Raw genomic sequence first — 57,671 nt, forward strand, 5'->3', positions numbered from 1 at the left:
AAGGCTGGCTGCCGGAGTTGATACCGGCGTGGGGAACGCGCACGGTGGGGGCGCCCGATATCGTTCGCTATACCGGGGATTCGTGGTTCGGCAAGGGTCGTTTGGGTTGCCTGCTGCGCAGCAAGGAGAATATCGGGGCGCAAGTTTGGACCCGTTCGGGCGACGGGGTGCTGGTCAACAACAGCGCGGCGCTCGAAAGCGTCCTCGATCTCGAGCATGACAATCGAAGGGTGGATATCGAATCGATACCCTCGCCCGACGGGGATGAGCAGACCAATTTACGCATCCGATGCCTCGCCCCCGATGGGCAGCACTGCACGAATACGACGTTTGCCTGCTACGGCGATAACGGGATGCGGCACGAAGGGGTGCTAGGTCGCATCGACCGGCTGACGGTCAGGCATCTGCAAACGAGCGAGTTGGCATCGCTGATCGGGCACCGCTGGGAAGGAATGGGTCTGTCATGCGAGTTGCACTCGGATCGGCACTTCACGGTGCAGGTGATGACCCGCACCGGAGGCGGCGGAGCGCTGGTCAACAACAGCGCCACCGGCGTCTTGGATAACTAGCGCACGAGCAGAGGCGAGCGCCTAGGGCCTGACTCGCTTTTCCAAGTTCCAAGTCTCGTAAGTTTCGATCGAGGGCGGCTTGTTCCCGAAGGACAAGTCGCCCTTTTTATGGGAATCTTATACTTACGAATCCAATGTGAGATCGTTCAAAGCGGTCTCGGGATGCCGATTCGATCGGTCTTTCTAAGATGCCGACCGCCACCTTCAACTCGACGATATCGGATTGCATCGTCCCGATCTTCGGTTCCATATCACCGAACGCCGAGTTACGCGAGGATGGCGGAGACGATCGCCGACACCAACGTCAAGCCTGTCAGAATCGAGCGGATCCAATCAGAACCGGTCATCATTGATCGCTCTCCTCATTCCGCAAATTTGATCGGATCCAGCCGCCCCTTGATATAGCCGACCTCGGCTTTCAGTTCGGCAATATCATCCTTTATCCCCAACATGTGCGAAGTCAGGCGGCTATCGACATCGTGAATCGAAGAGGCGATCCACCATGCTCCGCCCGCCATCGATAAAGCCAACGTGAGCACCAAACCGCCGAGCGTTCCGATGATCTTCCAGTCCATTGCCCCGCCCCCTTATCCGATGCTCCCGCCCGATGCGGACAGGACAGCCTTCGATGATGATATCCTAGGATGGTATCCTAACCACCCCCACACTCGCAGACGCGTCTTCCGAATCCCGCTTGACTTACCGGATCGCATATTTATCTTATATCGCTTGGAACTCCCCCGACCGGCAAGGCATCCCGCCCAACCTCCTTCGATGAGCACGAGCGATGACCTTCTCGCACCTACACTATCTCACTCGATGCCGGCATCGTCGGGCTATCCGCAACGGGAGCGAAGATGTCCCCCGAGGAAGTCATCTCCGCCAAAGAAAAGGAATTACATACTATTGAATCCATTCTCGGAACGAGGGCATGATACCGAAGTTCTTTTTCGGTTTCCAAACGACGCTCAACGATCGGCGAGCGATCAAGCCTTGCGATTTTGCCGACCGACATCGGCCCCGACATCGGCAGCGGACGATGATTCCGGTGATGAACCCTTGGCATCCCAAACCCTGCGACCGGCGATATAGGTCGCTCGCACGGCGCGGTCATCACCGAGTATCGAAAGAGCGAAAAGCCGATCTTCGAGGCTGCGCGATAACGCATGACGCGCCTTTAGCACCGGGGTCGCGCATGGATCGAGCACCACCATATCCGCCCAATATCCGCTTTCGAGGGAGCCGATCTCATCGCCTAGCCCGAGGCTCTTCGCATTGCCTCGGGTGGCGAGATGGAACAGATCGAAAGCGCTCAGATTTCTTCCCCGAAGCATCGCCACCTTATAGGCCTCGCCCATGGTTTGGAGCATCGAGTAGCTCGTTCCGCCGCCGATATCGGTTGCGATCCCGAGCCGCACCGGCCTTTGGGGATGCGCGATATGGCCGATATCGAAAAGTCCCGAACCGAGAAAGGTATTGGAAGTGGGACAGTGCACGATCACCGCTTTTTTACGGGCCAACAGCCTGCATTCGGACTCGCCAAGATGGATCCCGTGCGCAAAAACGCTGCGAGGTCCGACCAAGCCGAAGCGATCGTAGACATCCGTATAGTGTTTCGCCCACGGGAATTGCCTTCGGATCCGATCGATCTCCTCGGCGCTCTCGGAGAGATGGCTGTGCACGAGGCAATCGGGATATCGAGCGGCCAACGCTCCGGCATTTTGCAGTTGGGCCTCGCTGGAGGTGATGGCAAAACGCACGGTGATGGCATAGCGCAGGCGATCTCGGCCATGCCAGCGCTCGATGAGCGCCTCGCTCTCTTTGCATGCGATCGAGGGATCGTCTCGCAGCGAAGCCGGGGCGTTTCGATCCATCATCGTCTTCCCGCTGATGATGGCTTGGCGGCGATGATGGGCCTCGGTAAAGAGCGCCTCGACCGCAACCCGATGGACCGAGGAGAAGACCAAGGCGGCGGTGGTGCCGTGCTGTATCAGGCGATCGAGAAATAAAGGGGCGGCCGCGCGGGCGTGGGATGCGGATGCGTAGCGCTTTTCCTCGGGGAATGTAAATCGCTCCAACCAATCGAGAAGATCGCGTCCGGGAGCGGCCATCATCCGGTGCTGGGGAAAATGAATATGGGCATCGATGAGGCCCGGCAGGATCAACGCCTCGCCGTAATCATCGATCGGGAAGTCTTTGAATACATCGGGAAGGCGAGCATGAGGTCCGCGCCAGACGATGCGCCCCTCTTCGCCCGCCACCACCGCGCCTTGTCGATAAAAGCGCAACGCCCGACGGGGACCGACCGCCGCCGGATCCGCTCGAAAGGTCAATACCGATCCGCGGACCACTCGCCCGCGGGCACCTGCCGTCACTGGACCACCCTATCCTCGATGCGAAACCTGAAAATGCGCTCGACTTGGGCCAAAGCCGTGGACCGCTCAGTCTCGATATCGTTGTCGATGCGACGCTCGAAGGCGGCGATCACCGCCTGCTTGGTGGCTCCTTTCACGGCAAAGATGAACGGGAAGCCGAAACGCCGACGATAACGATCGTTAAGCGCATGAAAACGATCGAACTCTTCACGAGAAAGCCGATCGAGCCCCGCTTGCGCCTGCTCCTCGGCGGAAGCTCGGGCGAGATCGCCGGCCAACGCGGCCCTTCCGGCGAGATCCGGATGGGCGCAAAGCAATTCCATCTGCAAAGCGGGAGCGGCATTGCGCAAAGCACCGGCGAAAGCCTCGATGACCGCCTCTCGATCCGCAAAGGGGCGAGCGGCAAAGGCCACCTCGGCCACCCAAGGCGAATCCTCCGCGATATCACCGAAGCGGGAAACGAAACCCGTCTCGTCCAAGGCATTGACGGCATCGACGGTCATCGATAGCGAGGCTTCCTCGGTCATTGCGCGGCGGGCTCGCCTTTCGCCGCCGGGGTACCGGCAGCGCCTTGCTGGGACAACCAAAGACCTAGCCGCTCTCGCTCTTGTTCGGTCATATCGGTCTTGTTCCCGAGCGGCATGATGTGGGTACGTACCGAAAAGGCCTCGATGGTGTCTTTGAAGCGAAGGATATCCGCGGTCGTTTCCAGCACCACATTATTCGGCGGGTTGGTGAACCCCGGATTCAGCGGCTTGTGGGCATGGCACGAAACGCAATGGACATAGGCGATTCGCAGCACTTCGAGATCGCTCACCCGCTCGGCGGATTGGCCATCGGCACCGGCGCCGCTTGCATCCGCTACCGGCTTGGGCGCGGTCATGCCCACCAAAATCGCCAATATCCCGGCCATGGCCACGAGCGGCAAAGCCACCTTGCCGATGCCGGCTCCGCTTTCGAAATGCACAAGAACATGCCGGGTGATGCCCCCGCCGACGAGAAAAAGGGCGACCAACAACCACGCCTGCGGATGACCGCCGATCATCGGGTAGTGGCCGCTTAGCATCAACAGGATCACCGGCAAGGTCAGGTAGGTGTTATGCACCGAACGCTGCTTGCCTATCAATCCCAGACTCGGATCCGGAGGCTCTTTGGCCAATAAAGAGGCGGTGATCTTCTTTTGGTTGGGGATGATCACGGCGAAGACATTGAATGCCATCAACGTTCCGATCAGCATCCCGGTGTGGAGCAATGCACTGCGGGCGGAAAACAGGTTGGTATAGCCCCAAGCGGCGAAAACCAGCAGAGCGAAGACGGTGATCGCCAGCGCGATCAGGTTATTGCCCAAAGGGGAACGACAAATAGCGTGGTAGACGAACCAGCCGATGAAAAGACTCGAAACCGAGATCGCGATCCCCTGCCAAGGCTCCAAAGGCATCACCTGGGGATCGATCAACCAGATCGAGGCGTTGAAATAGAACTGCACCACCAGCAAGGAAAAGCCGGTGACCCAAGTCAGGTAGGCCTCCCAGCGAAACCAAGTCAAACGCTCGGGGAGCGCCGCCGGTGCGACCATGTATTTTCGAACGTGATAGAAGCCACCGCCGTGAACCTCCCAAGCGGAGCCGAACACCCCTTCGGGGTCGTCGGCTTCTCGTCGCAACGAGCGATCGAGGGCGATGAAATAAAAAGAGGTGCCGATCCAGGCGATCCCTGCAATCAGGTGCGCCCAGCGAAGCAAAAGATTCAACCAATCAAGAATGAAGGGTTCGAGCGCTTCCATATAAAACGCCTCCATCAGCCCTCTCGTCGCTTGTCGTGATCTGCCGACCCGTCGAAGCCGAAAACAGGCCCGTTCATGGCCCGAAAACGATAGGGCAAGCCGATATTCAAGCCGATCGTCGATCCGGCATGGCCATTCTTCCCGCAGGTCGGGGCTTTTCGGGCTCGTTCCGAAAAGCCCCGACCGCGAAAATCGTTTGCGATTTCAATCCATCGAACATTGGGCCGATATACGAATCGCCGAAGCGACACGCCTAGCCGCATTGCAACGATACGGGCAACGATGCAGAATTATTGTCGCATCATTGCGGCAAAGTATCGTCGATACCCTCGACATACCAGTTCATGCCGAGCAGCGTCTGATCATCGAGATGCTCGCCCTCGCCGATCACCATCGTGCCGTCTTGCTTCTTGATCGGGCCGCTGAATACGTGCATCTCCCCCGAAGCGATTTTGGCTTGGGTTTGGCGAGCCATCTCCGCCACATCGTCGGGGATATTGGTATAGGGGGCCATCTCGACCATCCCTTCGGCCATCCCCCGCCAGACATCCTGCGAGGCCCAAGTGCCGTCCATCACCGCCCTGACTCGATCGACGTAATAAGGAGCCCAGTTATTGACGATGGCGGAAACCTGGGCCTTGGGCGCGAATTCGAACATATTCGAAGCCTGACCGAAAGCGAGCGCTCCCTTCTCCTGGGCGATTTGCAAAGGAGCGGGGGAATCGGTGTGCTGGGTGATGACATCCGCCCCTTGGTCGATCAGGACCTTGGCGGCATCCGCTTCCTTGCCGGGATCGAACCACGAGTTGACCCAAACCACCTTGACCTGAAAATCGGGATTGACGGACTGCGCTCCGAGCATGAAGGCATTGATACCGCGCACGACTTCGGGGATCGGGAAGGAGGCGATATAACCGACCACCCCGCTTTTCGACATTCTGGCGGCGATCTGCCCGTTCACATAGCGTCCCTCGTAGAAACGCGCGGAATAGGTGGCGACGTTATCGGAGCGCTTGTAGCCGGTGGCGTGCTCGAATTTGACATCGGGGAATCTCTTCGCCACTTTGATGGTCGGATCCATGAATCCGAAGGAAGTGGTGAATATCAGCCCCACGCCCTGACGGGCAAGCCGGGTGATCGCCCGCTCCGCATCCGCACCCTCGGGGATATTCTCGACGTAGATGGTCTCGATTCGATCGCCGAATTCCTTCTCGACCGCCAAACGTCCCTGATCGTGCTGATAGGTCCATCCGTGGTCGCCGATCGGCCCCACATAGATGAAGCCGACTTTGAGATCCGCCGCCGAGGCAACGAAGGAGACCGCGGCCAATACGATGCCGACGGCCATGGCCGTGTATTTCTTGTACATGATCTTTACTCCTTTTTGGTGATGAATCTCGGTGGTGCATCCAAAAAAAAGATTCGTGAAGCGTCCTATGCCGCTGCGCGGAAAACTCAACGATCCGGCACGAAAGCCTGCCCCAAACAGGCCGGGGTATTGGCCTTGGCCAAGATACGATCGCCGGAAATCAGAACCAAGGCGACGATGGTCGCCAAATAGGGCAGCGATGAAAGCAGCTGGGGAGGGATTCCCGCCCCCAATCCTTGCGCATAAAGCCCCATGATCCAAACCGCTCCGAAAAGATAGGCGCCGACGAGGACCCTTCCCGGCACCCATGTCGCAAAGACCACCAGCGCCAAAGCGATCCAGCCCCGGCCTGCGGTCATGCTCTCGATCCACTGCGTAGTGTAGGCGAGCGAGAGATGAGCCCCCGCCAGCCCCGCGCACGCCCCGCCGAATGCGATGCACGCGCAACGCACCGCGATCACTTTATAGCCCAAAGCGTGCGCCGAATGATGGTTGATCCCCACCGCGCGGATGACGAGCCCCGTTTTGGTGCGCGATAAAACGAAAGCGGTTGCAATGGTGAGGATGAACGAAGCGTAAACCAAAACATCCTGAGCGAAGAAGGCCGAGCCGACGATCGGCAAATCGCTCAACAGCGGAATCTCGATCCTCTCGAGTTTGACTCCGGGCAAGCCGGTGAAGGGCTCGCCCACGAGACCTGACAATCCCAATCCGAAGAGGGTCAGGGCAAGCCCGGTCGCCACTTGATTGGCCGCCAGTATCTGGGTGAGAAAGGCGAATAGCAGCGACATCGCGATACCGGTGACCACCGCGGCCACGATACCCAAGGTGGCGGAGCCGACGGTATAGGCCGCCGCGAAGCCGGCGACCGCCCCCATCACCATCATCCCCTCGACGCCGAGGTTGAGCACGCCGGAACGCTCGACCACCAACTCCCCGATCGCCGCCAGCAAAAGCGGGGTGGAGGCGGCGACGATGGTAACCAAAGCGGCTTCGACCAGGCTCATCGATCGCATCTTCCATCTTGTCGAGCACACCGCCCGGCCCGTTGCCCGGTGCGAAATCTTCCGATCATGCCTGACCTCTTTTCGGGGTGGTCGTTGCCAAGCCGGTACCGATCCAGCGCAAGCGATAGAGGATCAATGTATCGCAGGCGAGGATGAAGAACAGCAGCATGCCTTGGAAAACCCGCGCGGTTTTATCCGAAACCCCCGTCAGCTCGATTTGCGCGGCCTCGCCTCCGAGATAGCTGATCCCCAGCGCGATCCCCGCCAACAACACCCCCACCGGATTCAAACGACCGAGAAAGGCCACGATGATCGCGGTGAATCCGTAGCCCGGGGAGATCGAGGGCTGCAACTGGCCGATGGGTCCGGCGACTTCGCAGATCCCCGCCAGCCCCGCCAGCCCTCCGGCGAGGATGAAGCAGAACCATAAAGTGCGGGGACGAGAAAAGCCACCGAAGCCGCTGGCCTTGGGCGCCTCTCCGCTGATGCGAATCTCGAAACCCTTCAAAGTCTTGGACATCATAATGAACAGGGTAAATACCACCAACAGCGCTATCAACGCCCCTGCATGCACCCTTCCATCGCCCAGAGTCGGCAGCAGTTGCCAAGACTCGAAACTGACCGAATGGGGAAAGTTATAACCGTGGGGATCGCGCCACGGACCCCGCACTAGCCAATCGAGCAGATAAAGCGCGACATAGACCAGCATCAAGCTGGTCAGAATTTCGCTGGCCCCGAAGCGATGGCGAAAAAAGGCGGGGATCGCGGCCCAAGCGATGCCCCCGGCGATGCCGCAAAGGATCATCAGCGGCAAGACCATCGGCGATTCCCATCCGGGCAGGAGGATCGGGATCGCGGCCCCGGCGATCGCTCCTGCGGTCAGCTGGCCCTCGGCGCCGATATTCCAGATATTCGCCTTGAAGCAGATCGCAAGCCCGACACCGATCAGCACCAGCGGGGCGGTCTTGACGATCAACTCCTCGATCGACCACCACGTGGTCACCGGCTCGACGAAATAGACATAAAGGGCGTGCAAGGGATCCAACCCGCGGGCGGCGAAGAGGATGCCGCCGACGACGAGCGTCAGGCCGATCGCCAGCAACGGCGATAGGAAGGGCATCCAGCGGCTTCGCTCCGGGCGTTTTTCAAGGATGAGCCGCATCGCGCTCGCTGCCTTTTTTCATATCGTTCACATCGTTCGTCTTGTCGATGGTGCCCGGGGCATCGAAGGGGCGGGTTTCGTGCTCGCCGGCCATCAACAGCCCGATCCGCTCTCGGTCGACATCCCCGATCGGCAAAAGTGCGGAGAGTTCTCCGCGCGAGATCACCGCCACCTTGTCGGCGATGGCGAAGATCTCGTCCAGATCCTGGCTGATCGCCAAGACCGCGGCGCCGGCTCTGGCCATATCGATCAGGGCTTGGCGGATCAATGCCGCCGCCCCCGCATCCACACCCCATGTCGGCTGATTGATCACGATCGCCTTCGGCTGCCGATCGAGCTCGCGCCCGATCACGAACTTCTGCAAATTGCCGCCGGAGAGCGCCCCGGCCGGAGGGTTCAGGTGGCCGCCGCTTCGCACATCGAATCGCTGCATCACCCGCTCCGATATGCGCTGCGCGTATCGTTGATCGACGAAGCCTCCCCTTGCAACCATCTCGCTATCGCAGCCGTGGCGGGTCAACAGCATATTCTCGGCGAGAGTGAAGGTCGGGGCGGCGCTGTGGCCCAAACGCTCTTCGGGAACGAAGGCCGCCCCGAGGCGGCGGCGGGCGGAAATCCCGTCGATGCCGCAATCGGTACCGGCCAAGGCGATCGCTTCGTTATGCTTGACCAAGCGCTCCCCGGACAAGGCCTCGAAGAGTTCGGATTGGCCATTGCCCGCAACTCCGGCGATCGCCACCACCTCGCCCGCTCGCACCGCCAACGAAATCCGATGCAACGAGATCCCGAAGGGGCCGTTCGCCGGCAGATCGAGATCGCGAACGGCGATCATCGTTTCTTCGAGCGGCGAACCGGTGCCGCCGGTGATCCGATGCACATCGGAGCCCACCATCAACCTCGCCAAGGAAGCGGCGGTTTCGCGGCGGGCATCGACCTGCGCCACCACCTGCCCGTGGCGCAATACCGTCGCCCGATGGCACAGGGCCTTGACCTCCTCTAGCCGGTGGGAAATATAGAGCACCGCACAGCCGCCGGCGGCCAACTGACGCAAGGTAATGAAGAGTCTATCCGCCTCCTGCGGGGTCAATACCGAGGTGGGCTCGTCCATGATCAGCAGGCTCGGGGATTGCAGCAAACAGCGCACGATCTCGATCCGCTGCCGTTCGCCGACCGAGAGATCCGCCACCCGGGCGAAGGGATCCAAGGACAAGCCGTATTGCGCCGACACCTGCTCGATACGCCCCGACAAGGACTCGGGGTCGAAGCGCCCGGTCATGACCAAGGCGATGTTCTCGACCACCGTCAAGGCATCGAAAAGGGAAAAGTGCTGAAACACCATGCCAATGCCGAGGTCTCTGGCCACGGCCGGGCTCGGCACTCGAACCTGCTTACCTCGCCAATGCAAGGAACCGGCATCGGGTTGAAGCGATCCGTAGATGATCTTGACGAGGGTGGATTTGCCGGCGCCGTTCTCGCCGAGCAAGGCATGGATCTCGCCTTTGCGAAGACGCAACGACACATCGTCATTGGCCGTGAAGTCCCCGAAGGTCTTGGTGATTCCATTCGCCTCGAGCAAATAATCGGGCGGCGCCTCGCCATCCGCTGCGGGAGGCGCCGACTCCAATCCCGGCTCCGGGCTCGGCTTCGGAGTCGAGTTCGAAGCCTGCGAATCGGAATCGTCCGAGATCATGGACTTTCGCCTACGGCCAGTGCCGGATGAGAATTTCGATGCTTCGGCGGCACCGGATTCGAACGCATCTTTTGTGGGATCGGGACGATGGACTCGGCATATTCCAAGAGCTGGGCGGCGATACCGACCGCGATCGCCGCCGGGAGTTTCGATCGAATATCGAGATTCCCGACGGGGCAGATCAAGGAATCGATCGCCTTCGATGCGACCCCCGCCTCGCGCAAACGTCGAATGAAGCGCGCCCGTTTGCTTGCCGAGCCGATCAGCCCGATATATGAGAAACGCTCCTCAGCCAGAGCGGCATGCACGATGGCAAGGTCCAAAGGATGGCTGTGGGTCATCACCACGATCATCGCTCCATCGGGAGCGCGGGCGAGCTCGGCGGCGGCATCCTCGCTCGGCAAGGGGCGAGCGTTGGCGGGCATGCGCTCGGGGAAGGCATCGGGGCGCTCGTCGACCCATACGATATCGAAGGGCAAGGGCGCCGATGCCAAAACCAAGGCGCGCCCGACATGACCCGCTCCGAAAAGCCATACCGACGAATGCGTATCATCGAATCTTTCATATAAAGTGCCATCGCCGGCAAGGGCGATCCGGCCACCCCGGCCTTTGGATCCGACCGCCGAAAGCGCATCGGCATGACCCTGGGCAACCATCGACGAATCCGATGGGCTATCTTCTACGAGAGCATCCGTAGCGGTTTGGATATCGACGATCTCCCGCTCCACTCTTTCCGTACCGACCCGGCCTCGGGTGATGAATCGCCCTTGCGCCTCTTGTGCGGCAAAAGCCCGGATTTCGTCGAGCCTTCCTCGGTCGAAGCATTCGGTGAGCACTTGCACGCTGCCGCCGCAGCATTGGCCGAGATCGGGTCCCAAGGCGAAACGATCCAACGTCGCTTGTATCTTCGACGATTCGGTGAGCATCCCCCTCGCCTTTCGGATCGCCTCCCACTCGATCGCGCCCCCGCCGATGGTGCCGTGAAACCCTCCGGCAGGTTCCAAAATCATCCTCGCCCCCGGCTCCCTGGGCGACGAGCCACGCACTTCGGCCAAGGAAACGAGGGCGGCGCGGCCGTGCGTTTCGACCATCGAAAGAAGTGTCGTCCAAGTACGCATCATTGAGGGTTCCGTCGCCGATATCCTTACGATTTAAGCGAAGCGAGCCGATAAAGACCGGACGATAAGGGCTCACCCCGCCTCGCTGCGCAATGCGGCGACGGCCCGCAAAATCGCCTCGGGAGTGGCCGGTGCGTCCAGAGGCGGCAATCGCCTCGAGGACAAGGATGCGATGGCGTGGGTGATCGCGCTGAACACGGAGATGGCGAGCATCAAAGGGGGCTCGCCCACCGCCTTCGATCGGTGGATGGTCGGCATCCGATTGCGTCCTTGTTCGAACAAGGACACCCGGAAATCCGCCGGCACGTCGGAGCAGGTCGGGATCTTGTAGGTCGACGGAGCGTGAGTGCGTAGACGGCCTTGTTCGTCGAAAGCCAGTTCTTCGGTTGTCAGCCACCCGGCTCCTTGTACGAATCCTCCCTCGATCTGCCCGATATCGATGGCGGGGTTCAACGAACGGCCGACATCATGGAGGATATCGACCCGATCGATCCGCATCTCGCCGGTGGTGATATCGACGCTCACCTCGCTGCAGGCGGCGCCCATCGCGTAATAGTAAAAGGGATTTCCGCTGACCGTCTCTCGATCCCATGTCATCCCCGGGGTGGCGTAGTGGCCGGTTGCGGAAAGCGAAACCCGCTCCTCGACCGCCAGCTGCGTCAACCGCTCGAAGGGGATCGACTCCTCGCCGACCCGCACTTGCCCGTAAGCGAAGGATACCTGCCTCTCACGGACTTGGAAGAGCCTTGCGGCAAGCCTCGCCAAGCGCCGACGGATAACCCCGGCGGCCCTCGATGCCGCCATGCCGTTGAGATCGGAGCCCACCGAAGCTGCGGTCGCGCTGGTATTGGGCACCTTGTCGGTGCGAGTGGCAGTGATCCGCACCCGCCCGATATCGACGCCGAATTCCTCGGCCACCACCTGCGTGATCTTGGTATGCAGCCCTTGGCCCATCTCCGTACCGCCATGATTGACCTGTACCGAGCCGTCGCCGAAAACATTGACCAATGCCCCGGCTTGGTTGAGATGCTTCAAGGTGAAGGAGATTCCGAACTTGACCGGGGTCAACGAGATCCCCTTGCGCAGATGCCCGGCGCCTTCGGCGGCGGCGACATTGAAGCGGGCGATGGCCCGACGGCGCTTGGCATATTCGCCGGTGCGGGCGAGTCTTTGCATGATGCGCCGGACCAGGCGATAGCCTTGGGGCTCCATCCCGAAGGGGGTGATATCGCGCCCCGGGGCGTAGAGATTGCGCATCCGCACTTCGAAGGGATCCCGATCGAGGTGGATCGCGATCGCATCCATCATCCGCTCGGCGGCGAGCATCCCTTGGGGACCGCCGAAACCCCGAAAGGCGGTATTCGAGACCGTATCGGTGCGGATCCTGCGGGAAAGAATTCGACACTCGGGATAGAAATAAGCGTTGTCGGCGTGGAACATCGTGCGATCGTTGACCGCCATCGAGAGATCCGCCGAATAACCGCAACGGGAGCTGAATGCGAGATCGACCCCCGCAAGCAAACCCTCATGATCGAAACCGCAGCGCCAGTCCACCCGAAAATCATGGCGCTTGCCGGTCATCCTCATATCGTCGTCTCGATCCAACCGGATCTTCGCCGGCCGACCGGTGCGGCGGGCGGCGAGCGCCGCAAGACATGCCCATTGCGCCGCTTGGGATTCCTTGCCCCCAAAGCCCCCGCCCATCCGCCGACATTCGCAGACCACCGCGGCATCGGGGACGCCGAGCATGGCCGCAACCAGATGCTGGATTTCCGTCGGATGCTGGGTGGAAGACAGGATGCGCATTGCATCGCCCTCGCCGGGAAATGCGATGGCAACCTGCCCTTCCAAGTAGAAATGCTCTTGACCGCCGATGCGAAATCGCCCCTCGAGGCGGTGCTCGCAGGCCTTGATCGAAAGCGCCGGATTGCCGCGCTCGAAGGTATAGGAAGGCATCAGATCGCCGCCGTTTTCGATCCCCTCGTCGACGGCGACGATCGGGCGGATCGCTTCGGCTTCGATGCGAGCGAGGCGAGCGGCACGCCGGGCTTGATCTCTGGTTTCGGCGACCACCGCGAACAATGGCTGCCCGTGGAAGGAAACCTCGTCGGCGGCGAGGATCGGATCGTCCCCGAAAACGGGGCTGCAATCGTTGACCTCGGGGATGGATGATGCGGTGAGGACATCCAAAACCCCGGGAGCGTTGCGTACCGCTTCCAAGTCGAGTGTGTCGATCCGACCGCGGGCGATATCGGCATATCCGGGGACGACGTGCACCGTTCCCTTGGGCTCCGGTAGATCATCCACATAGACGGCGGTGCCTCGGACATGGGCCACGGCACTGTCGTGGGCCATAGCCCTCCCGACGCTCGCCCCCACATCGGGATCCGATCGATCTTCGATCCTGTCGTTGGTTATCGGCATCTTATTTGCGTTTCCGATGGCTCTTCATCGAGGCGATCCGGGATCCATCGCGTTCGGATGGGAATCGTGAGAGTTGTTCAAATCGCCGATCTCGATCCGGTGCAGGTCGCGTCGATCGATCAAACGCATGTCGCTCGTCGGCCGGTCGGCCACCTCGTTTAGAGCCTTGGTCAACAACGAATGCGAGACCTGCAAACGATAGGCGGCGCTCGCCCGATGATCGTCGATGGGCGAAAAGTCCCGCTCCCACTCCTTGGCCGCCAGATCCATCGCGCGCGCCCTTGCATCGGGGTCGTCGATCTCGCAGCCGACAAGCGCCCCTTCGACATGGAAGGCCCGCTTCGGGATTGCCGCCATTCCTCCGAGCGCCATACGAGCGTGCACCACCCGCCCCTTCTCGATGCGAAAGAGAAAAGCCCCGAGCACGGCGGAGATATCCTGATCGAATCGTTTGGATATCTTGTAGCAACGGAAATGTTCGTTCGCCGCCGGGCGGGGGACGACGATGCGCAAGAGGATCTCCCCAAGAGCCCGATCTTGGCGCCCGTAGTCGATGAAAAAATCCTCCAGCGGCAAGCGACGACGCGCATCGCCTCGTCGCAGTTCCACTTGCGCCCCCAAAACGATCAGCCACGGTGGGGAATCCCCGATCGGCGAGCCGTTGGCGATATTACCACCGATGGTACCCAAGCTTCGCACCTGCTTGGAGCCCAAACGGCGCAGCAACTCCTCGATATCGGGGTCGATACGGGCGAGAGCGGCTTCCGCTTCGGCGTAGGTCACCGCCCCTCCGATCTCGATCCGATCATCATCGACGATCACCTCGTGCATCGATGCAACCCGTCCGGTATGCACGATCTGCGGCAGCGATCGCAACTGCTTGGTGATCCACAACCCTACATCGGTGGCCCCGCCGACGATGGTCGCATCCTTATGCCGCTCCAAGAGCGATACCAGCGCATCCTCGCTCGCCGGAGCGGCGAAAAACGACTCGTCATCACCGATCCGGATATCATGATCATCGATGAGAGACTCAAGCAGAGCGTGCGTCTTGGCGCTTCGCCGAGAAAAAGCATCGTCCGGCTCGCCGGTACACGCTGCAAGCGCCGCATCCGCGATCGGACGATAACCGGTGCAACGACATAAATTTCCCGCAAGCCAATCGTTGACGAGGGAGCGATCCGCCCGTTGTCGAGAGTGATAAAGAGCGAACAGGCTCATCACGAATCCGGGAGTGCAAAACCCGCATTGCGAAGCGTGGGCCGAAACAAGGGCGCTTTGAACCGGATGAAGATGCTCGTCGGAAGGAGCGAGATCGTCGACGGTGACGATCTCGAGCCCATCCATCATGCCGAGCAATGCGATGCAGCTGTTGATCGGCTCGTAGACGATTCGCCCCGCTCTCAGCCTTCCGACGGCAACGGTGCAAGCACCGCAATCCCCTTCGGCGCACCCTTCCTTCGTACCGCAAGATCGTTCGCGCAAGCGTAGGTAATCGAGCAAGGTTTCCGTCGGCGAGACATCGGATAACTCCACGATCTGTCCCTTGCGGATAAAGCGAATATGATTGCGCATCGACCTCGATCTCCCTTGTTCAACGCCGCATCTTGATCGAACGACCGCCGCCGACACGAGCCCTCCATAGAAAAAGATCGCGCCGATGACGAAGGGCCCCAAGCCATTCCCTCCCTCGAAGACACCGAGATTATACGATAGGGAAAATGGAGTACCGAAGCGATTCTCCTACAAGAAATCAATCATCGCACCAAACGAAAAAGAGCAGTGTCAACTTCCCCGATAGGTCGAATATCCATAAGCGGAAAAGAGCAGGGGCACATGATAGTTTTGCTCCGGATATTGAATGCCGAAGCGCACCGGAACCTCATCGAGAAAAAGCGTATCGAGATCGACGGCATGCCTCGTCCGCAGATATTGACCGACCATGAAGCGCAGCTCGTATCGACCACAGCGAAAATGCTCGCCTTCGAGCAAGGGGTCGGTGCGTCCATCGGCATTCGTCAGCGTTCGCACCAAACAACTCGGCTCCGAGTCCATGGTCCACAACTCGATGGCCACCCCTTCGGCCGGCCCGCCCGCCATCGTATCCAAAACATGCGTGGTCAATCGTCCCATCGTCGAATCCTCCTTGTCCATCGATGTATGAATGAATCCTATTGATGTGCGTTAATGTACACCATCATCGCCCCACGGAATCCCGCTTTGCGCACAAGCACCGAGGGTATATCCGATCGATCGATATTGCAATGATATTCGATATTGTCGATGACGCTCGCAACGGCCGAATTATATCCTTTGCACCGCCCGCCCGAAAACTTGGTTATATGCTGTTGATAGATCATATAGTTATATAGTTATCGAAAAACATCGGTGTGGTTGCTTTGGTACTCTCTATCCCTATCGTATAATCCGCTATCGTCTACTAGGAGCCGCTTCGTCTTTGCTGAAGTTGGTCACCGAGTCGATGGTCGATGCGCCGGTTAAAGCAGAAGGGGTGCGATATCCACCGCACCCCTACGCCGATCGGGAACTCCCAATCCATTTGCGCGTAACGATAGCACCAGAGACACCTAGAATCAACACCCCCTGCTAAAGTCCCATCATCCGAGAAGTGCATGCGCGGCATCAGGATGCTGATGGCGAAGAACTGTATCGACAGTCTCTCGGAGGGGACTTGCAAGGGCTTGACCGAGAAGGCCGAGCAGAGCATCTAGTCGCCCTAGTGCGTTGTATCTGAGATGCAGGCTGTGGACTATTGCCTTTGGGCACTGCAGCGGTTCTGCGAGTGCCGAAAGGAGAGGTTCTTGAGCCTGATCTGGCCGCAGGTTGTCGCGATCCACGACTTGGATCGGGTGGAGGAAGGCAGGCGGGGTGTTTTGTACACAAAAAGAAAGCCGCTCAATCCGGCGGCTTTCAGGGAATAGGGAGGTCAGGGATATAGGGTCTACGGATCGACACCCGAAGACCACACGACTTGGAGTCGAATTTTGTCCCTGACCAAGCGCAGATGATAGATGTATCGGCAGTGATTCTCAAGTGAACCATGGACAGAAGTTCCTCCACCGGACTGATCCGCTGCGGCCGATGGATGGTCGCCGAGATCAAGGCAGAGCCGCTTTGCCTGCGCTGGGGTTGGCCGCCGAGCGCGAGCGTCGTTCCGCCGGGGCGATGGTCTAGGCCGCGGGGTTCGGAGCAGGCGCGGGCTCACGGTCTCGCCGTTTCCGAGCCTAGCCGGCTCAAACGCAAAGGCACCGGCGATACAGGCCAATCCGATTCGGTCATAATTGAAAGCAGCATACAGCCGGAAGCGTCTCCCGGAACAGTGGACGGGCCGAATCCGGACTCCGGGGCGGCGCGGACCGGTCTCGTGCAGGCATCGAACCGGCGACCAGCCCGGATGCCGCCAACCTAGGGAAAATGGGAGGGATCACCACAGCGATGAGCACATCCGAAAGTCAGCTCGAGCAGTCTCTCATCGACCGGCTTGTCGGTCTCAAATATGAGCACCGCAGCGACATCCGCGATCGCGCCTCGCTCGAGGCGAACTTTCGCAAAAAGTTCGAGGACCTCAACCGCGTCAGGCTGAGCGATAGCGAGTTCCGACGGCTCCTCGACCAGGTCGTAAAGCAGGACGTCTACGAGGCCGCCCGGTCTCTCCGGGAGCGCGAGACATTCATCCGCGAAGACGGCACGCCGCTCAACTACACGCTCATCAATATAAAAGACTGGTGCAAGAACACCTTCGAGGTCGTCAACCAGCTCCGCATCAACACGGATAACAGCCACCACCGCTACGATGTCATCCTCCTGATCAACGGCATCCCCGCGGTTCAGATCGAACTCAAGACACTCGGGATCGAGCCCCGGCGAGCCATGGAGCAGATCGTCAAATACAAGAACGATCCCGGTAACGGATACACCAAGACGCTTCTATGCTTCGTCCAGCTCTTCATCGTCAGCAACCGCACGGACACTCGGTACTTCGCCAACAACAACGTGAGCCACTTCGCCTTTGACGCCGACGAGCGCTTCCTCCCGGTCTACCGGTTCGCGGCGCCGGACAACTCGAAGATCATCCACCTCGACGACTTCGCCGATCACTTCCTCGCCAAATGCACGCTGGGCAACATGATCAGCAAGTACATGGTCCTCATCGCCGGCGATAAGAAGCTGATGATGATGCGCCCGTATCAGATCTACGCGGTCAAGGCCATTGTCGACTGCATCGACCAGAACTGCGGCAACGGCTACATCTGGCACACCACCGGCTCCGGCAAGACGCTCACCTCTTTCAAGGCCGCAACGCTCCTCAAAAGCAACGAGAACATCCACAAGTGCCTGTTCGTCGTCGACCGCAAGGACCTCGACCGCCAGACCCGCGATGAATTCAACCGCTTCCAAAAGAACTGCGTCGAGGAAAACACCAACACCGCAGCGCTGGTGCGCCGCCTCCTGTCCGAGGACTACGCGGACAAGGTCATCGTCACGACCATCCAGAAACTCGGGCTTGCCCTCGATGAGAACAGCAAGCGCAACAGGCAGAACCTCGATCAAGGGCGCTCGACCTTCAAGCAGCGGCTCGAGCACCTCCGCGAAAAACGCATGGTTTTCATCTTCGACGAGTGCCACCGCTCGCAGTTCGGCGAGAACCACAGAGCCATCAAGGAGTTCTTCCCGAACTCCCAGCTCTTCGGTTTCACCGGCACCCCGATCTTCGAGCAGAACGCGACTATCCCGCAGATAGAGGGCAACGTCGCCAGCCTTCGCACCACCGAGGAAATCTTCCAACAACAGCTCCACGCCTACACCATCACCGACGCCATCGAAGATGAGAACGTCCTTCGTTTCCATGTCGATTACTACAAGCCAAAGGATGCGGAGACCCTCAAGCCGGGCCAAGCACTCAAAAAGCGAGCGGTGGTCGAGTCCATCATCGATAAGCACAACATCTCAACCGGCGACCGGCGCTTCAACGCCCTGCTGGCCACGGCATCGATCAACGATGCGATCGAGTACCACCAAGTCTTCAAAGAGATTCAGGCCGAACGTCAGGCAGCCGACCCCGAGTTCGACCCTCTCAAGATTGCCGCCATCTTCTCACCGCCTGCCCAGGGCGACCAAGACGTCCAGCAAATCCAAGAGGACCTCCCCCAGGAGAAAGAGGACAACAAAAACGACCCCGAGGGCAAGAAAGCCGCGCTCAAGGCAATCATCGAGGACTACAACAAGCAGTACCGCACCAATCACGACATCAACAATTTCGACCTCTACTACCAAGACATCCAGAAGCGCATCAAAAATCAGAAGTTCTCCGATCGCAACCTGCGCCGCAAGGAGAGCATCGACATCACCATCGTCGTCGACATGCTCCTCACCGGCTTCGATGCCAGGTACCTCAACACCCTATATGTCGACAAGAACCTCAAGCACCACGGCCTCATCCAAGCCTTCAGCCGCACGAACCGCGTTCTCAACGGCACCAAGCCCCACGGACAAATCCTCGACTTTCGCGGGCAGCGAGAAAATGTCGATGCCGCCATCGCGCTCTTCTCCGGTGTGCAAACTGACCAGGCTAAAGAGATCTGGCTGGTCGAACCGGCACGCACAGTCATTGATGAATACGCAAAGGCGGTTGCGGACATCGAGAAATTCATAACACGAGGCAACGAGGTCGCCGAGCCCCGAAGCCTTTACAACCTCAAAGGAGATATGTCGCGGATTGAATTCGTGAACCGATTCAAGAAAGTGCAGCGGCTCAGGATCAAGCTCGACCGATATACCGATCTGGATCAGGGGGAGAAGAAAAGGATCAAGGACATCCTGCCCGAAGATGATTTGCGCGAACTGCGCGGTCAATACATAGAGACCGCCCGACGCCTCAGGGAGCAGCGGGGTGACACCGGCGCCGGGGGCGAGCCGGTCAACCCCGATGTCGATCAGCTCGAATTCGAATTCGTCCTCTTCGCCTCCGCTCTGATCGACTACGACTACATCATGAAACTACTCGCCGAGTACTCGGGGCAGGACCCGGAGAAACTCAAGATCAGCCGCGAAGAACTGATCAGCATGATCGAATCCGATGCAAAGTTCATGGATGAGCGGGAGGAGATCACCGAATACGTCCGCTCACTCAGGCAGGGCGAGGGGCTTGACGAGGCCGCCATTCGCGAAGGCTACGAGCAGTTCAAGGCCGAACGGCTGGCCAAGGAGATCGCCGAAATCGCCGGCGCCCACGGCCTGACGACCGAGGCGCTCTCGGACTTCGTCGACACCATTCTGCAACGCATGATCTTCGACGGCGAGCAGCTCACCGACCTGATGGAGCCGCTTGAGCTTGGCTGGCGCGAACGCCGCGATCGGGAACTCGCCCTGATGGCCGATCTGGTTCCGCTTCTGAACAAGCGGGCGCATGGGCGGGAGATCTCGGGGCTGAGTGCTTATGAGCAGGGAGGGGTGAGGTGAGCGCCGATAAGCGTTCGCCAGTCTTGCCAAGGCTGCGATTTCCGGAGTTTGTCAGCGAACATCCTTGGAACGATATGGCGTTATCGACCACCAGCGATATCAATCCTACACACAACGGGCTGCCGGAATCGTTCATCTACATTGATCTTGAGTCTGTGAATAGCGGCACCCTAGTCGAACGGAAGGAAATCGAGCGGGACAATGCGCCCAGCCGGGCTCAACGTTTGCTGCGCCGTAAAGACATTCTCTACCAGACCGTTCGTCCTTATCAGCGAAACAATCTCTTCTTTGACATTGACGACGGTTATGACTACGTCGCTTCGACGGGGTACGCGCAACTTCGTGCGCATGGTTGCCCAAAGTTTCTCTATCAATTGCTCCATACGAACTCATTTGTTAATCGGGTTTTGTCGAAATGCACAGGCTCGAACTATCCGGCTATCAATTCGTCTGATCTGGTGGACATCTGCGTGTCGCTTCCGAAACCCGCCGAGCAACAGAAAATCGCCGATTGCCTCGGCTCGCTGGACGACCTGATCGCGGCGGCGGACCAGAAACTTGCAGCCCTGCGGCAGCACAAACAAGGGCTGATGCAGCAGCTCTTCCCCCAGCCCGGCGAGACCGTGCCCCGCCTTCGCTTTCCGGAATTCCAAAACGCGATGGAGTGGCAAAGGTGTGTAATTGGCGAGATCGCGGAGATATCGAAAGGCAAAGGCATTTCCAAATCTGATGTCGTTGAGGATGGGCGGACGCCGTGTATCAGATACGGCGAGCTATACACCTCTTATGGTGAGGTTATTGAAATTGTCAAATCAAGAACCAACTTGGCCGCTTCTGATCTGGTTCTTAGCAAAGCGGGAGATGTAATCATTCCCGCCTCCGGCGAAACCCAAGATGACATCGCAACCTGCGCTTGCGTCGTTGATGACGGTATCGCTTTGGGAAGCGATTTGAATATTCTTCGCTCGCCAGTTGATGGTCGCTTTTTTAGCTATTACCTAAGCGGTCCCCAGCGTCGGGAACTCGCCAAGATTGCTCAGGGTGACACAGTCGCTCATCTCTATCCGACTCAGCTGTCGCGGCTTGTCGTATACATTCCCGACGCGAAAGCCGAGCAGCAGCGAATCGCTGACTGCCTTTCATCTCTCGATGTCCAGATAACTGCACAGTTCGAAAGACTCGAATATCTCAAGACACATAAAAAGGGCTTGCTGCAACAACTCTTCCCCTCCGCAGGGGAGTCCGCACCATGAAGAACAATCCCAAGGTCAAGTCATATAAGACACTGAGCACTCTTGCCAACCGTATTCGCCAAGAAGCTCAGAGCCGACACTGCGTTCTGCTCTTCGCGTACAACCGAACAGGGAAGACGCGGCTTTCGATGGAGTTCAAGGATAAGAGCAAGCGAAAGGGTGCAACTGACACCCTCTATTTCAACGCATTTACTGAAGACCTTTTCACGTGGAACAACGACCTCGATGGAGATACAGATCGGCACCTGACAATTAATAAGGGCTCAACTTTCTTCAGTGGCATGAAAGAACTGGCCCTAGAACCTGATATTTCGGGTTATCTGTCGCGGTATGCAGACTTCGATTTCGATATTGACTACGACGAATGGGCGGTCTTCTTCCGTAACAGCGATGCAAATCGGATCAAGATCTCTCGCGGTGAGGAGAACATCTTTATCTGGTGCGTGTTTATGGCGATCTGTGAGCGCGTTATCGACGGGCATGAGTCCTACCACTGGGTGCGATATTTATACATTGATGACCCTGTGTCATCGCTTGACGACAACAATGCCATCGCTGTCGCTTGTGACCTAGCGGCTCTTGTTCGCAACGCAGCCTCCCGTAACAACACAAGCGGAACGCCGGATCCGATCAGGACTGTCGTGTCGTCGCACCACGCGCTGTTCTTTAACGTGATGTGCAACGAACTCGGCAGGTCACGGGAGGGCCAAGGGAAGATCGACATCAAGCGGTTCTTCATGCATCAGCCTGGCACCGGCGGCGAGTACGCGCTCCAATCTACGGGCGATACCCCGTATCTGCAGCATGTGGCCGTGCTAGTAGAACTGCAGAGGTGCATCAACGAGGATCGACTATACACCTACCATTTCAATGCTATGCGAAGCATTTTGGAGAAAATCGCGACCTTCCTCGGCCATGGAGATCTCCGGGTGTGCTTGAAGGACCTTGATGACGAAGCCCTTTACAACCGGGCACTGAACCTTCTCAGTCACGGCAAGTACTCGGTTAGCGATCCGACTGTGATGGGAGAAGATAACAAGCAACTGTTCCGTCGGATGTTCGACGACATCGTTAAGCGGTTTGAGTTCGCACTTCCAGAACTCTCTCCCGAAGCAAAGCCCATGAAGACTAACCCATGACCAAGAACAACCAAGCCGAACTCGGCAAAACACTCTGGGCCATCGCCGATGAACTACGCGGGGCGATGAATGCGGACGACTTCCGCGATTACATGCTGGCATTCCTGTTCCTGCGTTACCTCTCGGACAACTACGAGAAGGCTGCGAAGAAGGAACTCCGGCGCGACTACCCTGACCCGGATGCCATCGGCAACGGCGGGCGCTCACCCCTGTCTGTCTGGTACGAGCAGAACCCTAAAAAAGATATCAAGGCGTTCGAGGAGCAGATGCGGCGCAAGGCGCATTACGTCATCCACCCCGATCACCTGTGGTCCAGCATCGCCCATAAGGCGCGCACCCAAGACGGCGACTTGCTCGACACGCTCCAAGAGGGCTTCAAGTACATCGAGAATAAATCGTTCGAAAGCACATTCTCGGGGCTGTTCTCCGAGATCAACCTCGCCTCCGAGAAGCTCGGCAGGACTTACGAAGACCGCAACGCAAAACTCTGCACCATCATCACCAAGATTGCCGAGGGCCTTGCCGAGTTCTCGACCGACAAAGACGACACACTCGGAGACGCCTACGAATATCTGATCGGCCAGTTCGCCGCAGGCTCGGGCAAGAAGGCCGGCGAGTTCTACACGCCGCAGCAGATTTCGACCATCCTCTCCGAGATCGTCACGCTCGACGGTCAGAAACCGAAGACCGGCAAGCGCGAGCGCATCGCCAAAGTGATGGACTTCGCCTGCGGCTCCGGCTCGTTGCTGCTCAATGTTCGCAAGCACATAAAACGCGGCGGCATCGGCAAGATCTACGGGCAGGAGAAAAACATCACCACCTACAACCTTGCGCGGATGAACATGCTGCTGCACGGGGTGAAGGACTCGGAGTTCGAGATCCACCACGGCGACACGCTGACCAATGATTGGGAAATGCTCCGCCAGACCAACCCCACCAAGAAGCCGCTCTTCGACGCCATCGTCGCCAACCCGCCCTTTAGCTACCGCTGGACCCCCGGCGAGACATTGGGCGATGACATGCGCTTCAAGAACTACGGACTGGCCCCGAAGTCGGCGGCGGATTTTGCCTTCCTGCTGCATGGGTTTCACTACCTCAAGGACGACGGCGTGATGGCGATCATCCTGCCGCACGGCGTCCTGTTCCGAGGCGGCGGGGAGGCGAAGATCCGTCAAAAACTCCTCGAAGACGGACACATCGACACCATCATCGGCCTGCCCGCGAACCTGTTCTACTCGACCGGAATTCCGGTTTGCATCCTCGTCCTGAAAAAGTGCAAAAAGCCCGACGATGTCCTATTCATCAACGCATCCGAGCACTTTGATAAAGGCAAACGACAGAACTCCCTGTCCAAGGAGCATATCAAGAAGATTGTTGACACTTACAAGGATCGCCCGAAGATCTGCAAGCGGTACGCCAGAAGCGTAGGGATGGACGAGATCGCGAAAAACGACTTCAACCTGAACATCACCCGCTATGTCAGCACCGCCAAGTCGGAGGAGCCGATCGACCTGGCGGCCACGCATAAGGAGTTGGTCGAAGCCGAGAAGCAGATTCGAGAATCAACGGCGAAGCACAACGAATTCTTGAGGGAACTGGGGCTGGATCCACTGCCGGGATCTGATCGGTGAGCGAAGGGGGCTCTCGAGTGAGCGATCCGGTTGGTATATGACGAACGACTGCCCCCGGAACGGCACCCACGCCAAGCTGATCTGGCAAGGCGGTCGCCTCCCAGAACGCTTGGCAGTATTTGGCGGATACAGCGCGAGCTGTCGCGTGCCATACGGTGAGCCCGCGTGAGTGCTTCGGGTACCGTATTGTTTGCTGATCTGGGTCAGATGCAGTGCATTTGCACCACCAACTGAACGGGAGCCACTCTATGGCTCGAACCAAGAACGAAGTCCTGACCATCACATGCGCAACCTTTGATGGGTTGTTGGTGATCAAACCGGCAGGCGATATTGTGCCAGCGTTCGAAGCCGTCATTACATCGATTTTTCATCTGTTGCCGGCATCGCAGCAACAATCCTCGAATCTCGCTGCGATTCGAGATTGCTTGCTGCCCAGTCTGTTGAGCGGCGCCGTGTGCTTCAAAATAGAATCTGAGCTGAAACCGGAGGCTATGTGATGCCCAAGCCAGCCTTCCGTATCCACAGCGAAGGTCTGAAGATTGCCCGTCTGCTGATGGTTCTTAGCAGTATTTCACCGCTGTTTATTCTGTGGGCGATTCGCGGGAATAGCCTGATCCCCGATATCTATTTCCTCGGATTTTGCGCGCTGGGGTTTCTGTTGCCGAACGCTTTCCTATGGTTGCGAATCTGCAAGGCCAAGAAGCAACAGGACAGCCGCAATATTAAGATCGGCGGAGCCGACGACCATCGCAATCATCTTTTGGTCTATTTGTTTTCGATGCTGCTGCCACTTTATTCGCAAGACCCCGGCAATATGCGCGAACTCCTTGCCATGTTGGCCGCGCTCGTGCTCATTGTCTTCCTGTTCTGGCATCTGAATTTGCACTACATGAACCTATTCTTTGCCATGCGAGGCTACCGAGTCTTCACTGTGTATTCACCGGTCGATGGCAATTCGATCACCGGAAATACACACTACGTGTTGATTACCCGCAGACCCGGTCTGACCGCTGGCGAGAATTTGGTCGCTTATCGCCTAAGTAACACGGTATATCTGGAGGCTGACACATGAATCTCGAATTTGATCTCGCGAATGTGCAGACAACGGAGTTTGGCGTTGGTTTAGACAACGAACAGGCCTTCGTGGCATTGCCAGTGGATAAGAATGTGAAGACCGCATTACGCGACATGGTGCAGGAGACATGGGCCGCGATGCAGAAAGACGAGGATGGTCCAAAAAGATATGAGCCATCCGAAAAGCACGGCAGCATCGAGTATCTCTACCTGCCCAAAGATGATGAAATGGTTTCAGCCATTCGTGAGTTGCACGATGCGGCGAACCTAGACATCGTCACTGGAGCGTTGGCCGAACCGTCCAATGTATTTTGCTATTTCGCACGCTTTACCGACCACCAGAACCGGCACCTAACAGCCTTGCGTAGGGCATCAAAATTCAAGGGCATGCTGAAGAGCAAGAACAGGCTTGTGCGCATACTTGACGATACGTTGCGAGTCATCGAAGACACTATTTTCAAGCTGGACAACGACTTCGATTTTCTCGTGGATTCGGCGAACGTTCACATCCTGCATCCCAGCGGGTTTGAGTTCGCCGGAAAACTCCGGCAGGCAATTCTCGATGCTGTGCCCAAGAACATTGAAGCGATTCAATCCGAACTCAACTTCGTTGTGTTCGACGGCATCAAGGAGTATGCCGCCAAGCGTCCCCGCGCTGCTCGATATCTCGCTTCAATCCTTGCAAATGGTGAGAACAAGAATATCGACAAATCACTTCTCATGGATCTTTGCAAACAAACGGGTGTTGCGGTAACTGAATCGAAAGGCAAGGTCACCATAGCGGATGGCCATGAAATGGGATTCTTGGAGGTTCTGGATCGGCGACGATATGAAGTCAATCTTGTCAAGGAGGACCCGGAGCAGTACCGTGCAGCAAGCCGGAGAAAACTGTGATGTCCTCGTCCGCCGAAGAGTTCGTCAAGGATGCCGCCTTTGGTGCAGATCGCCTTGGCGAGATATCGACCGAGGCGAGTCGGCGTCGGCTTTTTGCAGCACTGAGCTCCGCAACTCAAAAGCTGGATGATCGGGAGATTCGGTTCGTCACGAACGCACTCGAACTGGAGCTGTTCGACGCACTCGATGACGAAGAGCGGACGTTGGAGCTTCGAGACATTGCCGGGAAGACGTTTCAGATAGCAAGAACGCTCGCATGGCCGCAAGAGCCGGTAGCGGCTGCGCAGTGGCTTGTGCGATTGGGCTGTCTTGCGGTCATCGGAGATCGCTCGGCGGATTTCCGCCGCATCGTTACGGAGCGGCCGTTTCCGGTGCTACCTCTCGATTCACCGGATTGGGGCATTCGGGTTTGGTCGTCGGTCTTGGATGTTTGGTTGCACCTTTTGCGAAAACAGGGATGGGATGATCTCGATATCGTCCAAGAGCGAGTCGTCGCTCTTCGCCGTGCCCAGCAATCTGTCGAACCGGCGTTCCTGCAAGCGGCCGAGGATCGCCAGGACGTTCAACCGGCTTGGGAACTCATGGCCCAATACCATCTGGCGAAGGCCGCAGATCTGTTGGGAACCTATCTCGGGCAGGGTTCTATCGATGGGCATTACGACATCCGCGAGCAGCTCGAAGCTCAGTTCGACCGGGCAATCGGCGCATCGGCTCGCGGCCGGCTCATCGAGCTGGAGGTGATGTCTCGTCGGCTCGCGCGAGTTTCCCGCCTGATGGTCGACAACAGTATCTGGACGGTTACCCGCGCAGTTAATAGCAGGGTGACTCGATTCGTCGAGTCATTGATGGATCGCGATTCAGCCCGCCGCCCAATCTTCGAAATGCTGCCGCCGCAGAGGCGTACCTTGCGCGAAGAGGGCCTTTTGGGATCCGGTCATCGCTCTGTGGTTGTGAGTCTGCCGACATCGAGCGGTAAAACGTTCATCGCGGAGTTTCGCATTCTTCAAGCGCTGAACCAGTTCGACCAAGAAAAGGGCTGGATCGCATATTTGGCGCCCACACGCGCGCTGGTGAACCAGTTGACGGTGCGACTGCGCCGCGATTTCTCTCATCTTGGCACGGTTGTGGAGAAAGTCAGCCCGGCGCTCGAAGTGGATGGCTTGGAAGCCGGAATGCTGACCGAGGCTGACAGTGCTCAGCAGTTTCGGATATTGGTAACCACCCCGGAGAAGCTCGACCTCATGCTGCGCGGCGGGTGGGAGGAGAGGATTGGTCGCCCCCTCACGCTTGTCGTCGTGGACGAGGCGCACGGTTTGGCTTCCGATGATCGGGGGATCAAGCTCGAACTCCTTCTTGCGACCATCAACCGCGAATGCCGCTACGCTCAGTTTCTTTTGCTGACCCCCTTCATCCCCAATGGAGCGGAAATCGCCCGCTGGCTGTCGCCCGACAGCAACAAGAGCATCGACCTCGGTGTCGATTGGACGCCGAATGATCGCGTCGTGGCCATCGCGCGTGCCGAACGCGGTGACAGCAAAGGCGATTTCAGCATATCGCTTCTCTCACGGCACACGTCTCGCAACACCCTCGATATTCCGGAGCGGATCGACTTTCAGGAAAAGCGTCCTTTGGGCTTGGCTTGGTCCGAAGTGAATGGATCGCAGGGGAAGATTGCCGCTGCGACGGCGCAGATCCTCCAAAAGCGCGGCACGGTCATTGTGCTTGCAGACACGCCGGCGTCGACATGGCGCATCGCCGACACTTTTCGGGTTGACGAGAATAGGAGAGCGCTCGACGGCGACCTGCGACATGTGCAGCAGTTTCTCATCGATGAGATGGGACAGGATTTCCCCCTCGCTGACCTGCTCGAATATGGCATCGGCGTTCATCACGCGGGCATGTCCGAGGACGCACGCACGCTCGTCGAGTGGCTGACGGAAACCGGTCGGCTTGGCGTTCTCGTCGCTACGACCACCATCGCGCAAGGCGTAAACTTCCCTGTCTCCGGCATCGTATTTGCAAGTCACCAGTACCGGACGCGCAAGTTCCCCTTTCGCATCGATATGCCTCCCCAAGACTTCTGGAATATCGCCGGTCGTGCGGGCCGTGTGGACCAAGAGGACTTGGGTGTCATCGCCCTTGCCGCGCAAGATGACAACAAGCAACAAGCACTGGGGCAGTTCATCGACTCTTCCGTTGCGGAGCTCAACTCGACGCTTATCGAGATGGTGCAATCTGTGGCTGACAAAGGTTCGCTGCTTAGATTGGAGTCGCTTTCGTATCAGCCGGGTTGGTCCGCCTTCGTTCAATATCTGGCACACACGTACCGGCAGATCGGGAACCACGAGCAGTTCGCAGAGCAAGTCGAGCAGGTTCTACGAGGCACGCTTGGCTTCCAAGCACTTCGCAAGAGCCACGAGGGATGGGCAGACGCTTTGGTTCAGGGCGTGTACGCCTACGCGGAAAGAATCAAGGGCAAACCGCTTGCCTTGGTAGATGCAACCGGATTCTCTTGGGAATCGGTCAGCAATACCTTGGCGAGAATTGGGCAAGAACAGTTGCCCGACGATGTTTGGTCGCCCGAGCTATTCGCCGGGAGAAAAGACGACCTCCGGCGGATGATGGGATTGCTGCTGCAAGTGCCGGAGCTTCGAGAGCCGCTCAGGGATGTCACCGGAGGCAAAAGTCCAAACGGAGACATGCTCGCCCGAATCATCTGCGATTGGGTCCAAGGGCGTCCTCTGACCGAGATGGCGACCGACTACTTTCAGCCTGACGAGAAAGAAGGCAGCGATGCCGAGGCGAATTCCGTGGACGCAATAACCAAGTGCTGCCGAAACGTGTTCGGGAGGCTGACACAAACCGCATCTTGGGGGCTATCTGCATTGCAGTCGCTCATGCTCAAAGACGACTTTGATGAGATGTCGGCAGTGGAGCAGCGCAGCCTGCGCAATCTTCCTGCCCGTGTGTACTACGGGGTCAACACCGACGAGGCCGTCGCTCTAAGGCTTCTCGGAGTGCCGCGAATTGCGGCGCCGAAACTCGCAAGACATCTTGGTGTCACTGCGGAAGAGCCGCTTCACCGGGTGCGTGGGCGGCTGCGAGCGACCAACGTAAGCGAGTGGACGAAGGCGATGGGCGAGCGCGGGGCTAGCTACCATCGAGTTTGGTCGATCATCGAGGGTCAGGCATGATTGCCGACGACGATATCCACGTGGAGGCCACCCATGGCTAGAGCCGATCTGCTGACCGACCTTGTTCGCTTTGCAATGGCTGGCGACAAGGTGAGATTTCGGAAAGTCGTCGAAGCCATCATCGCCGAGGAAAGAGCGAAGAGGCATACCGTCCTTGCCAACAAGCTGGAGGGCTTGCTCTGCGCCATGCCCGCCGATAGGGCCGCCCCGAATGGTGCAAGCACGGTGCTGGAGCAGAAGGTGTCCAACCTGCTCCAAGAGGTGATGCCCGAGCGATCATTCGACGACCTGATTTTGCCCAAGGAGGTGCTTGAGATTTCTCAAGAGGTCGCGCAGGAGCACCACCGGATTGATTTGCTGCGTTCATACAACTTGGAGCCACGCAACCGCCTCTTGTTGATCGGCCCTCCAGGGAACGGGAAGACCTCGCTGGCCGAGGCATTCGCTCACGCCCTGATGGTTCCACTATTGATCGTCCGTTACGAAGGCGTTGTCGGAACCTATCTCGGGGAAACGGCGGTTCGCTTGCATCGGCTCTTGGAACACGCCCGCACGCGGAAGTGCGTTTTGTTCTTCGATGAGTTTGAAACCTTGGGGAAGGAACGCGGCGACCGCCACGAAACGGGAGAGATCAAGCGCGTAGTCAGCTCGCTGCTCATGCAGATTGATGCGCTGCCGAGCCATGTCGTTGTCATCGGGGCAACCAATCACGCCGAACTGCTGGACCGCGCCGTATGGCGGCGGTTCCAAGTTCGCATGACATTGCCCGAACCTACGCGCGCGCGGCTTGCCGAATGGTTCGCCAAATTTGAGAAGCGAATCAACTTGCCGCTTGGCTACACGCCAGAGACCATGGCGAAGAAGCTCTATGGAGTCAATTTCGCCGAAGCCGAAGAGTTCGGAGCAAGTGTCTTCCGGCAGTACGTGCTTGGACAGCCCTGCTCCGACATCAAGAAGATCGTGGACCGCACCCTGAAGAACTGGGCGGCGCGGACGGTCAAGGCGAAACCGCAAAATGAAGGCGATGAATAATGGCAGACCGCCCGCTATTGCTATTTCCAACACCGGTAACCGCCGACCGGTCTCGGCGGCGTTCAGGTTTTCCAAATATCCACAAACCGTCTATTGACAGGCAAGGCCAACGGCTTTCTCCAATTTTCACCCGACTTCAAACCGAGTTCAATGAGCGGCGTGTCGAGCTGCAGCAGACTGCCGCAGGGGCCGAACCGGAGCAGGTGCTGGTGATCGAAACGGTTGGCAGTGTCGAGAATTTCGCCAATGCCGTTAAGCGGATTGCCGGGCTCGAATGGATGGACGAATTGGATACTGACGAAATCGTGCCCGACGAGGATTTCTACAACGAACAGAATGCGGATAAGGAACTCAGCGGGCGACTCTATTTCGTCATGACCAACCAGCAGGCATTACGTGAAATGCTCTCGCTATGGAAGCGATATCAAGTGGACCCGAGTATGACCTTCGAGCATGGACTGACCAAGTTCCGCGATGTATTTAGGCATCTCAAGGATATCCGCCGGTGGGGTGTTCAAGATCGGATCAAGGAAACGGGTGCTCTTGATATTTGGTGCGAGGACTTGAAATACGACGGGGGCCGTGCCATCCGTTTCGAGATCGAATTGTGGTTCCGAGGCGCTGACGATAAGCGCCAAGAGGCTCAAAAGCAAGTTCAGGCACTCATTGAAGGACTTGGCGGATCGTTGTTGAGAAACTGCACCATCCCCAATATTGCCTACCACGCCTTGCTCGCGGAAATTCCTGCCAATGCCGCTCAACAAATTATTGATCATCCCGAAGTAGAGCTGATCAAGTGCGACAGTGTGATGTTTTTCAGGCCAGTTGGGCAGATGGCAGCAGGAAAACGTCTGGTTGAAGATGAGTTGTTGGATCACGAAGTAGAAGAGGTGAGTCTCCCAACAGGCGACCCTATTGTCGCAATTCTCGACGGCCTGCCTTTGACCAATCATGCGTTGCTTCAGGATCGGTTGATTATCGACGATCCGGACAATTACGCCTCGGCGTACAACATTCCGGAACGAGCGCACGGAACCGCTATGGCATCTCTGGTTGTTCGCGGCGATTTGAGTGATGACGAGCCGCCGTTGGCACGCCATGTCTATGTGCGACCAATTATGAAACCCACCCCATCGCTTGAATCTCCGTACCCGGAACAGATCCCAGACGATATCTTGTTGGTCGATCATATTCACCGGGCCGTCCGCCGCATGTTCGAGATTGAGGGCTCGGCTGAAGCAGCGGCACCAACAATCAGAATTATCAATTTCTCCATTGGCGATCCGCACCGACCGTTTACCCAAGCATTAAGTCCATTGGCTCGCCTTCTAGATTGGCTCAGTGTGAAGTATGGCGTTCTATTCATCATTAGTGCGGGCAATCACTCAAGGAGAATTGATACAGGCATTCCGAAAGCGAAGTTCAATGCCTTGGCGGATAGCGATAAAGAAGCCAGTATCGTCAGAGCACTGTACAGAGATGCGCGACACCGGAAGATTTTCTCCCCAGGCGAAAGCATCAACGGTGTAACGGTAGGTGCACTCCACAATGATGCAGCCGTCGTCAGCCACATTGGCCAAGCGGTGAATCTGTTTCAAAGCCTTTTGCCCAGCCCCGCGTCCCCGTTTGGAAGCGGTTACCGAAGGGCTATCAAGCCGGACCTTCTGTTCAACGGAGGTCGAGCTCTTTACAGGACTCCCTTAGATAACACGACGAATGCGAGTTTTGACGTTCTTCGAGTCTCGCAAGGCGCTCTTGGAAACAAGGTGGCCTCATCGAGCGCCATATCTGGCGAACTGAACAAGACCGTCTATCTTTATGGAACCAGTAACGCCGCCGCTTTGACTTCTAGAATGGCAGCTGTATTTCATGACACACTGCTTGACATACTTGAGGAGCAATCTCCCGAAATTGAGTTTAATACGTATCTGGCTCCGTTACTCAAAGCGATGGTTATTCATGGTTGCTCTTGGGGCAAAGTTGGAGATCGACTTCAGGAAATTCTTCGGACACCAAGTAATGCTCGGCAGGTTCGGAATTGGATCAGTAATTGGCTCGGATACGGCGTGCCCGATAGCGAACGGGTTCTGTCCTGCACCGAGCAGCGGGCAACATTGCTTGGCTTTGGGCAACTCGGCGATGGAGAGGCTCACTTATTCAATTTGCCATTGCCTCCATCGTTGGGTGCGCGCAGAGAGTGGCGACGGCTGACGGTGACTCTGGCTTGGCTATCTCCGGTAGTAGCCAGCACCCAACGCTATCGCGCTGCGAGCTTATGGTTTGAAGTTCCAAGAAAAGATCTCGCATCTGATCGACAGAATGCGGACTGGAACGCTGTTAGGAGAGGTACCGTTCAGCATGAAGTGTTTGACGGGCATCAAGCCGTTCCACTAACTGATGAAGACGCGCTAACCATCAAGGTCAATTGCCGAAAGGATGCTGGAAAAATTGATCAACCCGTAGCTTATGGAATCGCCGTGACTCTGGAAGTCGCCGAGGGCATTGACATTGCCATCTATGAGGAAATTCGCACCCGCATTGCGTCTGCGGTTGAAGTCCGTGCAAGAGGAGAGATTTGACATAGTGAGAACGAGCACATCCGTATAGTAGATTTCAGCCTTCTGGTCATAGTGCTCTTAAATTTTGAACTCGTACAGATGAACCATGACCAAAGCGGAGTTGTTTCAGTACCCCATTCCCCCCATCGTATAATCAGTTTGCGCGTATCTCGCTGATATCCAAGGGCTTTTTGCCCTTGGGTGGCGAGAAAACCTGATTAGAACAGGTGTAGTTGGCCTGGTTTTCCGGCATTTTTTCCGGTGTCTTTTCGGGCATAGAAGCGGCGCATGTTGCCGAATTGGCGGTCGGTGACTGTCAGGATGTCCACCTTTCCGCCCGGGGGCAGGAGGTTTTGAATCTGTCCGTCGACCGTTTCGGCTTTCTCTGTCGAGTGGCAGTATTTCTGGTAGACCGAGAACTGGGACATCTCGAAGCCGAGGTTCAGTAGGTCATTTCGGAAGACGGTCGCCTGTTTGCGTTCCTTTTTGGTACCTACTGGCAGGTCGAACATGACGAAGACCCACATGATCCGGTAAGGGCTCAGGAAGGTACGCCGACTCATCCTGCCATTGCCTGCAGCGGATAGGGTAGTTCGGGGAGGACTACCTCGCTGACTTCCTCTTGGTAGTAGCGGGCCACTTGTCGGCACATTTTGGCGGCGGCCAAGGATAGGGGCGGTTCTTCTTCTCCTTGCGGGATCGGGAGGTTGGTGATTGCCGCCAACTCGGATTTGGCTTCGGGGGTTAGCCTACCGCTAAGCAGGTTGACCCGAAGCGACAGGAAGTAATCGGCGATCGGGCGGTAGGGCTCCATCAGGTCGTCAACCAGATTGATCGGGTTTTGCGGATTCTTGTGGTGCAAGCTGAAGCAAGGGTGCAGTCCGGCACTGCTGATGCCGCGCGCAACGCATGATCGCACGATGGCGTAGATGTAGTTGAGTGATGTATTCAAGGGATCGACGTTCTCGCGATTGCGGCGAAAGCCTTTGCCGAAGAGCCTTCTCCAATAATCGCGGGCCGCTTGTGCCTCGGCATTGCCGGTATCCCCGGAGCGAACGGATGCCGCCAAACGTAGGAGACGTTCGTTACTTTCGCCGATGCTCTTGATGACCGCCGCCTGATTCTTGATCTTGCCCCGAACGATTCTTTGCCAGAGGCGTTTGCGTCTGGGTTCGCTCATATTGATCTGGGCCTGCATGACATGCAGCTGTCTACCATAACCCGCCACCGGGAGGGTCATGCTGGTGGGCAGGTAGTTACTGCCGCACATGACCAATGGAATGTTCAACTCCGCCAACTCGTTGATCAGGGCGGTGGATACCGAGCACCCCAATACCGAGATGATCACCGAGCCAATATCATCGAGTGGAACTTGTCCGATGACCTCGGAATTCTCGCTGACTTCCATGAAGCCGCGATGCTTGCGCAAATAGCAACCCGGTTTGGTGATCTCGACGATCTGACCGACCATGATGAGTGACGACTAGCGTTTCTCGTAGTTGATGAGGCCGGTCGGGCTGACGTGGATTTTGCGGGTTTTTATTTTTTTGAGCGTTCCTAAGCCTGCTGGTAGAAATTTAAAAATATCCTCTGATGATCGATCTCTTGCATCTACATTGGCCTCGCAGAGGGGAGCCATATAGATACGATCCTTGCTTATCTTTTGAATTCGAAGAGTCTGCGTGGTATGATTTTTTTCGATCTCAATACAATCATTCACACGCAGCCTCATAACAAGCCTCGCCGCAGGATGCGGACGACGGGTCACGCCGGGCTGAAAGCCGCTGCTATTGGCATCGAAACGAGTGATCACGATACCCTCCCACTTCCCCTCTTTCTCGTGTCCGGCGGGATATTCGTAAACTTCCAGTCCCCAGTTACTATCCCCCTTATAGCCCTTATAGGCTTTTCCCGAAGCATCGCGGACGGGGATGACGCTCAGGTTCTCGATACAACGGATGGATCGGATACCCAATTCCTTCGCTTTGCTGGCAACGCCATTGGCTTTGCCGTCTATATATGCTTGGTGAAAAACACTCCGCAGATAGTTATCCCTGATGCTCTCGATCTTCTTGGGATCGGTGATTTGAGAGATATTTCTGCGCAGCACGACTCTATCGTCGTCAAGTTCGCCGACAATTCCATAGGCCGTATCGTTGTGTAGCTGACCATCCGTAGTGACTCTCGCACCGGTCTTTCCCGATCCCTTATGAGTCGGGCGGTGCGAGACATTAATATCTCCCACTACATTTCGAACATCCGTACGAAACTTCTCCCACGGATCGATGTTGCGAATGAGCAATTTATCGGATTCGACCTTCCCTCCGAGATTGGTAGCAGTGGAGACTCTCTGCAACATCGAACGTGATGTCATGCCAACGACAATGGCATCGATTGCATGGTGACGATGATCGTCTCGATTTTTCTTCTTCGGCTGGTCATCATTATCTCTATTATTCAAGATGCTGTTCAGCCCCCAATATTTGCGCAATAGCGCGGTCAGGGAACCCGTAACAACATCGATTTTCCTGAAATCACAGATGTTCTCCAGATACTCTCTGGCAACTCGCCCGATATAACGGGTATCGTTGATATGACGATCAAGAAAGCCACCTTCTCTTTCATATCTATCCATCGAATCCTTCTGAAACTTGCGCCCTTGGCTTAGCGTCATATCCTCCCATCGCTTCTTTCTACTGTTATACCTCTTGGTTTGATAGGTCGTGGATCGCGCCCGTTCCACGATAGACTCCCAGTGATAATTCTGCGGGCTTTCGCTGAACGCCTCCCAAGGAGTCCTATTTCCTTTGAAGGCATTGGCTCTTTGAAAGCAAACAACCTTGTTGGCGCGACTGTCATCCAGCGTTCTACTGAACGGAATAACATGATCCACTTGGACGCGATCGGTGAATAAATCCGAAACGCTGATCATCTCCCCCGTATAGGGGCAACATTCGTTTTGATCGCGCCAAATCTGCAAACGCAAGCGATTATCACGATTCGGGTATTGACCGAGCTCTTTTAGCTTCTCATCGATCTCCCGATTCTTGTTCTGGTTATCGGACTGGAGTCGCTCGAATCCACTCCTATATCTGGCGCCTTGAGGCAAATCCCGACCCAACTCGATGGCGATCGAATGTGGGAGACCGAATCGCCGAATCAGTTCGTTGATGACAATACGGATCTGGTTGAGGGCGATATGCACGGTAGGGTTAGTAATCCCACCGTAGTATTGCAGGTCATTACCTTCATCCTCGGGATTCCGCTTGCCGGGAATAATATGGCGACCATCTTCGAATGCTTTTCCATAATAGGGTAGATGGCCGATCACCTTCCCTCTTCCGGCACGCGTATAGGGATTTTCGAAATCATCCCGCTCTGCGGATAGCGCCTCTACGGCGTCCGGTTGATGCAAACACTCGTTTTTCATCTTTTCGAACAGAAGGCGTGCCGCTTTGGGAGAAATGCTGGCGGTGCCGTCATCTAACCGAGCGTTCAAACAATTTTCGGCCTTTTCCGGATCGAGGCCGAAGTCGGATACCAACCGTTCCAGAACTTCCTCATCGGTTTGCTCACGATATTCGCCGGAGCGCTTTTTATCGGGTACCTGTTCGAAGATCGCATTGATAAATGCATCTTGCCGATCCAAATCCCATTCGTCCCAGAGCGGCCCTACACATTTATCCTTGCGCATCTCGAACGATGTCATATTGCCATCGAAGCCTTTGCGTCTTTCCGACTCGAAATTGAAAACGATATTCTCATCGACGATCTCCGCCTCCTTCAGATAATTTTTCATCTTTTCGAAGGCGAGTGACTTTTTTTCCTCGAGATCGCCGATGATTCGATCACGGATATCGATATGATCTCGCAAGAATTCATTGGTACCCTTGCTGGTGGACCATGAGAGGTTATTCACCTCTTGCAGGATGCGATAACGCTGAAAACTCGGCAGGGCACGGTAGGTGCGATCCTCATCCGGGCAATAGACACAACGTCCCCGCTCCTGGGCTTTGAGCGGACGCTGGGTGAAGATCACTTCGTGGATCTTCTCGCGATTGCTCGGATCCAATATCTCGGGGAACTCTTGCGAGCAAGCACTCCAGAGTTTTTCGAACTCGTCTTCGTAGAGTTCCCGCTGGGGATAGATCTCGTAGAGCTTGCCATCTTCGCCCATGCGGGCGCGGGTGGTGCCTCCCTTGCGGCGGCGATTCCACAGGAACGAGCCGTAGGTCAAATCCGCTCTTTCTTTCAAGGATTTGATGGCATCGATGCGATCTTGGGGCAATCCCATCTGTTTGAGCAGTTCACGGATGGAGCCGTGTACCTTGCCACTGGTGACTTCATCGCTGCGATCCTTGCGATTGCTCTTGAAGCCGCGGCGCTGATTGAGGTGGAACAGGGCTCGTCCGATCAGATATTGGGGCTTGAGTCCTTCGGATATTCCCGGTGCCAGCAGCGGTTGGCCGAGCCGGTTTCTACGGCTTCGGATATCGGCAAGGACCGTCTGTGCGGATTCGGTGAGCAGCCGTCCCCGCAGTTCGACGGGATCGATTTTCTGCATCTCCCGTGCTTCTTGCGAATCCCTTGGCGGAAACAAACCCATCTTTCGCATCTGATCCATCAGGTAGGTTTGACGTTGCAAAAAGCGATCGCGACGACGGCGCATCTGCCGGGCCTGCCTGCGATCCGCCGCGAGCGTCGATTTGGACTTCGGCTCGCGACCGTCGGAGAAAATCCGAGAGCCCGCGGCCAAAATGGCGCAAGGCGCATCGTCCTCATCCAATTCGATCACCGCCCAGCCGAGGGAATTGGTGCCCACATCCAAGCCCAATCGATATTTGATCGCGTCTTTTGTTTCCACCGTTTCATCTCCAATCGAATCTACGAAGAGCACGTTTGAGATTATACGATGGGGGGAATGGGGTACTGAAACAACTTGTCATGGAGGGACCACCTAAGATGACGGGAATATTACACCGTCGGCTTGCGTTTGCCAGCTCGTTGCGTATACTGCGGGTTAGGGAATGGGGTTTTCGCTGAGATTAACAAGCGAGAATTCGCACACCTCGGAAGGCGGCCTACGGGCTGCCTTCTTGCTTTTTGCCGCCCGTTCGGGATTCCATCCAATCCTTCCCGCTTTCCATCTCCTGCACATCCGAGTCCTCGGCGCCGTGGTTCGGGGCGCTCCGAACGCCCCCGCCCTTTGCGCCCGTTAGACTGAATCATCAACAGCGATCATCCACCCCATCGAGAGCCCGAGTCTTCCATGAGCGAGACGATCACCCCTGAAAAGATCGAGGAGATGCTGGCTAAAGCCTCCTTTCATCGCTTCTGCGAGCCGAAAGTGATCTCGCTCGATGAAAGCGCCGGAACGCTGACCCTAAAAGTTCCGATGCGCGATGAGTTCGAGCGGGTGACGGGATCCAAGCAGTGGCACGGCGGGGTGATGGCGGCGGTGGTCGATATCGCCGGAGATCTCGCCTTGGCCATCGTTTACGGCGGCCCTTTACCGACCATCAATCTGCGAATCGACTACTTGCGTCCTGCGATCGATACCGATTTGACCGCGATCGGCAAGGTACGCCGCGCCGGACGAACGATCGGCGTGGTTGATGTGGATGTCATCGACGATCGCGGCGAGGTGGTTGCGATCGGGCGCGGTTGCTACTCATCCAAGGTAGGCTGACAAGGTAGGCTGAGCGAACCTGCGAGCGCATGGCACATCGCTTCGCGGGCGCTCGCTTTTTTTTCGCACTTCGCATACCCAATACCCAAGAAGGGGCAACCCCCTAAGGCTCTTTATTTCGGGCTCGGGGCTTATGGCGCGAACGGCGGGAAGCCGAGATTGTGACTAGGATAAGGATATCGGCTGGCGCTGATCTTGCCGAGAAAAGCGCATGCCCATAAGAAAAAGTGATTTTTGCCTAAAACGAAGTATGCTTAAAGGCTATTATCCGGCTGCAGGCGGTTTACTGGATCGACCTCATCGGTGGGTCGTCTGCGAAATCCGTCGGCAGGCTCCGGGGAATGAAAGATTCGGTTCTCCCTCGGAAAAAGGCACCGGTTCTCGGTTGGATCTTCGATCGAAAATCGACTCGCCCCTACCGGCATACGGGTACGATATCCGGCGTATCATGGAGCGGTTCGGACCAAGGCGGCTCGTGCCGGGCAAGGGGCGGTTATCAAAGGAGCTGACGACTCAAGATGGAATTTCGAATCGAAATAGCGCCACCCGAAATAAGGCGCCCCAAGCCTACGGACGAAAGCGCTTTGGGCTTCGGACGGATCTACAGCGATCACATGTTCACGATGCGCTGGACCGAACAAGGCGGATGGACCGACCCCACCGTACGGCCCTTCTCGGATCTCAAGCTCTCGCCCGCCTCTCTCGTATTGCACTACAGCCAGACGATCTTCGAGGGATTGAAGGCCTATCGCAACCCGGAGGGGAATATCAATCTCTTTCGGCCTCGGGATAACGCCGCGCGCTTCAACCAATCCGCATCTCGGGTCGATCTGCCTCAGGTCGATCCGGAGATCTTCATGAGAGCGATCCGGGAATTGGTGGAACTGGATCACGAATGGATCCCGAAATCCAAGGGAACCTCGCTCTATATCCGCCCCACGATGATCGCGACCGAACCCTATATCGGCCTCAAATCCGCGCAGGAAGTGCTCTTTTTCATCATCACCGGTCCGGTCGGAGCCTATTATCAGGAGGGCTTCAATCCGGTGAATATCACCGTCTGCGATCGCTATTCGCGGGCCGGGCCGGGGGGCTTGGGCTCGATCAAGGCCGGGGCGAATTACGCGGCCAGCCTCAAGGCCGAGAAAGAGGCCTCGAGCCGCGGCTTTTCCCAAGTGCTCTGGTTGGATGCAGCGGAGCGCAAATACATCGAAGAAGTCGGTTCGATGAATATCCTTTTCATGATGTCGGGCACGGTCGTTACTCCCCCGCCCGGCGATACGATCCTCGATGGAATTACCAAGGCCTCGGTTTTGGAACTTCTCAGACAGTGGGGGGTGCCGGTGGAAGAACGTCGCCTCGCCATCGGCGAGGTATTGGGTGCGCAAAGAAGCGGGGAGCTCGATGAGGTTTTCGGAGCGGGCACCGCCGCGGTGATCTCACCGGTCGGTTCTTTCGAATACCGAGGAAAGGTCTACCATGTCAAAAACGGGGGCACCGGGCAGTTGACGAAAAGGCTCTTCGAAAAGCTGACCGATATCCAGTACAACTCGTCCTCGAAAAAGCCGGATCGCTTCGGATGGGTGCACGAGATACCGCTGCCCGCCGCTTCGGGTGCCGCTTCACAATCCGATTCATCCAAGCCCTAATCCGTCCACGATCACCAACGACGACCTTATTCGGCAACGAACAACCTCTAAATTCATCGATTTTTTCCAAAAAACTTGCGCCTTCAAGCCGCTTTATTTTGCTGTTTTCGGCAAAGGCGATGCTGGCCCGTGCGAGGCTTTCGAATCTCCTCGAGAGCCTCCGGCCCCGCCTCATCGGAGAACGATAGCTCGTGGCCGATGGCGTGAAAACAGCCTAGGTTTGCGGATATCAGTCTCTTCTTCTATCTCGTATTCGCACGTTATTCGTATGTAGCATCCCTTTATCGCAGCATGAGGATCCGCCGGATTTCGAGGCTCGATCGTAACGATGGGTGGGGTGGATCCCTGTGGAAATCCCCCCTTCACTCCGCTGCGATCACCCCGATATTGAGATTGTCAAAGCCCTCGAACTTGATCCATGCAAACGGGCGCTTGGCGAAAACCCCGGTCGGGCAAAGGGGCAAGCGCTCTTGCGAGGCGGCCATATCGCGGCTTCGGATCAAGCACCCGCAGGGGGTCGGACCGTAGCGATCGATCAGATCGGCGATCGGATCGTCGGCGCTTTCAGGGGAGACGAGGCTGACCGGTTCGCCTTCGAGGAGCATGATGCGGCCGGGAAAAGCGGAAGAATCGATATCGACCGGCTCGCCGGCACCGTAGATCCTTTGCATCTCAAGAGCTGCGGCCTCGACATCCGGCACCGCAATCAACACCGAGTCGATTCCCTCGAGTTCGCCGACACGCACGCTTTCGGATACCTGCACCCGGTTTCGGCGGGGGGTATGGTCACTGACCATGAAGGGATGGAGCGAGCCCATGCCATCGGCCCCGACGAACATGATTTCGGATTCGACGCTCTCGCCATCGGGACGGCGGCGAGCGGAATCCCGAGGGCCGTCGAGCGGTATTCCGAGATTGGCCAGGCGAGTGCCGATCCGATGCATGTCGTCCACCGTGATCGACCATGCGCAGGCGCCGCCGTCGGTTTCGATATGGCGTTGCCAGACCGGGGCCTGCTGACCCGGCTGACGCACCGAGACGATCTCGATATAGCTCCCGTCCATGAAACCCAAGGTGGAGAAATGGGTTGCACCGTTCGAGTGGATGCCGCCATAGTCGGTAGAGAGGCCTACCCGTGCAAAGGCTCCGGCCAACGCTTCCATACGAGACCATGCGAATACCACACGATCGATGCGAAAAGACATCTCGTCTTACCTCCCGATAAGCAAAACGCCGATGCAACGAGGGGATCGCCCACGGCTTCGCGCTTGTAAAAAGTGCTATGGGGCGATTGCCGGCGGCAACTCATGCAAGAGCGCCCGCCATCGCCGACGAGGAATGAGAGCGGAACGATCATCTGCGGATGACGGATCACCGTCTTCCGCCGAAGAATTTCCGAATCGAAAGCCGAATCGAAAGCCAGATCGAAAGCCGAATCGAAAAAACGGGCCTCGCCGATCCGATGGACGGGAGATGTCTCGAAAGAGAGGAGCTATCCGCCCGACAATCAAGCGCTCTCGTATAGACGGGTGAGCACGAATTCCCGATGCCCCAAAGCCTCCGCCGCCGTCAATCGCCCGTTGGCGGTGCGCAGCATCATGTCGAGCAAGGCATCTCCGGCATCGTCGGGGGTCATCTCCCGACGCAGCAACCCGGAAACATCGACATCCACATGCTCGCTCATCGTGCGCACGGTGCGTGGATTGGCGCAGATTTTGATATTCGGCAAGATCGGATTGCCGATGATATTGCCCTGTCCGGTCGGGAAGAAATGCACCACGAAACCCGAGGCCGCGCACAAGGTCACCATTTCCGCCGCCGCCGAGGAGGAATCCATGAACCAAAGGCCGGAGCCGGTCGGGGCCTCCGCCTTGTCGAGCACCCCGTCGACCATGCACTCGCGGCCGATCTTCTGGATATTGCCCAAGGCTTTCTCTTCGATCGTGGTCAACCCGCCCGCGATATTTCCCTTGGTCGGCTGGGACTCCGAGAGATCGCTGGTTTTATGACGCTCGACGATCTCTTGATAGCGGTTGAACATGAACATGAAGCGCTCGCGAATCTCCGGGGTCCGACAGCGATCCGCCACGAGATGCTCGCCGCCGGTGATCTCGGTGGTCTCCCCGAAAACGAGCGTCGCTCCATGACGATAGAGCTTGTCGAAGGCGTTGCCGACCGTGGGATTGGCACCGCAGCCCGAAGTGGTATCCGACTCCCCGCACTTGGTCGAGACCCATAGATCCGAAAGCGGGGCCTCCTCGCGCACGAGCTCCGAAGCCCATTGCACATACTCGCGAGCGGTGCGCGAAGCGCGCATGATGGTCTCGTGATCGCCATGCATCTCGATGCCGTAGCCGGTAACCGGCTTGCCGGAGGCGGCGATGCCATCCACCACCCGCCGAGTCCAACCCTCCTCGATCCCGATCACCACCACCGCAGCGACATTGGGATTGGTTCCGGTTCCGATCAGCGTACGGAAATGCAGATCGAGATCCGCCCCGAATTGCAGCCTCCCGTAGGGATGGGGAAGCGCCATCGTACCCTTGATGTTATTGGATACCGCCTCGCAGGCGGCATTCGACAGATCGTCCACGGGAAGAATGATCACGTGGTTGCGAACTCCGATTCGCCCATTCTCGCGACGGAATCCGCGAAAGGATGTAGAGGATAAATCGATGCTCATCTTCGCTTTTCTCCTGCGTTTCCCGATATCGCGCTTCGCACGATGACGGGCTTACCAACGCTTGGTCTTGATATTGTGCACATGGGCGTGCTCGCCCAAAGCGATGGTCGCCACCGCCTTGCCGATATCCACCCCGTATTTGATCACGGTATCACCCGCTTGCAGGGGCTTGATCGCGAGCTTGTGGCCGATCGGGATATCGCTGACCGCCCGAAAGGCAATCTCCCGATCCTGATCCATGATCCAACCGGTCAGATCCGCGCCCGCTTCGACCCCCTCGACCACCACGACACCGACGCTATCGCCTTCGTCGTGCACCACGAAATCGATCATCTCTCGAAAAACCTCCCTATTGGACGATGGGCTTGTCGGGATATGACAAGCAGCCGGCTCTCGTGAAGACCTGCCGATAAAGCGTTCATGCAACGCCCGTGGGAGCTCGGCAGGGAGCTCGATGAGCCGGCAAGGCGTGCTTTGCGCACTCCCAAGCGGATCGAAGGACCCATGGCACGGGCACCGCCAAAGGGTAGACTATATCCCCGATTGCATCTTCTGTCAGGGACACCCGCACCGAGGCTCGAAGATGCGCCGGAAAATCGCGCACGATCCCGCCTTCGTCGGGGCGAGGGCGGGGAACGACAATTCTTCGAAAGGCGGCGAAAAGCGAGCGAGACTCGAAGCCGCTCGAAGCGAGCGATATCGGCAAGAAGAAGCAATCCGAGGGTGTTCACGCCGTTGACCGGCCACCTCGATCGGGAGCAATGCCAACCACCGATGGCGGCATTGGGTACACTGAACAAGCGCTAAAAACCTTTCGTCCATCGCCGGAACCCTTGGGCCTTGGACGATTCCGTTTTTCAAAAAATTCTTTTTATTCGCACAAAGTGCGCAACTTTTGGCGATATCGATGGTCTAACCATTCACGAGAAGGGGATTTTCCCTTCGGATTGAAATACCGGGTGCAAGACCGGCTCGAATCCATGCCGACCGAGCATCCATCCCTAACTTTCAGCGAGAGAAAATCGAAATGATAACGATCAGTGCCGGCCAAGATTCGAAGGATCTCTATCTTCTGGTCGACGGCGAAAATATTGACGGGACCTTGGGGAGCATCATCGGGCACCAGCCCACCGGAGAGGATCGCCCCCGCTGGGATCGGGTTTTGGAATTCGCCAAAAATCTCTGGAGCGGTCGCAACGTCAAGCCCTTCTTTTTTCACAATGCGACCTCCTACATCCCATGGCCCTTCATCCAAGCGCTCAAGTCGATCGGATTTCGGACCGTCCTGCTCACCGGACCCGAGGGGACGGCCCGAGAGGTGGTCGACGAAGGGATTCAGAAAATGCTCGCAGCCATCGCCGAGCACGAGGGCGATGTACTGCTGATGAGCCACGATGGTAGCTACCGCGATTACTTGGAAGACCTAAGCGATGGCAGAAGGCATATCGCGATGCTGGTCTTCAAGGAATATATCGCCGGGGGCTATAAATCGGTCACGGATTTGGAGCTCTTCGATCTCGAGGAGGATGCCCGCGCCTTCCAAAGCGGTCCTTTGCCCCGGGATCGGCAGATTTCCATCGACGAGTTCAATCCCGAAGATCTGCTTTGATCTCATCCTTGCCGCCGTTCGACCCTCATTCGAAGGAGCGCATATCGGATATCGAAGAATCCATCGGCTTGAATGAGCGGTCGATCCCGGCGGGGGCAAGGCAAGCGGGGCAAGACAGCCAAGGAGGTGCGAGATCGCGCCGATCGAGGGTATGCTAGGCGGGGTGCTTGCGCATCTTACGCGCGTCTTATCCGCTGCCGCATCCGCCGCCGAGCGAATACCCGAGGAAAAAGCGCATGAGCCAAACCCTGCGATCCGGCCGAACGATCCCCCCGGCGGCGAAGGGGAGATTCATCGGCATTCGGGCTTGTGTCTTCGATGCCTACGGCACGCTTTTCGATGTGCACTCGGCGGTCGCACGCCATCGGTGGCGTTTGGGGGAGAAGGCGGATGCGATTTCCTCTTTGTGGCGAAGCAAGCAGCTCGAATACAGCTGGCAGCGCACCATCTCTCGACGCTACGTCGACTTTTGGCAGATAACCGCCGATGGATTGGATTTCGCCCTCGACGCCCACGCCGTCGATGATGACGCTCTTCGAGAGGATCTCCTCGACGCTTACCTAACCCTCGATTGCTACTCCGAGGTCCCCGGCGTTCTACGATCTATCAAGGACGCCGGTCTTCATACCGCGATCCTCTCGAACGGTTCGCCGATGATGCTCGAAGCGGCGGTGAGCCGAGCCGGGATCGGGGATCTGCTCGATGCGGTGATTTCCGTGGACGCCTTGGGTCTTTACAAGCCGACTCCCGATGTCTACCGATTGGCCATCGAGCGATTCGATATCGGCCGCTCGCAAACGGCTTTCTCCTCTTCGAATGCCTGGGATGCCGCCGCTGCGGCCTGTTTCGGTTTTAAGGTCGCTTGGTGCAACCGCTTTTCCCAAGCGAGGGAGCGCCTGCCCGGCACCCCGGATGCGGAAATTCGCAGCCTCGACGAACTCCTTGACCTGCTCGAAAAGGATCCGGCTCCCCAAGAGCAGATCTGACTCGAAAGGGATGGAAATCGGGGGGATGAAAATCGAAGAGATGGAAATCGGGCGCCGGCGATCGAAGCCTGCAAGATCAAAGCCAACCGCCCTCATCTTCCTCCTTGCGCTCGAAAGAAACGGCTTCGCCGCTTGCAACCGGCATCGATATCTCCCGATACCCTCGATAACACTTCACCTGCGAGATCTTCCATGAGGATCGAAGGACAATCCGCAATCATCACCGGCGCAGGCTCGGGGATGGGCGCCGCTTGCGCTCGCCGGCTTGCCGCCGCCGGAGTCAAGGTCGCCTTGCTCGATGCCAATGCCGAAACCGTCGCCGATGTCGCCCGAGAAGTCGGCGGGATGGGGCTGCATTGCGATATCCGCGATGCCGCGCAAACCGAAGGGGCGATCGATCGGGCCTTCGAAAAGCATGGCCCGGCGCGCATTTGCATCAACTGCGCCGGGGTCGTCGCCGCCGAGCGGATCGTCAAACGAGACGGACCGGCCTCGCTCGACGCTTTTCGCGATGTCATCGATATCAATCTGATCGGAACCTTCAACGTGATGCGTCTTTGCGCAACGCAGATGAGTACACTCGAACCCGTCGATGAAGGCGGCGAGCGCGGGGTGATGATCACCACCGCCTCGATCGCTGCCTTCGACGGGCAGATCGGGCAAGCCGCCTACTCGGCCTCCAAAGCGGGGATCGTCGGGATGACACTGCCGTTGGCGAGAGACCTCGCCAAATTCGGGATCCGAGTGATGACCATCGCCCCGGGACTGATGGATACCCCGATGCTGGCCGGATTGCCCGATAAGGCGCGCGAAAGCCTTGCCGCTTCGGTCCCCTTTCCGAAGCGCTTCGGGCAGGCGGAGGAATTTGCGGACTTGGCGATCCATATCGTCGAGAACGCCATGCTCAACGGCGGCGTCATCCGACTCGACGGGGCGCTTCGGATGCCCCCGAGCTGAGCGATTCGAATCCCTTCGTCGTTCGATCGCATCCTCTACCCATTCAATCCGACCGGCGATGGACAAGGCGATTGGCGATTGGCTATCGGCTCGGGATCGATGGCACAGCGAAGGCGAAAGAATCGATCGAAGGATCCTAAGGACAAGGACAAGGCCAAGGTATCCTTATAGAAAGGTATCCTTATAGATTAGACTTTCCGCGATGGACTCGGCGATACCGGAATCGAAAAAACGCTCCGATGATTTCGCTGATGATTTGGCGCAAATGCGGGCCACAATCGTGCAAGATCCATTATGACAAGGGGCGTTCAGACCTTTGAAAAAAACAATGGAGGCTCGAGAGGAATGAGAGAAATGAAGCGATCCGAGGGGAAATCGAAGCGGTGAGCGAATCCGCCGAGAATCGACGAACGCGATCGGTCCCTGCGCTCTTTCGTCGCAACGCCGCGCAATTCGGCAGCGAACCCGCCTACCGAGAGAAAGAATTCGGGATTTGGCAGTGCTGGACTTGGGCGCAAGTATCGGCGCAGGTCGAGACTCTGGCCAAGGGGCTGATCGATCTCGGTCTGGACGAAGGCGATTTCGTTGCCATCGTCGGTCGCAACCGACCGGATCTCTATATGTCGATGGTGGCGGTGCAGATGGCGGGGGCGGTGCCGGTGCCGCTTTATCAAGATGCCGTCGCCGACGAGATGGCTTGGACATTGGATCACTGCGGGGCCCGTTTCGTGATCGCCGGGGATCAGGAACAGGTCGACAAGGTACTGGAAATCCAAGGCAAGGCGACCACCCTCGAGACCGTGATCTATCTCGACCCTCGCGGCCTGCGCAACTACGATCACACCCGCTTGCACTCTTATCGCTCGCTGCTCGAGCGCGGCGAGAAAGCCGGATCGGCGATCACGGACGAACTCGAGCGGCGAGAAGCGGCGATCGACTCCGAAAGCATCTGCGTGATCCTCTATACCTCCGGCACCACCGGTCGCTCCAAAGGGGTGGTGCTGACCCACGGGAATATCATCTCCGCCTCTCGCATCTCGGCCAAGTTCGACAAACTCGGGCGCGAAGACAATGTCCTCGCCTATATGCCGATGGCCTGGGTCGGGGACTTCATCTTTTCGATCGGTCAGGCATCGTGGACCGGGTTTTGCGTCAACTGTCCCGAGAGCGCAGATACCATGACCACCGATTTGCGGGAGATCGGTCCGAGTTATTTCTTCGCCCCTCCGAGGGTTTTGGAACACCGGCTGACCGAAGTGATGATCCGCATGGAAGACGCCGGTCGGATCAAACGCGGTCTCTTCGGATATTTCATGGACCATGCCCGTCGGGTCGGGGCCTCGATACTGGATCGTCGGCCCGTGGGCCTGCTCGATCGAATCAAATACGCCCTCGGTGAGATCCTGATCTACGGCCCCCTCAAAAACACCCTCGGATACAGCCGGATACGAGTCGGCTATACCGCAGGCGAAGCCATCGGTCCCGATATCTTCGATTTCTACCGATCGCTGGGTATCAACTTGAAGCAGCTTTACGGACAAACCGAGGCCTCGGTCTTCATCACCTACCAGCCCGATAACGAAGTGCGCTCCGATACGGTGGGCATCGCGGCCCCCGAGGTCGACCTGCGAGTGGACGAAAAGGGCGAAGTGTTCTATCGCTGCCCCGGCGTGTTTCGCGAGTACTACCGCGATCCGGAAAACACCCGCGCCACCAAAGATGCCGATGGCTGGGTCGCCACCGGGGATGCCGGTTTCTTCGAAAAGAAAAGCGGTCATCTTCGTATCATCGACCGGGCCAAGGATGTCGGGAAATTGGCCGACGGGAGGATGTTCGCTCCCAAATATGTCGAGAACAAACTCAAATTCTACCCATCGATCTTGGAGGCGGTGGTCTTCGGATTGGATCGCGAGCACTGCGTGGCTTTCATCAATATCGACCTCGCCGCCGTGGGGAGTTGGGCCGAACGCGGCAATATCGCCTACTCCAGTTATCAAGAACTGGCGGGGCATCCGCAGGTCCTCGACCGTATCCAATCCCATATCGAAGAGGTCAACGCCCAGCTGGCCAACGATGAAATGCTGGGGGGCTGCCAGATCCGCCGCTTCTTGGTGCTGCACAAGGAACTCGACGCCGATGACGGGGAGCTGACCCGCACCCGCAAGGTTCGCCGCCAAGTGATCGGCGAGAAATACGGCGATCTGATCGAGGCCCTTTACAGCGAGAGAAGCCGCATCTCGACCGAAACCGAGGTCACCTACGAGGACGGGCGCAAGGGATCGATCGCTGCGGATTTGGATTTGCGAGATACGAAGGTCGTGCCGGCGGAGGATGCATCGCCTGCGAGCGGATCGCCGATGCCCGAGGGAAGCCGCAAATGATCCATGCCGCAACCAAGGGCGCCGAGGCGAGCGGCGATAGCCCCTTAGCCACCGACAAAGCCGGCGACCCGATCTTGGAGTTGCGAGATATCAGCTTGAGCTTCGGGGGCGTGGCGGCCATCAAAGATGTCAGTTTCGATATCCTCGAGGGCGAAATTCGGGCCATCATCGGTCCGAACGGCGCCGGCAAATCATCGATCCTCAATGTGATATCGGGCTTTTATGTCCCCCAAGAGGGCCGCATCGTTTATCGAGGGGCTCGGCGTCCCTCGCTCAAACCCTACCAAGTGGCGCGTCAGGGGATCGCCCGCACCTTCCAAAGCATCGCCTTGTTCGAGGGCATGAGCGTGCTCGACAATGTGATGACCGGGCGCATCAACCACATGCGTTCCGGCCTGCTCTCGCAAGCGCTATGGCGTGGACGAGCCGAACGGGAGGAGGTCGAAAATCGCAAGTTCTGCGAAGGGATCATCGACTTCCTCGAAATCCAGCATATCCGCAAGACCCGGGTCGCCCAACTCCCCTACGGACTCAAAAAGCGGGTCGAGCTGGCAAGGGCCTTGGCATCGGAACCGAAGCTCCTGCTGCTCGACGAGCCGATGGCGGGTATGAGCGTGGAGGAAAAAGAGGATATGTGCCGCTTCATCCTCTACGTCAACGACGAAATCGGAACCACCATCGCTTTGATCGAGCACGATATGGGGGTGGTCATGGACTTGAGCGATCGGGTGGTCGTGATGGACTACGGACGCAAGATCGGCGACGGCTCCCCCGACGAGATCCGGAATAACCAAGCGGTGATCGATGCCTATCTCGGAGTGGTCCATGACTGACCGAATGAAATACGCATCGCCAAAGCGCTGCATCCCCCTTCGGTACGAAGGCGAAGAGCGAGGAGATTCATAGCGTGGACAACCTGATCTTCGCCGCCGAGGTATTCGTCAACGGATTGATGGCCGGGGTGCTTTATTCTTTGGTCGCGATAGGCTTCGTCCTGATCTACAAAGCATCGGGTATTTTCAACTACGCCCAAGGGGTGATGGCCCTGTTCAGCGCCCTGACCTTGGTCGGATTGATGAACGGTCAGGTACCCTTCGGGCATCTGATCAACGCGATCTTCGGCACTCAGGTGCATCATTTCGGATGGCACCTCCCGGCCATCGTCGCCATCGTCCTCACCATGGGGGTTATGGTGGCCTTGGCGTGGATCGTGCAACGGGTCATCTTCCGACACCTGATCAACCAAGAGCCGATCATCTTGTTCATGGCCACCATCGGCTTGGCCTATTTCATGGAAGGACTGGGCGACATGATGTGGGGGGCGGATATCAAGAAGCTCGATATCGGCCTGCCGCAGGGAATCAATACCGGCATCGATTCGTTCACCGCCGATCTCTTCGGCTACGGATTTTTCATCGACAATCTCGATATCGTGGCCACGTTCATCGCCGCCGGACTCGTCGTCGTGCTCGTCGCTTTTTCGCACTACACCAAGCAGGGAAGGGCCATGCGCGCGGTGGCCGACGATCATCAAGCGGCCCTGTCGGTCGGGGTCTCGCTCAATTTCATCTGGATATTGGTCTGGTCGGTGGCGGGCTTCGTGGCCTTGGTGGCCGGGATCATGTGGGGCACCAAGTCGGGGGTGCAATTCTCGCTCTCGCTGATCGCGCTCAAAGCCCTGCCGGTCTTGATGCTCGGCGGCTTCACCTCGATCCCCGGGGCCATCGTCGGCGGGCTGATCATCGGTATCGGGGAGAAACTCTTCGAATTCTCGGTCGGTCCGATCATCGGCGGCGCCACCGAGAACTGGTTCGCTTATGTGCTGGCACTGATCTTTCTCGTCTTCAGGCCGCAAGGACTTTTCGGCGAACGCATCATCGAAAGGGTCTGAACATGGAAGCCACCAAAACCTTCGCACCGAAAACCGCCGCGTACAAAGGCCGGAAAAACGATGTTCTATCGTGAAGCGGGAGACATCAAGACATCTTATGTCGATGACGGACAAACATTCCCGATCCGTCTCGATCGACAACTTTATTTCTCGGCGCTGATCGTGGCGTGGGGGGTGATCCCCTTTCTCGTCGACGACTATTGGGCCAATGCGGTCTTGCTGCCCTTCCTGATCTATGCGATCGCCGCCATCGGACTCAATATCCTCGTCGGCTATTGCGGTCAGGTATCGCTCGGCACCGGCGGTTTCATGGCGGTGGGTGCGTATGCCGTCTATAAGTTGATGACCGCGATGCCCGAGGTCAATATCCTCATCCATGTCTTCCTCGCCGGCGGCATCACCGCGCTGGTGGGCGTGCTTTTCGGTCTGCCCTCGTTGCGTATCAAGGGCTTTTATCTGGCCGTTGCCACTCTGGCCGCCCAGTTTTTCCTGGTCTGGCTTTTCAATCGCGTTCCATGGTTTTACAACTACTCCGCCTCCGGGCAAATCACCGCTCCCGAGCGCACGATCTTCGGGGTCGTGGTCACCGGTGCGAATTCGGAAACTTGGGCGACCTACCTCGTCTGCCTTTTCTTCGTGACCCTTGCGGCGCTGATCGCCCGCAATCTCACCCGCGGGGCGATCGGCCGCCAATGGATGGCGATCCGCGATATGGACATCGCCGCCGAAATCATCGGAGTCAATCCGCTTTCCGCCAAACTCGGCGCTTTCGCCGTCAGCTCCTTTTTCATCGGCGTATCCGGCGCCCTCTTCTTCGCCGTCTATTTGGGGGCGGTCGAGGTCGGCGAGGTCTTCGGGATCAACAAATCCTTTCTCGTCCTGTTCATGATCATCATCGGGGGGTTGGGATCGATCTTGGGCAGTTTCGCCGGCGCCGCCTTCTTGGTGCTGCTGCCGGTTCTGCTCAAGAACGTGCTGGTCGGAGGATTGAACTGGCCCACGGATCTCGCAGCCCATCTCGAGTTCATGATCGTCGGAGCCCTGATCGTCATCTTCCTCGTCGCCGAGCCGCATGGAATCGCCCAGCTGTGGCGTTTGGCCAAGGAAAAACTTCGACTATGGCCCTTCCCGCACTAGATTTCCCGTCGGATTGATTCGCTTTTTCGGTTTTTCGCGCATCATTGATACCGAAAAAACGGCACTCATTCCCTCGATCCTTGTCTGATGTCCGAGCCTTTTCCTTTTCGCACCCACCCAATCGATAACCGGAGGATTCAAAGCGATGAAAAAAACACTTTTCGGCACCCTCATCGTCGGGGCCTTGACATCGGCGACCCCGGCGATGGCCGAGTTGGTCTTTCCCTCGTTGAGCTACCGCACCGGACCCTACGCCGCCAACGGCGTCGCCATCGCCGACGGCTACGCCGACTACTTCACCTTGCTCAATGAGCGCGACGGCGGCATCGGCGGCGAGAAAGCCCGGGTTATCGAATGCGAGACCGCCTACAACACCGAAAAGGGCGTCGAGTGCTACGAATCGACCAAGGGATCCGGGGCGCTGGTCTACCAACCCTTTTCGACCGGAATGACCTATCAGCTGATCCCCAAGGTCACCGCGGACGGCATCCCCTTGCATACGATGGGCTACGGACGCACCTCGGCCAAGAACGGCATGGTCTTTCGCAATGTCTTCAACTATCCCGCCAACTATTGGGACGGCGCTTCGGTCGCGATCAAACACCTGCTCGCCATCAACTCCGGGGATATCAAGGGCAAGACCGTCGCTTTGGTCTATCACAACTCCGCCTACGGCAAGGAGCCTATCCGCACCCTCGAAGAACTGAAGAAAAAACACGGCTACGAGCTGCTGCTCTTGCCGGTGGACCATCCGGGGCAGGAACAAAAATCGCAATGGCTGCAGATCCGGCGGGAGCGCCCCGACTATGTCCTGATGTGGGGCTGGGGCATCATGAATCAGGTTGCCATTCAAGAGGCGGTCAACATTCGCTATCCGATGGAAAACTTCATCGGCATCTGGTGGTCCGGCTCGGAAAACGACGTGCTTCCCGCCGGCGATGGTGCCAACGGCTACAAGTCCTTGACCTTCCACAATCTCGGCGATGATTTCCCTCTTTACGACGATATCCGCAAGTACGTGACGGATGCCGGAAAAGCGGCCGGAGACGGTACCCATGTCGGCACCGTGCTCTATAACCGGGGACTTTATGCCGCGATGTTGGCAGCGGAAGCGGCGAAAACCGCCCAAAAAATCCACGGCACCGGCAAGATCACCCCGATGCAGATGCGAGACGGCATGGAAGCGCTGGAAATGACCGAGGAAAAGATGACGGCCTTGGGATTGCCGGATTTCGGACCGAGCTTCGATGTCAGCTGCGAAAACCATGGCGGGGACGGTTTTGCGGCGGTTGCGCAGTGGAATGCCGGGGCGAAGCAATGGGAGTTGATCACGGAATACGTCCAAGCGGATCAGGATGTGGTCAATCCTCTGATCGATGAGGACTCCACGGCCTTTGCCAAGGAAAACAATATCTCTCCCGGCTGCGGCTGATCGCTCGACCCTTGATCGAGGGTATCTTCGAAAAAAGCCGTATTCCCGCCGCTTCGAAAGGGCGGGAATGCGGTGCTTTTCGATGCGCTTCGATCTTGCACGGGATAAGCGACCCCCAAGCTTCGAATCATCGATCGGGATTCGAAGCGGACGACCCGTTCACATATCGACGAAAGCGGCCGACGAGCCTCGGCCGGAACGGGTGCACGCAAAGGGTATAAGGCCAAAGGAGTGAGGAGAGGATCGTGATCTCGCAACCAAGTGCCCAAGTCAGCGACGAGAAAGAGATCATTCTCGATATCAACAATATCGAGGTGATCTACAACCACGTCATCTTGGTGCTCAAAGGCGTCTCCCTCCAAGTGCCCAAACGCGGCATCACCGCCCTTTTGGGGGGCAACGGTGCGGGTAAAACCACGACGCTCAAGGCAATCTCGAACCTGCTGCGCTCCGAACGAGGGGAAGTCACCAAAGGCTCGATTCTCTATCGAGGCGATCGAATCGAGGAGCTCGATCCCTCGACCTTGGTCAAACGCGGGGTGGTGCAAGTGATGGAAGGGCGCCACTGCTTCGAGCACCTGACGATCGAGGAAAACCTGCTGACCGGAGCCTATACCCGACAAGACGGAAAGGATGCGATCGCCACCGATCTCGAGATGGTCTATCGCTATTTTCCGCGGCTGAAAGAACGCCGACGCTCGCAAGCGGGATATACCTCGGGTGGCGAGCAGCAGATGTGCGCGATCGGTCGAGCCTTGATGAGTCGCCCCGAAACGGTCTTGCTCGACGAGCCATCCATGGGGCTCGCCCCGCAGCTGGTGGAGCAGATCTTCAATATCGTCAAATCCATCAACGAGAACGAATCCGTCACTTTCTTGCTGGCGGAACAAAATACCAATATGGCTTTGCGCTTCGCTCACTACGGATACATTCTCGAATCGGGGCGAGTGGTGATGGACGGCCCGGCCTCGCAGTTGAGGGAAAACCCGGACGTCAAGGAGTTCTACTTGGGGATGTCCGAAAAGGGACGCAAATCCTTCAAAGATGTGCGCAGCTATCGTCGGCGCAAGCGCTGGCTATCATGAGATCGCTCTTGCCGAACCCGGATCCTCTTTTTCCGACCCCGATGCGCTCGCAGCCTCTTTGGCCCTTTTGACCCTCTCGATGAGTTCCCTTCGATGAGCCTTGAATACTTCGACCGACTCGAAACCCGATCGCCCGCCGAGCGCGAGGAAGCGCTCTTTTGCGCCTTGCGCAAATCCCTGCCCGAAGCGATGCGGGCACCGGCCATCGCTCGCTCGCTCGAGGGGATCGACCCGCAAGCGATCCAAGATCGCAATGATCTCGCTCGCTTGCCGTTGATCCGAAAATCCGATCTGAGCGAGCTGCAAGCCAAGCATCCGCCCTTCGGCGGGCTCGCCCCCTTGTCCATCGGCGAATACGCAAGCATCTTCGCTTCCCCGGGGCCGATCTTCGAGCCGATCGATCATCGCCCGGATCCCTTTCGCACCGCACGGGCGCTGTTCGCCGCCGGGATCCGAAAGGGGGAATTGGTGCACAACGCTTTTTCCTACCACTTCACCCCCGCCGGAGCGATGCTCGAAAGCGGCGCCCATGCCTTGGGATGCGCGGTTTTCCCCGCAGGTCCCGGACAAAGCGAGATCCAAGTGCAAACCATCGCCCGATTGCGCCCGAGCGCTTGGACCGGCACCCCTTCTTTCCTTCTCATCCTTCTCGAAAAAGCGGCAACGATGGGCGAGGACGCAAGCTCGCTCGAACATGCCTTGGTTTCGGGCGAAGCCCTGCCCGAAAGCCTGCGGGCCGCCATCGCCGAGTATCGAGTCGAAACCGCGCAGTGCTATGCGACCGCCGATGTCGGGCTCATCGCCTACGAGGCGCCGATCCCGGGTGCAGGCGCTCCGGCAGGGATGATCCTCGACGAGGGCATCATCGCCGAGATCGTCAGGCCCGGTACCGGCGATCCGGTGCCCGAGGGCGAAGTCGGCGAAGTGGTGGTCACCGTTCTCGATTCGAAGTGGCCGCTGGTGCGCCTGGCCACCGGGGATCTCTCCGCCGTGCTGCCGGGGGTCAGCCCCTGCGGGCGTACCAATACCCGTATCCGGGGTTGGATGGGGCGTGCGGATCAGACCACCAAGGTCAAAGGGATGTTCGTCCACCCTTCCCAAATCGCTCAGGTCGCGGCGCGACACCGGGAAATTCTCAAAGCCCGGTTGGTGGTCACCCGCGACAATCACCTCGATACCATGACCTTGCATTACGAGAGCGAGCATCGAGATCAAGGGGTGGACGAGGCCATCTGCGCATCCTTGCGGGATATCTGCAAACTGCGCGGCGAGACGCTCGCATGCGAACCGGGCTCGCTTCCCAACGATGGCAAGGTGATCGAGGATGCCCGCACCGACGAATGAACCCGCGCGCCATCTGCAAACGGGAGACGGAGAGAACTCGCCGGCGGCGACGGCCCCATCCGAACTTAAGTATTCGGATATCGCTTCGCTGGTCGAAGACGCCGGGCTCGATATACGAGGCGCCTTTCATCCCTTAAAAAGCGATGGGGTGCCGCCTTTTTCCGATGGTCGCTCGGTGGCGACCTTGTTCCTGATCGGCAACGAAGGCCGGCGGATGTGGCCTTTTTTCACCGCATCGAAAGAGGCGAGGGATCATCAGGCGCATCCGCTGGATCGCTTCAGTCGCAGAATCGTTTCCAGGATCGCCGCTCGGCTCGAAGCGGTGGCGCTCTTTCCCTTCGATGGGCCGCCTTGGCTACCCTTTTTGCGCTGGGCGCAAAAAGCGGGACCCTTATTCCCCTCCCCCATCGGTCCCTTGATACATCCGGTTTTCGGCCTTTGGCATGCCTTTCGAGGGGCGTTGGGGTTCCATCGGCGCATCGAATTGCCCGCCGCCGATAGCCAAGCGACGGGAGCCGACGATGATAGGTGGCCCTGCCGAAACTGCATCGAGCGACCATGCTTGAAAGCCTGTCCGGCCGAGGCTTTCGCCTCAAAGCGCTACGATGCGGATCAATGCACGATGCATCTTCGAAGCGATGCGGGCAAGGACTGCGTCGGCTTCGGATGCCTTGCCCGACGCGCCTGTCCGATCGGAAAAGCCTTCACTTACTCCCCGTCGCAATCCGAATTCCATACCCGGGCTTTCTTGGCCGCAGCCCCGCCGAGGCGAAGCGATCCATCGGCTTCGAAGGGCGTGTAAAGTCGCACGAGTCGAATGAACGAGGGCTCGAAAATCCGAAAATACGATGCTTGGACCTGCAAGGAGAGATCGAGCATATCGATCCTTCATTCGAAAAAAACCGTCTTATCGAATGCCATGAGCGATGCCTTCGCTCCACGAAAGGGATATTGCACGATGACGAGGCACGATCAATGAAAGTGACGGTGAAGCTCTTCGCCTCGTTGGGGGATTACCTGCCGCAAGGAGCGAAGCGCAATCAGATCGAGATGGAATATCCCCCCGGGACCACCTTGATGGATATCGTGGAGCATCTCAAGGTTCCTCGAGAGCTCGCTCATCTCGTGCTCATCGACGGAGTGTTCGTGCCCTTGGAAGAGCGCTCGACTCGAATTCTGGCCGAAGGCGAGGAGATCGCGATCTTCCCGCCGGTCGCCGGGGGGTGATCTCGCCCTTGCCGATGGTGTGGAGGGAGAAAAAAGCGATCGCTGCCGATCGACGACAATCCGCAATCCGCCTCCACCGACGGCAACCCGCAACCGAAGGATGCTTCGAAAAAAAAATGATAGCGATCTTTCAAACGTGCAACAATCCGATCACCACCGCTCGATCGAGGAGGTTTTCGATATCCCCCGATCCTCTTTCAATCCCGTTTTTCTTCGTCGGCACCGATCGGGGATAATCCAAGGAGGATCCAAAAAGAATCTCGGCAAGGACGATCGAAGAGCCCGAGATCAATCGCTTGGCCTGAATCGATAAGAGGAGATCGATCCATGCAAAGAGCTCTCAAACTGGAACCGGAAAAGTGCACCGGTTGCCTGCAGTGCGAATTGGCATGCTCGTACGAGAACGAGGGTGTCTTCAATCCTTCCAAATCGCGCATTCGCGTTTTTACCTTTCACTACGAAGGGCGCTTCGCCCCCTACACCTGTACCCAATGCGACGAGGCATGGTGCATGCAAGCCTGCCCCGTCGATGCGATCGTGCTCAACCGGCAGACCGGATCGAAAGATGTCCTCGCCGATACTTGCGTCGGCTGCAAGGTTTGCACCATCGCCTGCCCCTTCGGGACGGTGAACTACGACGCCGATAGCGGCAAGGTCATCAAATGCGACCTTTGCGGCGGCGATCCGGCCTGCGCCAAGGCCTGTCCGACCGAAGCCATCACTTGGGTGGATGTCGAGCAACACGGATTGGATCGGATGCGGGCTTGGGCGGCGCAGGGTGTGGATCCCGCTCGTCCTCAACCGAGCGTCTAAAACCTCGAACGCCGCTATCGAATCGAAAAAAACAAG

Annotated in this window: 45 protein-coding genes; 27 read left to right on the forward strand and 18 right to left on the reverse strand. The window is 57.8% G+C overall.

All coding sequences use genetic code 11. The features are described from left to right. Positions 1 to 569 (forward strand): hypothetical protein (locus BF99_RS23245; RefSeq protein WP_038096929.1); only part of this gene is annotated, 569 nt, incomplete at its 5' end. A 362-nt stretch (positions 570 to 931) separates the two neighbouring features. On the opposite strand, the gene BF99_RS0101805 is transcribed toward BF99_RS23245, so the two are convergent. From BF99_RS0101805 to uraH, 12 genes are all read right to left on the reverse strand, one after another. Further along, positions 932 to 1,144: a hypothetical protein gene (locus tag BF99_RS0101805; RefSeq protein WP_025769513.1), complete on the reverse strand. Its 213-nt coding sequence runs from the start codon at positions 1,142 to 1,144 to the stop codon at positions 932 to 934. 411 nt (positions 1,145 to 1,555) lie between these two features. Beyond that, on the reverse strand, positions 1,556 to 2,944 hold the full coding sequence (guaD, locus tag BF99_RS0101810) for a guanine deaminase (RefSeq protein ID WP_025769514.1): 1,389 nt from the start codon (positions 2,942 to 2,944) through the stop codon (positions 1,556 to 1,558). Next, positions 2,941 to 3,471: a 2-oxo-4-hydroxy-4-carboxy-5-ureidoimidazoline decarboxylase gene (uraD, locus tag BF99_RS0101815; protein ID WP_197019007.1), complete on the reverse strand. Its 531-nt coding sequence runs from the start codon at positions 3,469 to 3,471 to the stop codon at positions 2,941 to 2,943. Before uraD ends, guaD begins: the two co-directional genes overlap by 4 nt. Next, positions 3,468 to 4,742 (reverse strand): urate hydroxylase PuuD, encoded by a 1,275-nt coding sequence (locus tag BF99_RS0101820; RefSeq protein WP_025769516.1) that lies wholly within the window; start codon positions 4,740 to 4,742, stop codon positions 3,468 to 3,470. Before BF99_RS0101820 ends, uraD begins: the two co-directional genes overlap by 4 nt. A 286-nt stretch (positions 4,743 to 5,028) precedes the next feature. Continuing rightward, positions 5,029 to 6,096, reverse strand: coding sequence for a BMP family ABC transporter substrate-binding protein (locus tag BF99_RS0101830; protein WP_051482738.1), 1,068 nt, complete (start codon positions 6,094 to 6,096; stop codon positions 5,029 to 5,031). Between the two features lie 86 nt (positions 6,097 to 6,182). Continuing rightward, positions 6,183 to 7,103, reverse strand: coding sequence for an ABC transporter permease (locus tag BF99_RS0101835; protein ID WP_197019008.1), 921 nt, complete (start codon positions 7,101 to 7,103; stop codon positions 6,183 to 6,185). A 64-nt stretch (positions 7,104 to 7,167) separates the two neighbouring features. Beyond that, positions 7,168 to 8,265, reverse strand: a complete 1,098-nt coding sequence (locus tag BF99_RS0101840) for an ABC transporter permease (RefSeq protein ID WP_025769520.1) — start codon at positions 8,263 to 8,265, stop codon at positions 7,168 to 7,170. Next, complete coding sequence (locus BF99_RS0101845) at positions 8,249 to 9,955, reverse strand: ABC transporter ATP-binding protein (RefSeq protein WP_081759063.1); 1,707 nt, start codon at positions 9,953 to 9,955, stop codon at positions 8,249 to 8,251. The genes BF99_RS0101840 and BF99_RS0101845 overlap by 17 nt, the downstream gene beginning before the upstream one ends. Further along, positions 9,952 to 11,076: a xanthine dehydrogenase accessory protein XdhC gene (xdhC, locus tag BF99_RS0101850; protein ID WP_025769522.1), complete on the reverse strand. Its 1,125-nt coding sequence runs from the start codon at positions 11,074 to 11,076 to the stop codon at positions 9,952 to 9,954. The genes BF99_RS0101845 and xdhC overlap by 4 nt, the downstream gene beginning before the upstream one ends. A 69-nt stretch (positions 11,077 to 11,145) precedes the next feature. Then, positions 11,146 to 13,497, reverse strand: a complete 2,352-nt coding sequence (xdhB, locus tag BF99_RS0101855) for a xanthine dehydrogenase molybdopterin binding subunit (RefSeq protein WP_025769523.1) — start codon at positions 13,495 to 13,497, stop codon at positions 11,146 to 11,148. 24 nt (positions 13,498 to 13,521) lie between these two features. Further along, on the reverse strand, positions 13,522 to 15,072 hold the full coding sequence (gene xdhA, locus BF99_RS0101860) for a xanthine dehydrogenase small subunit (RefSeq protein WP_025769524.1): 1,551 nt from the start codon (positions 15,070 to 15,072) through the stop codon (positions 13,522 to 13,524). A gap of 210 nt (positions 15,073 to 15,282) precedes the next feature. Further along, entirely contained in the window at positions 15,283 to 15,630 is a 348-nt protein-coding gene (uraH, locus tag BF99_RS0101865; RefSeq protein WP_025769525.1) for a hydroxyisourate hydrolase, read from the reverse strand. Positions 15,631 to 16,558: 928 nt separating this feature from the next. Here uraH and BF99_RS22745 point away from each other — a divergent pair. The 11 genes from BF99_RS22745 (at position 16,559) to BF99_RS0101935 (ending at position 32,773) form a co-directional block, all read left to right on the forward strand. Continuing rightward, positions 16,559 to 16,927, forward strand: a complete 369-nt coding sequence (locus BF99_RS22745; RefSeq protein ID WP_156013120.1) for a hypothetical protein — start codon at positions 16,559 to 16,561, stop codon at positions 16,925 to 16,927. A gap of 26 nt (positions 16,928 to 16,953) precedes the next feature. Beyond that, positions 16,954 to 19,977 (forward strand): type I restriction endonuclease subunit R, encoded by a 3,024-nt coding sequence (locus BF99_RS0101890; RefSeq protein ID WP_025769528.1) that lies wholly within the window; start codon positions 16,954 to 16,956, stop codon positions 19,975 to 19,977. After that, positions 19,974 to 21,230 carry a restriction endonuclease subunit S gene (locus tag BF99_RS21730; RefSeq protein ID WP_156013121.1) on the forward strand — a complete coding sequence of 419 codons (1,257 nt, stop codon included), beginning with the start codon at positions 19,974 to 19,976 and terminating at the stop codon, positions 21,228 to 21,230. The genes BF99_RS0101890 and BF99_RS21730 overlap by 4 nt, the downstream gene beginning before the upstream one ends. Then, positions 21,227 to 22,369, forward strand: a complete 1,143-nt coding sequence (locus BF99_RS0101900) for an AAA family ATPase (protein WP_025769530.1) — start codon at positions 21,227 to 21,229, stop codon at positions 22,367 to 22,369. The genes BF99_RS21730 and BF99_RS0101900 overlap by 4 nt, the downstream gene beginning before the upstream one ends. Then, positions 22,366 to 24,000, forward strand: a complete 1,635-nt coding sequence (locus BF99_RS0101905) for a type I restriction-modification system subunit M (protein ID WP_025769531.1) — start codon at positions 22,366 to 22,368, stop codon at positions 23,998 to 24,000. The genes BF99_RS0101900 and BF99_RS0101905 overlap by 4 nt, the downstream gene beginning before the upstream one ends. A 248-nt stretch (positions 24,001 to 24,248) precedes the next feature. Further along, the gene (locus tag BF99_RS0101910) at positions 24,249 to 24,497 is read left to right on the forward strand and encodes a hypothetical protein (RefSeq protein WP_156013122.1); all 249 of its coding nucleotides are present in this window, start codon (positions 24,249 to 24,251) and stop codon (positions 24,495 to 24,497) included. Further along, positions 24,497 to 25,072: a hypothetical protein gene (locus BF99_RS0101915; protein WP_025769533.1), complete on the forward strand. Its 576-nt coding sequence runs from the start codon at positions 24,497 to 24,499 to the stop codon at positions 25,070 to 25,072. The genes BF99_RS0101910 and BF99_RS0101915 overlap by 1 nt, the downstream gene beginning before the upstream one ends. Then, positions 25,069 to 25,968, forward strand: a complete 900-nt coding sequence (locus tag BF99_RS0101920) for a Kiwa anti-phage protein KwaB-like domain-containing protein (RefSeq protein WP_025769534.1) — start codon at positions 25,069 to 25,071, stop codon at positions 25,966 to 25,968. The genes BF99_RS0101915 and BF99_RS0101920 overlap by 4 nt, the downstream gene beginning before the upstream one ends. Then, complete coding sequence (locus BF99_RS0101925; RefSeq protein ID WP_025769535.1) at positions 25,968 to 29,162, forward strand: DEAD/DEAH box helicase; 3,195 nt, start codon at positions 25,968 to 25,970, stop codon at positions 29,160 to 29,162. Before BF99_RS0101920 ends, BF99_RS0101925 begins: the two co-directional genes overlap by 1 nt. Before the next feature lie 33 nt (positions 29,163 to 29,195). Next, positions 29,196 to 30,194, forward strand: a complete 999-nt coding sequence (locus BF99_RS0101930; protein WP_025769536.1) for an AAA family ATPase — start codon at positions 29,196 to 29,198, stop codon at positions 30,192 to 30,194. Continuing rightward, positions 30,194 to 32,773 carry a S8 family peptidase gene (locus BF99_RS0101935; RefSeq protein ID WP_025769537.1) on the forward strand — a complete coding sequence of 860 codons (2,580 nt, stop codon included), beginning with the start codon at positions 30,194 to 30,196 and terminating at the stop codon, positions 32,771 to 32,773. The genes BF99_RS0101930 and BF99_RS0101935 overlap by 1 nt, the downstream gene beginning before the upstream one ends. 197 nt (positions 32,774 to 32,970) lie before the next feature. Here BF99_RS0101935 and cas2 read toward each other — a convergent pair whose 3' ends face one another. Genes cas2 through cas9 form a run of 3 tightly spaced genes read right to left on the reverse strand, consistent with a single transcriptional unit; the run spans position 32,971 to position 37,649 of the window. After that, positions 32,971 to 33,315, reverse strand: a complete 345-nt coding sequence (gene cas2, locus BF99_RS0101940; protein ID WP_025769538.1) for a CRISPR-associated endonuclease Cas2 — start codon at positions 33,313 to 33,315, stop codon at positions 32,971 to 32,973. After that, the gene (gene cas1 / locus BF99_RS0101945) at positions 33,312 to 34,223 is read right to left on the reverse strand and encodes a type II CRISPR-associated endonuclease Cas1 (RefSeq protein WP_025769539.1); all 912 of its coding nucleotides are present in this window, start codon (positions 34,221 to 34,223) and stop codon (positions 33,312 to 33,314) included. Before cas1 ends, cas2 begins: the two co-directional genes overlap by 4 nt. Positions 34,224 to 34,235: 12 nt before the next feature. Beyond that, entirely contained in the window at positions 34,236 to 37,649 is a 3,414-nt protein-coding gene (cas9, locus tag BF99_RS0101950) for a type II CRISPR RNA-guided endonuclease Cas9 (RefSeq protein WP_373604453.1), read from the reverse strand. A gap of 372 nt (positions 37,650 to 38,021) precedes the next feature. On the opposite strand from cas9, the gene BF99_RS0101955 reads away from it, so the two are divergent. After that, entirely contained in the window at positions 38,022 to 38,441 is a 420-nt protein-coding gene (locus BF99_RS0101955; RefSeq protein ID WP_025769541.1) for a PaaI family thioesterase, read from the forward strand. Positions 38,442 to 38,959: 518 nt separating this feature from the next. Next, complete coding sequence (locus BF99_RS0101960; RefSeq protein WP_025769542.1) at positions 38,960 to 40,090, forward strand: branched-chain amino acid aminotransferase; 1,131 nt, start codon at positions 38,960 to 38,962, stop codon at positions 40,088 to 40,090. Between the two features lie 362 nt (positions 40,091 to 40,452). On the opposite strand, the gene BF99_RS0101970 is transcribed toward BF99_RS0101960, so the two are convergent. The 3 genes from BF99_RS0101970 to BF99_RS0101990 all read right to left on the reverse strand — a co-directional run bounded on the left by BF99_RS0101970 (position 40,453) and on the right by BF99_RS0101990 (position 43,106). Further along, complete coding sequence (locus BF99_RS0101970; protein WP_081759064.1) at positions 40,453 to 41,295, reverse strand: VOC family protein; 843 nt, start codon at positions 41,293 to 41,295, stop codon at positions 40,453 to 40,455. A gap of 302 nt (positions 41,296 to 41,597) precedes the next feature. Further along, complete coding sequence (locus BF99_RS0101985) at positions 41,598 to 42,773, reverse strand: UxaA family hydrolase (protein ID WP_025769545.1); 1,176 nt, start codon at positions 42,771 to 42,773, stop codon at positions 41,598 to 41,600. Positions 42,774 to 42,824: 51 nt separating this feature from the next. Next, positions 42,825 to 43,106: a UxaA family hydrolase gene (locus BF99_RS0101990; protein ID WP_025769546.1), complete on the reverse strand. Its 282-nt coding sequence runs from the start codon at positions 43,104 to 43,106 to the stop codon at positions 42,825 to 42,827. Positions 43,107 to 43,800: 694 nt separating this feature from the next. On the opposite strand from BF99_RS0101990, the gene BF99_RS0102000 reads away from it, so the two are divergent. From BF99_RS0102000 to BF99_RS0102080, 13 genes are all read left to right on the forward strand, one after another. Beyond that, positions 43,801 to 44,382: an NYN domain-containing protein gene (locus tag BF99_RS0102000; RefSeq protein WP_038096934.1), complete on the forward strand. Its 582-nt coding sequence runs from the start codon at positions 43,801 to 43,803 to the stop codon at positions 44,380 to 44,382. Between the two features lie 236 nt (positions 44,383 to 44,618). Continuing rightward, entirely contained in the window at positions 44,619 to 45,368 is a 750-nt protein-coding gene (locus tag BF99_RS0102010) for a haloacid dehalogenase type II (protein WP_081759076.1), read from the forward strand. Positions 45,369 to 45,560: 192 nt separating this feature from the next. Continuing rightward, entirely contained in the window at positions 45,561 to 46,325 is a 765-nt protein-coding gene (locus tag BF99_RS0102020) for an SDR family NAD(P)-dependent oxidoreductase (protein ID WP_025769550.1), read from the forward strand. A 383-nt stretch (positions 46,326 to 46,708) separates the two neighbouring features. Next, positions 46,709 to 48,706 (forward strand): AMP-binding protein, encoded by a 1,998-nt coding sequence (locus BF99_RS0102025; protein ID WP_025769551.1) that lies wholly within the window; start codon positions 46,709 to 46,711, stop codon positions 48,704 to 48,706. Then, the gene (locus BF99_RS0102030) at positions 48,703 to 49,539 is read left to right on the forward strand and encodes an ABC transporter ATP-binding protein (protein WP_025769552.1); all 837 of its coding nucleotides are present in this window, start codon (positions 48,703 to 48,705) and stop codon (positions 49,537 to 49,539) included. The genes BF99_RS0102025 and BF99_RS0102030 overlap by 4 nt, the downstream gene beginning before the upstream one ends. A gap of 74 nt (positions 49,540 to 49,613) precedes the next feature. Continuing rightward, a complete protein-coding gene (locus BF99_RS0102035) occupies positions 49,614 to 50,597 on the forward strand; it encodes a branched-chain amino acid ABC transporter permease (protein ID WP_025769553.1) in 984 nt (327 codons plus the stop codon). Positions 50,598 to 50,657: 60 nt separating this feature from the next. Further along, the gene (locus BF99_RS0102040; protein ID WP_025769554.1) at positions 50,658 to 51,734 is read left to right on the forward strand and encodes a branched-chain amino acid ABC transporter permease; all 1,077 of its coding nucleotides are present in this window, start codon (positions 50,658 to 50,660) and stop codon (positions 51,732 to 51,734) included. Between the two features lie 145 nt (positions 51,735 to 51,879). Continuing rightward, positions 51,880 to 53,166 (forward strand): ABC transporter substrate-binding protein, encoded by a 1,287-nt coding sequence (locus tag BF99_RS0102045; protein WP_025769555.1) that lies wholly within the window; start codon positions 51,880 to 51,882, stop codon positions 53,164 to 53,166. 245 nt (positions 53,167 to 53,411) lie between these two features. Beyond that, positions 53,412 to 54,251, forward strand: a complete 840-nt coding sequence (locus tag BF99_RS0102055; protein ID WP_025769557.1) for an ABC transporter ATP-binding protein — start codon at positions 53,412 to 53,414, stop codon at positions 54,249 to 54,251. 93 nt (positions 54,252 to 54,344) lie between these two features. Beyond that, positions 54,345 to 55,595 carry a phenylacetate--CoA ligase family protein gene (locus BF99_RS0102060; RefSeq protein WP_025769558.1) on the forward strand — a complete coding sequence of 417 codons (1,251 nt, stop codon included), beginning with the start codon at positions 54,345 to 54,347 and terminating at the stop codon, positions 55,593 to 55,595. Next, on the forward strand, positions 55,576 to 56,397 hold the full coding sequence (locus tag BF99_RS20005) for a hypothetical protein (protein ID WP_025769559.1): 822 nt from the start codon (positions 55,576 to 55,578) through the stop codon (positions 56,395 to 56,397). Before BF99_RS0102060 ends, BF99_RS20005 begins: the two co-directional genes overlap by 20 nt. Before the next feature lie 173 nt (positions 56,398 to 56,570). Next, a complete protein-coding gene (locus tag BF99_RS0102070) occupies positions 56,571 to 56,822 on the forward strand; it encodes a MoaD/ThiS family protein (protein WP_025769560.1) in 252 nt (83 codons plus the stop codon). A gap of 327 nt (positions 56,823 to 57,149) precedes the next feature. Then, positions 57,150 to 57,635, forward strand: a complete 486-nt coding sequence (locus BF99_RS0102080) for a 4Fe-4S dicluster domain-containing protein (RefSeq protein ID WP_025769562.1) — start codon at positions 57,150 to 57,152, stop codon at positions 57,633 to 57,635. Positions 57,636 to 57,671 lie beyond the last annotated feature (36 nt).

This window comes from Thioalkalivibrio sp. HK1, assembly GCA_000583135.1.
In the GTDB taxonomy this organism is placed as follows: Bacteria; Pseudomonadota; Gammaproteobacteria; order HK1; family HK1; genus HK1.

Bases quoted from the DNA above. Each gene is read 5' to 3' on its own strand.
- BF99_RS0101830 (WP_051482738.1), bottom strand. From the start codon at position 6,096: ATGTACAAGAAATACACGGCCATGGCCGTCGGCATCGTATTGGCCGCG.
- BF99_RS0101970 (WP_081759064.1), bottom strand. From the start codon at position 41,295: ATGTCTTTTCGCATCGATCGTGTGGTATTCGCATGGTCTCGTATGGAA.
- BF99_RS0101890 (WP_025769528.1), top strand. From the start codon at position 16,954: ATGAGCACATCCGAAAGTCAGCTCGAGCAGTCTCTCATCGACCGGCTT.
- BF99_RS0102010 (WP_081759076.1), top strand. From the start codon at position 44,619: ATGAGCCAAACCCTGCGATCCGGCCGAACGATCCCCCCGGCGGCGAAG.
- BF99_RS0101935 (WP_025769537.1), top strand. From the start codon at position 30,194: ATGGCAGACCGCCCGCTATTGCTATTTCCAACACCGGTAACCGCCGAC.
- BF99_RS0102030 (WP_025769552.1), top strand. From the start codon at position 48,703: ATGATCCATGCCGCAACCAAGGGCGCCGAGGCGAGCGGCGATAGCCCC.
- BF99_RS0102060 (WP_025769558.1), top strand. From the start codon at position 54,345: ATGAGCCTTGAATACTTCGACCGACTCGAAACCCGATCGCCCGCCGAG.
- BF99_RS0101820 (WP_025769516.1), bottom strand. From the start codon at position 4,742: ATGGAGGCGTTTTATATGGAAGCGCTCGAACCCTTCATTCTTGATTGG.
- BF99_RS0101960 (WP_025769542.1), top strand. From the start codon at position 38,960: ATGGAATTTCGAATCGAAATAGCGCCACCCGAAATAAGGCGCCCCAAG.
- BF99_RS0101915 (WP_025769533.1), top strand. From the start codon at position 24,497: ATGCCCAAGCCAGCCTTCCGTATCCACAGCGAAGGTCTGAAGATTGCC.
- BF99_RS0102070 (WP_025769560.1), top strand. From the start codon at position 56,571: ATGAAAGTGACGGTGAAGCTCTTCGCCTCGTTGGGGGATTACCTGCCG.
- BF99_RS0102000 (WP_038096934.1), top strand. From the start codon at position 43,801: ATGATAACGATCAGTGCCGGCCAAGATTCGAAGGATCTCTATCTTCTG.
- BF99_RS0102045 (WP_025769555.1), top strand. From the start codon at position 51,880: ATGAAAAAAACACTTTTCGGCACCCTCATCGTCGGGGCCTTGACATCG.
- xdhC (WP_025769522.1), bottom strand. From the start codon at position 11,076: ATGATGCGTACTTGGACGACACTTCTTTCGATGGTCGAAACGCACGGC.
- uraD (WP_197019007.1), bottom strand. From the start codon at position 3,471: ATGACCGAGGAAGCCTCGCTATCGATGACCGTCGATGCCGTCAATGCC.
- BF99_RS0101840 (WP_025769520.1), bottom strand. From the start codon at position 8,265: ATGCGGCTCATCCTTGAAAAACGCCCGGAGCGAAGCCGCTGGATGCCC.
- BF99_RS0101930 (WP_025769536.1), top strand. From the start codon at position 29,196: ATGGCTAGAGCCGATCTGCTGACCGACCTTGTTCGCTTTGCAATGGCT.
- uraH (WP_025769525.1), bottom strand. From the start codon at position 15,630: ATGGGACGATTGACCACGCATGTTTTGGATACGATGGCGGGCGGGCCG.
- xdhA (WP_025769524.1), bottom strand. From the start codon at position 15,072: ATGCGCAATCATATTCGCTTTATCCGCAAGGGACAGATCGTGGAGTTA.
- BF99_RS0101925 (WP_025769535.1), top strand. From the start codon at position 25,968: ATGTCCTCGTCCGCCGAAGAGTTCGTCAAGGATGCCGCCTTTGGTGCA.
- BF99_RS0101990 (WP_025769546.1), bottom strand. From the start codon at position 43,106: ATGATCGATTTCGTGGTGCACGACGAAGGCGATAGCGTCGGTGTCGTG.
- BF99_RS0101905 (WP_025769531.1), top strand. From the start codon at position 22,366: ATGACCAAGAACAACCAAGCCGAACTCGGCAAAACACTCTGGGCCATC.
- BF99_RS0101955 (WP_025769541.1), top strand. From the start codon at position 38,022: ATGAGCGAGACGATCACCCCTGAAAAGATCGAGGAGATGCTGGCTAAA.
- BF99_RS0101805 (WP_025769513.1), bottom strand. From the start codon at position 1,144: ATGGACTGGAAGATCATCGGAACGCTCGGCGGTTTGGTGCTCACGTTG.
- BF99_RS0101910 (WP_156013122.1), top strand. From the start codon at position 24,249: ATGGCTCGAACCAAGAACGAAGTCCTGACCATCACATGCGCAACCTTT.
- cas2 (WP_025769538.1), bottom strand. From the start codon at position 33,315: ATGAGTCGGCGTACCTTCCTGAGCCCTTACCGGATCATGTGGGTCTTC.
- xdhB (WP_025769523.1), bottom strand. From the start codon at position 13,497: ATGCCGATAACCAACGACAGGATCGAAGATCGATCGGATCCCGATGTG.
- BF99_RS0102080 (WP_025769562.1), top strand. From the start codon at position 57,150: ATGCAAAGAGCTCTCAAACTGGAACCGGAAAAGTGCACCGGTTGCCTG.
- BF99_RS22745 (WP_156013120.1), top strand. From the start codon at position 16,559: ATGGACAGAAGTTCCTCCACCGGACTGATCCGCTGCGGCCGATGGATG.
- BF99_RS0101845 (WP_081759063.1), bottom strand. From the start codon at position 9,955: ATGATCTCGGACGATTCCGATTCGCAGGCTTCGAACTCGACTCCGAAG.
- BF99_RS0102040 (WP_025769554.1), top strand. From the start codon at position 50,658: ATGTTCTATCGTGAAGCGGGAGACATCAAGACATCTTATGTCGATGAC.
- BF99_RS0101835 (WP_197019008.1), bottom strand. From the start codon at position 7,103: ATGAGCCTGGTCGAAGCCGCTTTGGTTACCATCGTCGCCGCCTCCACC.
- BF99_RS0101985 (WP_025769545.1), bottom strand. From the start codon at position 42,773: ATGAGCATCGATTTATCCTCTACATCCTTTCGCGGATTCCGTCGCGAG.
- BF99_RS0101920 (WP_025769534.1), top strand. From the start codon at position 25,069: ATGAATCTCGAATTTGATCTCGCGAATGTGCAGACAACGGAGTTTGGC.
- BF99_RS20005 (WP_025769559.1), top strand. From the start codon at position 55,576: ATGCCCGCACCGACGAATGAACCCGCGCGCCATCTGCAAACGGGAGAC.
- BF99_RS0101900 (WP_025769530.1), top strand. From the start codon at position 21,227: ATGAAGAACAATCCCAAGGTCAAGTCATATAAGACACTGAGCACTCTT.
- cas1 (WP_025769539.1), bottom strand. From the start codon at position 34,223: ATGGTCGGTCAGATCGTCGAGATCACCAAACCGGGTTGCTATTTGCGC.
- BF99_RS0102020 (WP_025769550.1), top strand. From the start codon at position 45,561: ATGAGGATCGAAGGACAATCCGCAATCATCACCGGCGCAGGCTCGGGG.